The 57,671-nt window shown below is 47.6% G+C and carries 56 protein-coding genes and 8 tRNA genes (1 of these 64 running past the window's edge); 16 read left to right on the top strand and 48 right to left on the bottom strand.

The window, feature by feature from the left end:
• Positions 1-521, top strand: partial view of a response regulator gene (locus tag ODZ53_RS12835; RefSeq protein WP_012685827.1) — the 3' portion only. The gene continues 127 nt to the left of window position 1, outside the view; 521 of the gene's 648 nt are visible here — the last part of the coding sequence; its start codon lies off the left edge, out of view; it ends in the stop codon at positions 519-521.
• 81 nt (positions 522-602) lie between these two features.
• Positions 603-1,007, top strand: coding sequence for an SET domain-containing protein (locus tag ODZ53_RS12830; RefSeq protein WP_199926696.1), 405 nt, complete (start codon positions 603-605; stop codon positions 1,005-1,007).
• 86 nt (positions 1,008-1,093) lie between these two features.
• Here the strand turns inward: ODZ53_RS12830 and ODZ53_RS12825 are convergent, their stop codons facing one another.
• The 4 genes from ODZ53_RS12825 to ODZ53_RS12810 are packed head-to-tail and all read right to left on the bottom strand — an operon-like array spanning position 1,094 to position 5,049.
• Positions 1,094-2,548 carry a M1 family metallopeptidase gene (locus ODZ53_RS12825; RefSeq protein ID WP_372677520.1) on the bottom strand — a complete coding sequence of 485 codons (1,455 nt, stop codon included), beginning with the start codon at positions 2,546-2,548 and terminating at the stop codon, positions 1,094-1,096.
• 24 nt (positions 2,549-2,572) lie between these two features.
• Entirely contained in the window at positions 2,573-3,025 is a 453-nt protein-coding gene (locus tag ODZ53_RS12820) for a GNAT family N-acetyltransferase (RefSeq protein ID WP_372677518.1), read from the bottom strand.
• 16 nt (positions 3,026-3,041) lie between these two features.
• Complete coding sequence (locus ODZ53_RS12815; protein WP_372677516.1) at positions 3,042-4,034, bottom strand: TIGR03943 family putative permease subunit; 993 nt, start codon at positions 4,032-4,034, stop codon at positions 3,042-3,044.
• A gap of 10 nt (positions 4,035-4,044) precedes the next feature.
• Positions 4,045-5,049 carry a permease gene (locus ODZ53_RS12810; protein ID WP_372677514.1) on the bottom strand — a complete coding sequence of 335 codons (1,005 nt, stop codon included), beginning with the start codon at positions 5,047-5,049 and terminating at the stop codon, positions 4,045-4,047.
• A gap of 175 nt (positions 5,050-5,224) precedes the next feature.
• Between ODZ53_RS12810 and ODZ53_RS12805 the strand changes: the two genes are divergently transcribed.
• The 3 genes from ODZ53_RS12805 to ODZ53_RS12795 all read left to right on the top strand — a co-directional run bounded on the left by ODZ53_RS12805 (position 5,225) and on the right by ODZ53_RS12795 (position 7,839).
• Positions 5,225-5,614 carry an ArsR/SmtB family transcription factor gene (locus ODZ53_RS12805; protein ID WP_372677512.1) on the top strand — a complete coding sequence of 130 codons (390 nt, stop codon included), beginning with the start codon at positions 5,225-5,227 and terminating at the stop codon, positions 5,612-5,614.
• A gap of 143 nt (positions 5,615-5,757) precedes the next feature.
• Complete coding sequence (locus ODZ53_RS12800; RefSeq protein WP_372677510.1) at positions 5,758-6,798, top strand: flavin-containing monooxygenase; 1,041 nt, start codon at positions 5,758-5,760, stop codon at positions 6,796-6,798.
• A gap of 27 nt (positions 6,799-6,825) precedes the next feature.
• Positions 6,826-7,839 (top strand): cation diffusion facilitator family transporter, encoded by a 1,014-nt coding sequence (locus ODZ53_RS12795; RefSeq protein WP_372677508.1) that lies wholly within the window; start codon positions 6,826-6,828, stop codon positions 7,837-7,839.
• A gap of 48 nt (positions 7,840-7,887) precedes the next feature.
• On the opposite strand, the gene acsA is transcribed toward ODZ53_RS12795, so the two are convergent.
• Positions 7,888-9,603, bottom strand: coding sequence for an acetate--CoA ligase (gene acsA / locus ODZ53_RS12790; RefSeq protein WP_012685818.1), 1,716 nt, complete (start codon positions 9,601-9,603; stop codon positions 7,888-7,890).
• Between the two features lie 162 nt (positions 9,604-9,765).
• Between acsA and ODZ53_RS12785 the strand changes: the two genes are divergently transcribed.
• The 5 genes from ODZ53_RS12785 (at position 9,766) to ODZ53_RS12765 (ending at position 15,315) form a co-directional block, all read left to right on the top strand.
• On the top strand, positions 9,766-10,665 hold the full coding sequence (locus tag ODZ53_RS12785) for a metallophosphoesterase (protein WP_372677948.1): 900 nt from the start codon (positions 9,766-9,768) through the stop codon (positions 10,663-10,665).
• Positions 10,666-10,707: 42 nt separating this feature from the next.
• Entirely contained in the window at positions 10,708-11,715 is a 1,008-nt protein-coding gene (locus ODZ53_RS12780; protein ID WP_372677505.1) for a PucR family transcriptional regulator, read from the top strand.
• 112 nt (positions 11,716-11,827) lie between these two features.
• A complete protein-coding gene (locus ODZ53_RS12775) occupies positions 11,828-12,943 on the top strand; it encodes an ABC transporter ATP-binding protein (RefSeq protein ID WP_064203302.1) in 1,116 nt (371 codons plus the stop codon).
• A 114-nt stretch (positions 12,944-13,057) separates the two neighbouring features.
• The gene (locus tag ODZ53_RS12770) at positions 13,058-13,828 is read left to right on the top strand and encodes a Cof-type HAD-IIB family hydrolase (RefSeq protein ID WP_372677503.1); all 771 of its coding nucleotides are present in this window, start codon (positions 13,058-13,060) and stop codon (positions 13,826-13,828) included.
• An 86-nt stretch (positions 13,829-13,914) separates the two neighbouring features.
• The gene (locus tag ODZ53_RS12765) at positions 13,915-15,315 is read left to right on the top strand and encodes a S8 family peptidase (protein WP_372677501.1); all 1,401 of its coding nucleotides are present in this window, start codon (positions 13,915-13,917) and stop codon (positions 15,313-15,315) included.
• A gap of 79 nt (positions 15,316-15,394) precedes the next feature.
• On the opposite strand, the gene ODZ53_RS12760 is transcribed toward ODZ53_RS12765, so the two are convergent.
• The 7 genes from ODZ53_RS12760 to ODZ53_RS12730 all read right to left on the bottom strand — a co-directional run bounded on the left by ODZ53_RS12760 (position 15,395) and on the right by ODZ53_RS12730 (position 24,011).
• Entirely contained in the window at positions 15,395-15,907 is a 513-nt protein-coding gene (locus ODZ53_RS12760; RefSeq protein WP_372677499.1) for a YpuI family protein, read from the bottom strand.
• A 162-nt stretch (positions 15,908-16,069) separates the two neighbouring features.
• Positions 16,070-17,248 carry an ABC transporter permease gene (locus ODZ53_RS12755; protein ID WP_372677497.1) on the bottom strand — a complete coding sequence of 393 codons (1,179 nt, stop codon included), beginning with the start codon at positions 17,246-17,248 and terminating at the stop codon, positions 16,070-16,072.
• Positions 17,238-18,428, bottom strand: a complete 1,191-nt coding sequence (locus tag ODZ53_RS12750) for an HlyD family secretion protein (RefSeq protein ID WP_372677495.1) — start codon at positions 18,426-18,428, stop codon at positions 17,238-17,240. The genes ODZ53_RS12755 and ODZ53_RS12750 overlap by 11 nt, the downstream gene beginning before the upstream one ends.
• Positions 18,425-19,036, bottom strand: a complete 612-nt coding sequence (locus tag ODZ53_RS12745) for a TetR/AcrR family transcriptional regulator (RefSeq protein ID WP_372677493.1) — start codon at positions 19,034-19,036, stop codon at positions 18,425-18,427. The genes ODZ53_RS12750 and ODZ53_RS12745 overlap by 4 nt, the downstream gene beginning before the upstream one ends.
• A gap of 128 nt (positions 19,037-19,164) precedes the next feature.
• A complete protein-coding gene (locus ODZ53_RS12740) occupies positions 19,165-22,371 on the bottom strand; it encodes an AfsR/SARP family transcriptional regulator (RefSeq protein WP_372677491.1) in 3,207 nt (1,068 codons plus the stop codon).
• Positions 22,372-22,493: 122 nt separating this feature from the next.
• Positions 22,494-23,117 carry a sporulation protein gene (locus ODZ53_RS12735; protein WP_372677489.1) on the bottom strand — a complete coding sequence of 208 codons (624 nt, stop codon included), beginning with the start codon at positions 23,115-23,117 and terminating at the stop codon, positions 22,494-22,496.
• 66 nt (positions 23,118-23,183) lie between these two features.
• Positions 23,184-24,011, bottom strand: a complete 828-nt coding sequence (locus tag ODZ53_RS12730) for a copper amine oxidase N-terminal domain-containing protein (RefSeq protein ID WP_372677487.1) — start codon at positions 24,009-24,011, stop codon at positions 23,184-23,186.
• Between the two features lie 223 nt (positions 24,012-24,234).
• Between ODZ53_RS12730 and ODZ53_RS12725 the strand changes: the two genes are divergently transcribed.
• Positions 24,235-26,298, top strand: coding sequence for an exo-beta-N-acetylmuramidase NamZ domain-containing protein (locus ODZ53_RS12725; protein ID WP_372677946.1), 2,064 nt, complete (start codon positions 24,235-24,237; stop codon positions 26,296-26,298).
• 65 nt (positions 26,299-26,363) lie between these two features.
• On the opposite strand, the gene ODZ53_RS12720 is transcribed toward ODZ53_RS12725, so the two are convergent.
• Both ODZ53_RS12720 and ODZ53_RS12715 read right to left on the bottom strand, forming a co-directional pair.
• Complete coding sequence (locus ODZ53_RS12720) at positions 26,364-27,929, bottom strand: acyl-CoA synthetase (RefSeq protein WP_372677485.1); 1,566 nt, start codon at positions 27,927-27,929, stop codon at positions 26,364-26,366.
• Between the two features lie 158 nt (positions 27,930-28,087).
• Positions 28,088-28,176: transfer RNA gene (locus tag ODZ53_RS12715), tRNA-Ser, on the bottom strand.
• Positions 28,177-28,431: 255 nt separating this feature from the next.
• On the opposite strand from ODZ53_RS12715, the gene ODZ53_RS12710 reads away from it, so the two are divergent.
• On the top strand, positions 28,432-29,166 hold the full coding sequence (locus tag ODZ53_RS12710) for a hypothetical protein (protein ID WP_372677483.1): 735 nt from the start codon (positions 28,432-28,434) through the stop codon (positions 29,164-29,166).
• A 366-nt stretch (positions 29,167-29,532) separates the two neighbouring features.
• Here ODZ53_RS12710 and ODZ53_RS12705 read toward each other — a convergent pair whose 3' ends face one another.
• The 15 genes from ODZ53_RS12705 to ODZ53_RS12635 all read right to left on the bottom strand — a co-directional run bounded on the left by ODZ53_RS12705 (position 29,533) and on the right by ODZ53_RS12635 (position 39,293).
• Entirely contained in the window at positions 29,533-29,727 is a 195-nt protein-coding gene (locus ODZ53_RS12705; protein ID WP_372677481.1) for a hypothetical protein, read from the bottom strand.
• Between the two features lie 161 nt (positions 29,728-29,888).
• Positions 29,889-30,338, bottom strand: coding sequence for a hypothetical protein (locus tag ODZ53_RS12700; protein WP_372677479.1), 450 nt, complete (start codon positions 30,336-30,338; stop codon positions 29,889-29,891).
• Positions 30,339-30,481: 143 nt separating this feature from the next.
• Positions 30,482-32,254 (bottom strand): phage tail tape measure protein, encoded by a 1,773-nt coding sequence (locus ODZ53_RS12695; RefSeq protein ID WP_372677477.1) that lies wholly within the window; start codon positions 32,252-32,254, stop codon positions 30,482-30,484.
• A complete protein-coding gene (locus ODZ53_RS12690) occupies positions 32,247-32,582 on the bottom strand; it encodes a hypothetical protein (protein ID WP_372677475.1) in 336 nt (111 codons plus the stop codon). Before ODZ53_RS12690 ends, ODZ53_RS12695 begins: the two co-directional genes overlap by 8 nt.
• A gap of 2 nt (positions 32,583-32,584) precedes the next feature.
• Positions 32,585-33,025 carry a phBC6A51 family helix-turn-helix protein gene (locus ODZ53_RS12685; protein WP_372677473.1) on the bottom strand — a complete coding sequence of 147 codons (441 nt, stop codon included), beginning with the start codon at positions 33,023-33,025 and terminating at the stop codon, positions 32,585-32,587.
• Between the two features lie 13 nt (positions 33,026-33,038).
• Entirely contained in the window at positions 33,039-33,629 is a 591-nt protein-coding gene (locus ODZ53_RS12680) for a hypothetical protein (RefSeq protein ID WP_372677471.1), read from the bottom strand.
• Between the two features lie 64 nt (positions 33,630-33,693).
• Complete coding sequence (locus ODZ53_RS12675) at positions 33,694-34,782, bottom strand: SU10 major capsid protein (protein ID WP_372677469.1); 1,089 nt, start codon at positions 34,780-34,782, stop codon at positions 33,694-33,696.
• 2 nt (positions 34,783-34,784) lie between these two features.
• On the bottom strand, positions 34,785-35,264 hold the full coding sequence (locus ODZ53_RS12670) for a hypothetical protein (protein WP_372677467.1): 480 nt from the start codon (positions 35,262-35,264) through the stop codon (positions 34,785-34,787).
• 289 nt (positions 35,265-35,553) lie between these two features.
• Complete coding sequence (locus ODZ53_RS12665; protein WP_372677465.1) at positions 35,554-35,769, bottom strand: hypothetical protein; 216 nt, start codon at positions 35,767-35,769, stop codon at positions 35,554-35,556.
• An 81-nt stretch (positions 35,770-35,850) separates the two neighbouring features.
• The gene (locus tag ODZ53_RS12660) at positions 35,851-36,066 is read right to left on the bottom strand and encodes a helix-turn-helix transcriptional regulator (RefSeq protein ID WP_372677463.1); all 216 of its coding nucleotides are present in this window, start codon (positions 36,064-36,066) and stop codon (positions 35,851-35,853) included.
• A gap of 82 nt (positions 36,067-36,148) precedes the next feature.
• Entirely contained in the window at positions 36,149-37,111 is a 963-nt protein-coding gene (locus tag ODZ53_RS12655; RefSeq protein WP_372677461.1) for a hypothetical protein, read from the bottom strand.
• 232 nt (positions 37,112-37,343) lie between these two features.
• Positions 37,344-37,790: a hypothetical protein gene (locus ODZ53_RS12650; RefSeq protein WP_372677459.1), complete on the bottom strand. Its 447-nt coding sequence runs from the start codon at positions 37,788-37,790 to the stop codon at positions 37,344-37,346.
• Positions 37,791-37,876: 86 nt separating this feature from the next.
• Positions 37,877-38,131 (bottom strand): hypothetical protein, encoded by a 255-nt coding sequence (locus ODZ53_RS12645; RefSeq protein ID WP_372677457.1) that lies wholly within the window; start codon positions 38,129-38,131, stop codon positions 37,877-37,879.
• Positions 38,132-38,622: 491 nt separating this feature from the next.
• On the bottom strand, positions 38,623-38,922 hold the full coding sequence (locus tag ODZ53_RS12640; protein WP_372677455.1) for a hypothetical protein: 300 nt from the start codon (positions 38,920-38,922) through the stop codon (positions 38,623-38,625).
• Between the two features lie 2 nt (positions 38,923-38,924).
• Positions 38,925-39,293, bottom strand: a complete 369-nt coding sequence (locus ODZ53_RS12635) for a hypothetical protein (protein WP_372677453.1) — start codon at positions 39,291-39,293, stop codon at positions 38,925-38,927.
• A 330-nt stretch (positions 39,294-39,623) separates the two neighbouring features.
• Between ODZ53_RS12635 and ODZ53_RS12630 the strand changes: the two genes are divergently transcribed.
• The gene (locus ODZ53_RS12630; RefSeq protein ID WP_372677451.1) at positions 39,624-39,848 is read left to right on the top strand and encodes a helix-turn-helix domain-containing protein; all 225 of its coding nucleotides are present in this window, start codon (positions 39,624-39,626) and stop codon (positions 39,846-39,848) included.
• Between the two features lie 77 nt (positions 39,849-39,925).
• On the opposite strand, the gene ODZ53_RS29415 is transcribed toward ODZ53_RS12630, so the two are convergent.
• The 10 genes from ODZ53_RS29415 to ODZ53_RS12580 all read right to left on the bottom strand — a co-directional run bounded on the left by ODZ53_RS29415 (position 39,926) and on the right by ODZ53_RS12580 (position 50,203).
• Entirely contained in the window at positions 39,926-40,609 is a 684-nt protein-coding gene (locus tag ODZ53_RS29415) for a tyrosine-type recombinase/integrase (protein WP_483862218.1), read from the bottom strand.
• A 680-nt stretch (positions 40,610-41,289) separates the two neighbouring features.
• Positions 41,290-41,493 carry a hypothetical protein gene (locus tag ODZ53_RS12620; RefSeq protein WP_188068990.1) on the bottom strand — a complete coding sequence of 68 codons (204 nt, stop codon included), beginning with the start codon at positions 41,491-41,493 and terminating at the stop codon, positions 41,290-41,292.
• Positions 41,494-41,691: 198 nt separating this feature from the next.
• Positions 41,692-42,294, bottom strand: a complete 603-nt coding sequence (locus ODZ53_RS12615; RefSeq protein WP_372677449.1) for a membrane lipoprotein lipid attachment site-containing protein — start codon at positions 42,292-42,294, stop codon at positions 41,692-41,694.
• Between the two features lie 990 nt (positions 42,295-43,284).
• Positions 43,285-44,430, bottom strand: coding sequence for a tyrosine-type recombinase/integrase (locus ODZ53_RS12610; RefSeq protein WP_372677447.1), 1,146 nt, complete (start codon positions 44,428-44,430; stop codon positions 43,285-43,287).
• Between the two features lie 67 nt (positions 44,431-44,497).
• A tRNA-Ser gene (locus tag ODZ53_RS12605) sits at positions 44,498-44,586 on the bottom strand.
• Positions 44,587-44,653: 67 nt separating this feature from the next.
• The gene (locus tag ODZ53_RS12600; protein WP_372677445.1) at positions 44,654-46,072 is read right to left on the bottom strand and encodes an aldehyde dehydrogenase family protein; all 1,419 of its coding nucleotides are present in this window, start codon (positions 46,070-46,072) and stop codon (positions 44,654-44,656) included.
• Between the two features lie 97 nt (positions 46,073-46,169).
• On the bottom strand, positions 46,170-47,450 hold the full coding sequence (locus ODZ53_RS12595; protein ID WP_372677443.1) for a peptidase: 1,281 nt from the start codon (positions 47,448-47,450) through the stop codon (positions 46,170-46,172).
• 32 nt (positions 47,451-47,482) lie between these two features.
• Complete coding sequence (locus ODZ53_RS12590; protein WP_012685801.1) at positions 47,483-48,160, bottom strand: 3-oxoacid CoA-transferase subunit B; 678 nt, start codon at positions 48,158-48,160, stop codon at positions 47,483-47,485.
• Complete coding sequence (locus tag ODZ53_RS12585) at positions 48,142-48,834, bottom strand: 3-oxoacid CoA-transferase subunit A (protein ID WP_016739694.1); 693 nt, start codon at positions 48,832-48,834, stop codon at positions 48,142-48,144. Before ODZ53_RS12585 ends, ODZ53_RS12590 begins: the two co-directional genes overlap by 19 nt.
• A 16-nt stretch (positions 48,835-48,850) precedes the next feature.
• Entirely contained in the window at positions 48,851-50,203 is a 1,353-nt protein-coding gene (locus tag ODZ53_RS12580; protein WP_372677441.1) for an aspartate aminotransferase family protein, read from the bottom strand.
• A 157-nt stretch (positions 50,204-50,360) separates the two neighbouring features.
• On the opposite strand from ODZ53_RS12580, the gene ODZ53_RS12575 reads away from it, so the two are divergent.
• Positions 50,361-51,905 (top strand): PucR family transcriptional regulator, encoded by a 1,545-nt coding sequence (locus ODZ53_RS12575; protein ID WP_372677439.1) that lies wholly within the window; start codon positions 50,361-50,363, stop codon positions 51,903-51,905.
• Between the two features lie 4 nt (positions 51,906-51,909).
• Here ODZ53_RS12575 and ablB read toward each other — a convergent pair whose 3' ends face one another.
• Positions 51,910-52,764, bottom strand: a complete 855-nt coding sequence (gene ablB / locus ODZ53_RS12570) for a putative beta-lysine N-acetyltransferase (protein WP_372677437.1) — start codon at positions 52,762-52,764, stop codon at positions 51,910-51,912.
• On the opposite strand from ablB, the gene yjcZ reads away from it, so the two are divergent.
• On the top strand, positions 52,712-53,026 hold the full coding sequence (yjcZ, locus tag ODZ53_RS12565) for a sporulation protein YjcZ (RefSeq protein ID WP_372677435.1): 315 nt from the start codon (positions 52,712-52,714) through the stop codon (positions 53,024-53,026). The genes ablB and yjcZ overlap by 53 nt on opposite strands.
• A gap of 96 nt (positions 53,027-53,122) precedes the next feature.
• Positions 53,123-53,851: a glycerophosphodiester phosphodiesterase gene (locus ODZ53_RS12560; RefSeq protein WP_372677433.1), complete on the top strand. Its 729-nt coding sequence runs from the start codon at positions 53,123-53,125 to the stop codon at positions 53,849-53,851.
• 48 nt (positions 53,852-53,899) lie between these two features.
• On the opposite strand, the gene mnmL is transcribed toward ODZ53_RS12560, so the two are convergent.
• The 8 genes from mnmL to ODZ53_RS12520 all read right to left on the bottom strand — a co-directional run bounded on the left by mnmL (position 53,900) and on the right by ODZ53_RS12520 (position 57,577).
• Entirely contained in the window at positions 53,900-54,868 is a 969-nt protein-coding gene (gene mnmL / locus ODZ53_RS12555) for a tRNA modification radical SAM protein MnmL/YtqA (RefSeq protein ID WP_012685794.1), read from the bottom strand.
• Between the two features lie 176 nt (positions 54,869-55,044).
• Positions 55,045-56,283 carry a glycosyltransferase family 2 protein gene (locus ODZ53_RS12550; RefSeq protein ID WP_087351532.1) on the bottom strand — a complete coding sequence of 413 codons (1,239 nt, stop codon included), beginning with the start codon at positions 56,281-56,283 and terminating at the stop codon, positions 55,045-55,047.
• 298 nt (positions 56,284-56,581) lie between these two features.
• Positions 56,582-56,666, bottom strand: a tRNA-Leu gene (locus ODZ53_RS12545).
• A gap of 474 nt (positions 56,667-57,140) precedes the next feature.
• Positions 57,141-57,217 (bottom strand) — tRNA-Arg (locus tag ODZ53_RS12540).
• Positions 57,218-57,222: 5 nt separating this feature from the next.
• Positions 57,223-57,296, bottom strand: a tRNA-Cys gene (locus ODZ53_RS12535).
• A 9-nt stretch (positions 57,297-57,305) separates the two neighbouring features.
• Positions 57,306-57,381, bottom strand: a tRNA-His gene (locus ODZ53_RS12530).
• 18 nt (positions 57,382-57,399) lie between these two features.
• Positions 57,400-57,476, bottom strand: a tRNA-Met gene (locus tag ODZ53_RS12525).
• A 10-nt stretch (positions 57,477-57,486) separates the two neighbouring features.
• A tRNA-Ser gene (locus ODZ53_RS12520) sits at positions 57,487-57,577 on the bottom strand.
• Positions 57,578-57,671: the final 94 nt, after the last annotated feature.

The raw sequence follows: 57,671 nt of genomic DNA, 5'->3' as shown, positions 1-57,671 counted from the left end.
TCCTATGCGGACAAATACAACCGGACCTTGTGCTCATGGACATCAACATGCCGAAATGGAGCGGACTCGAAGCGACCCGTGAGGTCAAGAAAGCATACCCGCACATCAAGGTAGTCATTCTCAGCGTCTCCGATGACGTTGCTGACCTGATCACGGCCATTCAATTCGGTGCCCAAGGTTACTTGCTGAAAAATTTAGAGCCTGACGACTGGATTAACTACTTGCATGCCTTGCTCGGCGAGGACAGTGAGTTGACCCGCGAAATGGCAACCCGGCTCATGTACCGCTTCCGTCAAGAAGAGGCGACGGATGAAATGGTACCAGCTGTTCTGACCCCGCGAGAGCGAGAGATCGTCATGTATGTGGGAGCCGGAAAAACGAATCGGGAAATAAGCGAAGCGCTGATCATCGCAGAAAACACTGTGAAAAACCACCTGAAAAATATTCTCGAGAAGCTGCAATTGGCCAATCGCGTCCAGCTCGCTGCTTATGCAGTTCGCCATCATTTGGTTATCAAATAAAAAACATTGCTTTCTGCTCGATCAACTGTCATCCTTAGAAAGATACGTTTTCCACAGACATAAGAAATGCAGGTGATCCGCATGATCGAAGTCAAGACCTCCAAACTTAGCAATGGAGAATTAAATAGAGGTGTATTTGCAACGCAAGATATCAGAAAAGGCGACCTGATTCATGAAGCGCCCGTGCTGCCCTATTTGAACGAAGAACATGAGCATATCGAGAAAACCTTGCTCGCGGATTATGCATTTGAGTACGGTGCTAATCACACAGCCTTCTTGTTAGGGTATGGCATGCTATTTAATCATTCCTACACGCCAAATGCCACGTATGAGATTAACTTCGACAACCACACGTTTGACTTTTATGCGTATACGGACATTCAAGCGGGTGAAGAAATTTTAATCAATTACAATGGCGATGAGGATTGCGATGATCCTCTCTGGTTTTATGAAGACCAACCGAAAGAAACAGATGATACCAAATAAGCGTACGCCTTAAAAAGAAGGAAAACCCGGAAACTGACACTTGAAAAAAGTGCCGTTATCCGGGTTGTTCTGTGTAAAGGGACGTACTATAAACGCAACCATTTCGCGAAGTACTGTTCATTCACTGGATAATACGCTGTGGCAAAACGAACAAACTCAGGCGTATCCACCTGTTTGTAGGCGTACGTCTGATAATACGCTTGCAAAAACTCCCAGCCATCCGTCGCATCGCCATATGTTGTAATCAGCTTCCATAGCTCTTTTACAGGTTGACCGTACACCGGACCCACGATCGGTCCCTTGCCAAACTCATCCAGCGGCAGATTGGAAACCGATTGGGTCGCGTCAGCTTGTTCAGCAAAATAAAAGCTGGCATCCCCTTTTTTCTCAACATCGTAAAAATAGAGCGTCGTGGCAAGCTCTGTTATTCCTTCGTCCAACCAGGCGTGATGGAACGGATCATTCGAGACCACTCCATAGAACCATTGATGGGCAATCTCGTGCACCACGGTGTGACTTAAATCGGGGTCCACACTCCCCATGTGTCCGACCGTCACCACGCCAGGATATTCCATACTTGCGGTTTCATCCAGCAGGATATCGAGTTGTTTCTGGGGATACGGCCCCAATTTTTCCGTGAATTGTTCAAACGATTTTTCCGCAGCTTGCAGGGCGACTGTCATCGCTTCCTTGTCTGCTTCCTTTCCCCATACCCGAAGCTCGACACCCTTGACCGTTTTGCTTATACTACGCATTCCTTTTACAACTGCGATGAATACTTCCTTCGTATTTTTCACATTTATATTACCGCTCTGACTGCTCGATGCCTTATCCTGATCAGACGAGCTGATGACCGTATACCCTTTCGGCAAGCGGTACGAAATAGAAAAATCCGCATGGCTCGTATGATACGATTCGCCTCGAAGCGAGTACGGCTTCTTATTCCATCCGTCTTTCCCCTGGTAGGTAGCTAGCATCGGATATGCTTGCGCCAAATGAAAGCCATTTTCCGTACGGTCAAAGCGCAGTCCTTTTCGCGGAACGGTAAACGCATATTTTACGGTTACCTCTCGATTCTCATTTAGCGCAAGCTTGTCGGCAAGTGGGATGACAAGCGTATCACCCGTTAGTTGATACTTCGCTTTCACACCATCCAGTTTGACGTCACGAATTTTCACTTCCGCTGCGTCCTCGAAGAATGGAGGTTTGTTCTCTTTCGTAAATGCATTGGGGAGGAAATAAAAGATCAGCTGATCCCATTCGTCCTTGGAACGATTTTCAACGATGATCTTGGCCTCAGCGGTAAACTTTCCTTCTGGTGACATCTCAAACTTCAGGTCGTACGAGCCTTTACTGCCATCTGCTATAGGCTTGGCTATGAAGTCGTCTCTCTTCCCCACCGCAGGAGACTGCGCCCCTACCCGTTCTGGCATCCACCAGCCACTCCCTGATCCACCGAGGACCAAAGCCAACAAGGAAGCCATTGTCGTGGCCTTGAGCAAACGCTGCTGCCACTTGATTTCCTTCCTAATCGATATCAACGTAAACCCTCCCAACCTCTCTCCTTATCGTCGAATCGTTTTCTCGAAAAAAGATAGCCATAGACCGGGCTTCACTTCTTTTTCATCCGTCAAGGTAAACCCACGTCTTTCATACAATCGAACAGCCGGTTCATTCAAGGAACCAGTTGCTACGACGATCCTGCTGCAACCATGCTCGTGGACAGAGGCTAGCAATTGACTCGCGATTCCCTTACGAAAATGAATAGGGTCGACAATCATTCGGTGAATATCCAACGTTTCCCCCTCGATCATAAAAGAAACAGCCCCTGCCAGCTCGTCTCCCTCTATGTAGCCATAAAACGTTTCCCCACATGACCTCAGTTGTTCTACTGATTCTCGCAGAGGTGGAATATCTTCTGTTCCAATTAACTCCGCCTCTACACGATACGCTCTTTTCTGCATGTTCCAAAGTTTTTGTACCGTTTGTTCATCCTGTAAATCTAGTCGCACGATCATTTTGTTTCCCCCGCTTTTAACTTTCTGGAGCTGATTCAAAGCTGTAATACACATAAGGATCTTTGGGAGCAGAGACAGCTTCAACCTGAGAGGCTTTGAGAACAAGCATGTCATATCCGTCTACCTGACGCAGCTCTAGCTTTCCGCGTACTTTTACCCAGCTATCTTTTTTCCATTTGTCCGCATCCTTCTTTTCCACCAGAACGCCATAGACACTGGAATCTGCTGTACAGCAGGTGACGGAGAACCGCGCCACGACAAACTGCTGCTTGGTAAAATCAGGCTGTCGATATACAAATCCCATCGTCTCAAGCTCTTTTCCAGCAAATTCTTTTGCATATAGCTCCATCGTAGTGAGTCCGTCCAAGAACATTTTGTCATTCAGTTCAATCACTGGTTGTTTATGTAAAAAGACGGCTATATCCGTGTAAAAGTCACCAAATCCCACGTTCGAGAATCGTTGCCGCAATTGCTCATCGTCTGTTGCTTGCACCGGGGGTATAGCTACTTGATTGGTAGCCTCTGGCTGTGGTTCTACGTTTGGCTCAGCATCTTCTTTGACTCCTGCTGTCTGCTTCACATTCTCTGTTGCATTCACATTCGCATTCGCCGTTACATCCGCCAGCTTTCGTACATCATTGCTGAGTAGCGTGATCCCCCGCTTTTCCGCTACATCACTGCCAAGAATTTTATCCGGCATGAAAAATCCCATTACGATGGGTAGCACAAACAATCCATAAACCAAAAAGGAGCCCATGGGTGTACGTGGTACTTTGTGCTGCTCCTCACAATCGCAATCGTAAACGCTACTGCCAACAAAAATTTGCCGTATGCTGACCATTGTCAACAGAGCCAGTATGACGAGCGTGACATAGCTGAACATGTGCAATCGGGGTGCGAGATAGTGACTGAGTGCTTCCGACAGAATCAAATAGGCCAACAAAGCTGTAATGCCCGCCAAAATCAAACTGCGCATGATGTGATGACGCTTCAATTTATTTGGATCCATATTCTCCTCCTTACATCGGCATAAGCATCGTGATGCCAATCACCAAAAGCGTAATAGCTACGACCAGCTTGACAACAAAACCAAAGCGAAACGTTCCAAATAGCATCAACGTCGTTTTTAAATCGAGCATGGGACCGAAAACCAGAAATGCAAGCAACGAGCTGCTTGAAAACGTATTGGCAAAGGAAGCAGCAATAAACGCATCCGCCTCTGAACAAAGCGAAAACAAATACGCCATCCCCATCATGACAAAATGGGAGGTGAGCGGCGTTTGACCGATGTCCATGAGCGTATCCCGGCTGATGTACACCTGTAAAAGCGCACTGATAAACGCACCAAACAACAAATATTTCCCCATGTCAAAAAATTCGTCCACTGCGTGGGCAAATGTCGAGGACAGCTTTCCACTCGTCGCTTTTACATGATCGGCTTCATGACTGATTTGCGCTTCCATGCCGAGCCGTATCGGATTTTTTTTGACAAACAAGAAGACAAGCATGCCCACTATGAGCGCAACAACGAATCCCGCAACGCCCCGGTAGAGAGCCATTTCCGGCTGACGGGCGAAAGCGACATAGGTCGATGACAAAACAACGGGATTCACAATCGGTCCCGCCAATAAGAAAACAATCCCGACTGACAGCGGCATCCCTTTTTGGATCAAGCGACGAACCACAGGGATAATGGCACATTCACAGACAGGGAACAAAAATCCAAGCAACCCGGCAAACGGCAGGGCCACGAGTGGATGTTTCGGTGTCCAACGCCTCACCTGCTCTTCTGTCACAAATGTCTGGATAAATGCCGAAAAGAATACACCCAAGAGGACAAACGGAATTGCTTCCAGCCAAATACTAAGGAAAAAGGTTTTCACATCAAGCCATAAAGGGGACCACTTTATGCTCCAACCGGAAAACAAGCTGCTGTCACTTCCCATCGTTAACCAAACGACACCTAGACCAAGCAGAAGCGCCCCGATTATTTCAACTAAAAATTGGCGAATCTTCAGAATCAAGCGGGAGTTCTCTCCTCTCTTTTTGTAAATAGGTATCATTCCTATTTATATACAGACACCTATTTTTCCTTCTTGTCCTTTACCTTTTTTACAAAATGAACAGGTTGTCCAGCCTTCCCTTCCCCTTATATCCGTCTTATAATGGTGAAAAATCGTACGGTTCGGGGTGAATGAAGTGAGCGAAGACATTCAGCGCGTTCCCACTGATCTAGAGGTTTGTGAAGTCCAGACGATCGATGAAGAAAAAGTAAACAGGCTTCGGCCTAGAATGACGGAAACGGATGGTGTCGCCCCTCTCTTCAAGGCTCTCGCAGACGATACGCGAGCAAAAATTATTTACGCGCTGGCACTTGAAGGAGAACTATGCGTTTGTGATGTCGCAGCAACCATCAATAGTTCGATCCCGAATACCTCTCACCATCTGCGCTTGTTAAAAAACATGGGTCTTGCCCGGTACCGCAAAAGTGGCAAGCTCGTCTATTACTCACTCGATGACGATCATGTCCGCCATTTAATCATGTGTGGTATTGAGCATGCTGCCGAATTGAGGCAATCAAAACCGTAAATCCACTGGCTTTTAAACAGGTCCGTCACTAATAGTGGCGGCCTTTTTTACTGATTTTCAAAAAACATTCAAATGATTACTTGAATATAATAATGAGTATGGTATGATTTAGGTAATCAATTACCAGAAAGAAGGCCCGAATCATGAACGACTATGACGTCATCGTAATTGGCGGGGGGCAGGCAGGACTTGCTCTCGGATCTGCACTCAAGCGTAAAAATCGCCGTTTTGTCATCGTGGAGCAAAACCAACGGATCGGGGACAGTTGGCGGCAACGCTACGATTCGCTGGTGCTTTTTACACCACGTAAACATAATCAACTACCTGGTCTTACGTTTCCCGGAGAGCAGAATACGCTCCCAAACAAGGATGAAGCGGCAGACTACCTAGAATTGTACGCCAAACATTTCGAATTGCCTGTCATGCTTGGTACGACCGTTATGGAGCTCAGCAAAATTGGTTTCCGCTTCCAAGTACGGACACAAGACCGTCTGCTCTACGCGAAGCAAGTCGTCATCGCAACAGGGCCATTTCATACGCCGTTTATCCCAGATATTGCGAACAGCTTGGACCACACCGTTCATCAACTGCACACTTCGCAGTACAAGAATGAGAGCCAGCTTATCGACGGCCCAGTCCTTGTCGTTGGCAGTGGCAACTCTGGGGCACAGATTGCGGTAGAGCTCGCCGCTCATCGACCCGTTATTTTTTCACAGGGAGAATCACGCTCCTATTTGCCAAACTTCATATTTGGAAAACCTATATTTGATTACATGAAGACATTTGGATTACTCGATGCTCCCCACTCCACTTGGATCGGCAAGAAAATGCGCAGCTCACCCGATCCGATATTCGGCTACAAAAAGCAGGTGCGCGAGCTCTCTCGCTCAGGAGCATTGCGGTTGGTTTCTCGAACCGTACAGGTTAATGGGCAGACCGTTTATTTTGCAGATGGAACAGAAGCAACAGTCAATAACGTAGTGTGGGCCACTGGCTTTCGACCAAACTACGATTGGCTGAGTATTCCAGATGTGCTTGATTCGAAAGGCAGACCCATTCATCTTCGGGGTATCACAAAAGTGCCTGGCCTATCCTTTCTTGGACTTCCATGGCAGCATACGAGGGCGTCAGCGCTTATGGGCGGCGTAGGAAAAGACGCCCTTTATCTAGTGGAACATTTATAAATTATTTTCTATAAGGAGGATTCTATCATGGGCTTTCACCATCACGATCATGGAGATGGACACGATCACGATCACCATCATCATGGAAAAGGAGCCAGTAAACGAGCTCTTCTCATTTCTTTCCTCATCATTGCTGTATTTCTGGTTGTAGAAACCATCGGGGGCTTCCTCACCAATAGTTTGGCGTTGCTCTCTGATGCTGGGCATATGTTGAGCGATGCATTAGCACTTCTATTGAGCTTGATCGCTGTTCATTTCGCTGCACGACCACCTTCTGCAAAGAGAACATTCGGGTTGAAACGTTTTGAAATCTTGGCTGCACTGACCAATGGTGTGACACTTGTACTGATTTCCTTGTTCATTTTCTGGGAAGGGTTCCAACGCATGTGGAATCCGCCTGAGGTTGCCAGTGGCTCCATGATCATCATCGCCACAGTCGGACTCTTGGCGAATATTACTGCAGCCATGGTACTCATGCGTGGCGATACCAAAAACAACGTCAATGTACGCAGTGCCTATCTCCACGTTCTCGGCGATCTTCTCGGTTCTGTCGGGGCAATCGTTGGTGGTATCCTGATGTGGGCTTTTGGCTGGTACATTGCCGACCCGATCATCAGTATCGTCGTGGCAGTCCTGATCATGCTGAGCGCATGGCGTGTAACGAAAGAATCCGTCAATATTTTGCTGGAAGGCGCCCCTTCACGCCTGGATACAACAAAAGTGGAAGAGTCACTCAGTCAGCTGCCTGGAGTTATCAAAGTGCATGACCTGCACATTTGGACGGTTACTTCCGGATTTGATTCCCTGACCTGCCATCTGGTTGTCGAGGACGATTTGCCCAGCTACCCTGTGTTAAATGACGCTCTAAGTCTTTTGGAAAAAGAATTCGGCATTACACACGCTACCATCCAGATTGAGAACTCCTCTACTCGACATGGTGACTTACATTGCCAGGCAACTTCCGATTCGCACGATCACGATCATAACCATGAGCACGACCACGACCATCCACATGATCATAAACAACATAGCCATTCCTAAAAAAAGAAAACCATCTCCCGGCATTCGAGAGATGGTTTTTCCTGTGGATTAATCTTCCATCGTAGACAGGTCACCAGTTGGTAGACCTAATTCCCACGCTTTCAAGACGCGGCGCATGATTTTTCCGGAACGCGTTTTTGGCAACTTGTCGCGGAATTCGATTTCACGAGGAGCAGCATGTGCAGCCAGTCCTTCTTTCACAAACTTGCGAATTTCTTCCATCAACGCTTCACTTGGCTCATACCCAGCTCGCAGCGCGATGAATGCTTTGATAATTTCACCACGAACCGGATCTGGTTTACCAATGACGCCTGCTTCTGCTACTGCTGGATGCTCCACGAGCTTGCTCTCTACTTCAAACGGACCGACTCGCTCACCGGAAGTATTGATCACATCATCAATACGGCCTTGGAACCAGAAGTAGCCTTCTTCATCCTTGTATGCAGAATCCCCGGATACATACCAGCCTGGGATGCTGAAGTATTCTTCGTACTTCGCTGGGTTGTTCCAGATTTGTCTCATCATAGCTGGCCAACCTGTACGGATTGCCAGATTCCCCATTCGATTCGGTGGCAGCTCATTTCCACGGTCGTCAATAATCGCTGCGTATATACCTGGGAACGGCTTACCCATCGATCCAGGCTTGATCGCCATACAGCGATAGTTAGAAATCAGCTGAGCACCTGTTTCCGTCATCCACCAGTTGTCATGAATGCGTTGATTAAACACGCGCATGCCCCAGTGTACGACTTCCGGATTGAGCGGTTCTCCAACGCTCAGGACGTGACGAAGACTGGATAAGTCAAATTGCTTGACGAGTTCATCCCCTGCCCCCATGAACATACGGAACGTAGTCGGAGCACTGAACCAGATCGATACTTTGTTCTTCTCAATGACTTTATACCAGTCTTCCGGAGTGAAACGTCCGCCACGTACAACAATTGTTGCTCCATTCAACCAAGGTGAAAAAATGCCATAAGAAGTACCCGTTACCCAGCCAGGATCGGCTGTGCACCAATAAATATCATCCTCTTGCAAGTCGAGAATCCATTTCCCAGTTTGGTAGTGCTGGATCATGGCATTGTGAACATGCAGAACACCCTTTGGCTTGCCCGTTGAGCCTGAGGTGTAATGAAGGATCATTCCATCCTCACGATCAACCCATTCGATTTCCAGCTCGGTAGAGGCTTCTTCCATCGCTTTTTCAAAGCGGATGTGGCCTTCTTTTAGCTCCTCTTCTGCACCTACAACAATCACGTGTTTTAAGGCAGGCAGGTCGTTAACGGGTATGCGTGGCAATAGTGCAGGTGTCGTAACGATCGCAACGGCTTCGCTATTTTCCAAACGATCACGCACAGCCGCTTCCATGAACGCCTCGAACAGCGGTCCTACAATTGCGCCAACCTTGATTGTGCCTAAAACGCTTACATAAAGCTCCGGCGAACGCGGCATAAAGACGAAAACGCGGTCTCCTTTTACAATGCCCAAATTCCGCAAAACATTCCCGAATTTATTGGATAATTCGCTTAATTGCGCGAAAGTATAGGTCTCGTCTCTCGTCGCATTGCTGTACATCAAAGCAATTTTGTCTTTCCGATCAGTAGCGAGATGTCGATCAATGGCTTCATACACCATGTTCACTTTCCCGGTTTCATACCAAGAGAATTGCTTCTCCACATCTGCCCAATCAAAATTCGCATATGTTTCGTCATAATTTTTCAGATTATAAGGGCCTTCCGTTGCTGGAATTTTCTCAACGTTCATGTCTTCACTCTCCCACTCTACATCGTTTTTCTCACTACGCAACATTCATAATATTTCTACATTTTTTGCGTAATTCCTCCTGCCAGAACCTACTTATTCGATTGCGAACTTTTTCTTGTATAATGGACAGTATTCTTACCACAAAGGAGATGGCTGACCTTGATGATCTGGTTTCTTTTACTTGGCGCTATCGCTTTGTTGCTTTTTCGGGCCTATCGCAATACATTCGATGTTCAAATAAAGGAAGTAGCAATACCCTTGCAAAAATCCCGGCACCTTCAACAACCGCATGATTTTGAGCCGATTTCGATCTTGCATTTGTCTGATTTGCACATGGAAAACTTATCTGTATTGCCCCAGCGCATTGTCGATGACTTTTCGCAGCGTCAGGTAGACCTGATTGCGATTACCGGAGACTTGCTCGACCGCGACAAAAACATTCCGAAGGCAGTTGCTTTTGTGCAATGTCTTCAGCAATTACAGCCGACACTCGGAACTTATGTAGTTTTTGGCAATCACGACTACGTGCTTACCCCTTTTAAGCTTGCACAGTTAAAATCAGAGTTGGAACGAATTGGCTGTCGTGTTCTTGTCAACGAAAATGAAACAATCTATCACAACGGGCAGCCCCTGAACCTTATCGGTGTGGATGATTTCAGCACGCGCCATAGCAACCTCGCCAAGTCTTTCTTCGGTGTTCCCGAGACAGGAGCAAGGCTCGTCTTGACTCATGATCCTAATATAGTTTTGCACATGAAGGAGTATGCTTACGATTATTTGTTGTCAGGGCATTTTCACGGAGGACAGATCCATTGGCCTTGCCCCTTTCATCTTGTAAAGATGGGGAAACTTCCGAAGCAAAATATCGTGAAAGGTCTTCACGAGATGGATGGTCGACCCTTTTACATCAGTGAGGGCTTGGGGCAAACAGGGGTAAACATCCGTCTGCGTTCCCGCCCCGAGATCACCTTGCATGTACTGGGCAGTGATGCTCCACTTCATGAGATAGCCTCTCCAGCACCGGCTCTTCAAGATACCGCTGCCGTGCTCGCCCTCGACTAAGGTATAATAGTCTTACTATCGTGTCGAGATGGAGGTCACCTTGTGGAAAATTGGAAGAGAGATGTCGAGCACATCCGACAAGCGACGAATTTACCTATCAAATATGTACAAGTCTCACAAACAGAAGCAGCACGAGCCCAGCAGGATTGGGGACAAAAAGGCTGGGAGCAAGTTGCCGTCCATTCGAGCAAAGATTTGATGACAATGATCCTTATCGAAACGGCATCCTGGCATGCTTCAGCCCGAGCGTTGTTGGATCTGATTTTTCCTCATCTGGATGATCCAGCGACGCTTCCCCTCCCAAAACAGATAGCCAATTGGCTTTCAAGCATAGTCTCCGGCTCCCCTGTTGCCATCCCTGCTCAGCTGGAAGCAAAATGGCCGTGGAAAGAAGCGCGCGTCTCCTTTTTATTAGAGCGATGCAGACCGGATCGAAAGGGCGAATGGGATTTTTTGCAGCCCTTGCTGCATGATTTTTTTGAAGGCGTACCCGATTTCATTCCGTTAACACAAACACATGCCCTTCTCGTCGTCCCTGTCTCCATACTCGATCATCAAAAAACGGCCCCAGAGCTTTTAGAGTGGGCATCTGGCCTACATGATCTGATTTCGATGGAATGGATGGAACCTGTTCGCCTTGTTGTCGGATCGCCAATCACGAATCCACTTGCATTGGGCGACACTCTTTTACAGCAATTATCACTAGCTCGTGCCCTTCAAGCCTATCGGCCACAAATGATGGTCGCTGGAGATTGGTCTTATCCGCTAGAACGATGGGCAGCTTCTCTCCCCAAAGAAATAGCAGCCGCTCTCGCAAATGAGCTGTCCGCTGTCATAACTGTTCCGCACATGACAGATGAACAACTGGAAACATTAGATACGTTGTTCGCCAGACAATTGAATGTAAGCGATACCGCACGACAACTTTTCCTTCACCGGAATACACTGTTGTATCGATTGGACAAGCTGACGGAACAAACCGGATTAGACCCGCGATTGTTTCCTGATGCCGTCTTGCTACAGCTCTACCTCCTCTTTCGTCAAAATTAACAAAACATTTTGTATATACTGTCCATATCCAACCTGCATGTGAATTGGTACCCTACCCTTATAGTCATCCAAGAATTTTCTCTCTTCACAATCCCGAGGAGGTGCCTTTTTCATGGCTAAGGTAAGTCTTTCCCACATTTATAAACGATATGGAAACAACGTTACGGCAGTTGACGATTTTCACTTGGAAATTCAAGATCGCGAATTCCTCGTTCTCGTCGGACCATCTGGTTGTGGAAAATCTACCACGCTGCGCATGATTGCAGGTCTGGAAGAGATTTCGGAAGGTGATTTATACATAGGCGATCGCCGCGTCAACGATGTAGCTCCCAAAGATCGCGACATCGCCATGGTGTTTCAAAGCTATGCACTCTATCCGCATATGAATGTATACGAAAATATGGCTTTCGGCCTGAAATTGCGCAAATTCTCCAAATCCGATATTGATAAGCGCATTCAAGATGCAGCGCGAATCCTCGATATTTCGCATTTGCTAGACCGGAAACCAAAAGCGCTATCCGGGGGGCAAAGACAGCGTGTCGCACTAGGCCGTGCGATCGTGCGTGAGCCGCAAGTATTTTTGATGGATGAACCGTTGTCCAACCTCGATGCAAAGCTCCGTGTACAAATGCGCACGGAAATTTTGAAACTGCATCAACGCTTGAATACCACGATCATTTATGTGACGCACGATCAAACGGAAGCCATGACCATGGGAGACCGAATCGTCGTCATGAAGGACGGTCTTATCCAACAGGTGGCAACCCCGACTGAAATCTACAATCATCCAGTCAATCTGTTTGTCGCGAGCTTCATCGGCTCCCCTGCGATGAACTTCGTGAAAGGGAATCTCTCCGAGAAAGACGGAGCACTCTATTTTGATGCGCAAAATATTCATGTACGCTTCCCAGAAGATAAAGCCAAGACTTTACGGGAAAAAGGTTATGTAAATAAGCAGGTTATTTTTGGAATTCGCCCGGAGGATATTTACAGCGACGCTTCTTTTATGGAAGCAAATCCATTTGAGAGCACACTGGAAGCAGAAGTTGAAGTCGTAGAAAACATGGGCTCCGAATTGTACGTCTATTTCCACAATATCGGGAATACCCAGATGGTGGCGCGCGTGGATTCTCGTGAAGCGCTAAAACCAAAGATGAAGGTAAAACTAGCGATGGATCTTGCCAAATGTCATGTATTTGACAGCGAGACAGAAGTAGCAGTATTCTAATAGCGAAATGAAAAGGAGTGTCCCAGTCGGCATTCCTTTTCCTATTTTTTTGTGCAAAACCTTTTATAGAGAGAAAACAACGAGAGAGAGAACGTGGAGAGGAGCGGATAAGAAGTGGCTTATCAAATCGTCTTTTTTGACATTGACGGAACCTTACTGAACACCGATCACATTATTCCACAAACAACGGTGGACGCCGTACAAACATTAAAACAAAACGGTGTCCATGTCGCGATCGCAACCGGCCGAGCTCCTTATCATTTGATGCCAATCGCTAAGCAACTGGGCATTGAGACATTCGTGGGCTTTAACGGGTCGTATGTGCAGAGTGAAGGGAAGATCATCCAGCACACGCCAATTGCGACAGATACATTAGCAAAGCTCGAACAAATGGCAGAGGGTCATTCCCATCCGATGGTATTTTTGAGTGCAGATCACTTCTATGCCAATGCAATGGACCACCCACATATCATCGAGTCTTTTGATTGGTTGGGACTGGAATACCCAGCGTATCGCCATCGCTACTGGGAGGAAACGCCGATTTATCAAGCATTTCTCTACTGTGGCGCAGATGAATCGAGATACACGGGTGAATTCCATGACGTCTCTTATATTCGTTGGCATGAACACTGCATGGATATTTTGCCCCCGAACGGCTCCAAAGCAAAAGGAATTGAAGCTGTCTTAAAACATTTTGGACTCACTCAAGCGGATGCTGTTGCCTTTGGAGACGGATTGAATGATAAAGAGATGCTCTCCTTTGTTGGCATGGGAGTAGCGATGGGGAATGCTCATGAAGAATTGAAGCCGTTCGCCAATATGATCACGCGCCACGTAAACGATAATGGCATCCAACATGGTTTAGCAAAGCTTGGTTTAATCTAGTCACGTTAAACTGTAAGCTATTTCCTTCATAAACACTCCCTTCATGTGCACGATATAGATAACAGCACTGGAGGGAGTGAGTTTTTTTGCGCGTCTGGCCTTTTGTTGCCGCTATTGCCTTGGTCGGTCTCGTAGTTGTCCCGTTTCGGATGAATCAGCATGCAGAACAGGAAATGCGCGAACCTCATCCCCGCGTGACATCCGTTCAGGCGAGAATTCCACGGATTAACTACATTGAACAGGTAAAAGACGTTCGTCGTGACCTGGAGAAAAAAAGTCATATCCAAACGCTTCATCATAACCAACGTGACCGCAGTCATTATGTAGAGAATGAAGTCGTCGTGCGCTTTTCCCCTCGTCCCAAGCAAGAAAAAATTGATCAGCTTGTTTCCTCTTTGGATGCCAAGATCAAGCGCGACTTTGACAAATTTCTCATCATCAAATCAAAGAGCATGACTACCAAGCAGCTCATGAAAAAACTGGCTGAACATCCTGACTCCGTATATGCCGAGCCAAATTACCTCTTACTCCCGAACGTGAAGCCAAACGATCCGTATTACAAGGAATACCAATGGAATCTTCCTCTAATCGGCATGGAGAAAAGCTGGGATGTCAGTGAAGGTAGCAGTGATGTTATCGTAGCAGTCGTCGATACAGGTGTGGATATGAAGCATCCAGAATTTGCTGGAAAGCTGGTCAAAGGCTATAACGTTTTGGATGGCAGTAACAAACCTGAGGATGATAATGGGCATGGAACCCACGTATCTGGGGTCATCGCAGCGAAAACGAATAACAGTGATGGCATTGCCGGGATGTCCTGGAAGAGCAAGATCATGCCGGTCAAAGCCATTGGCGCAGACGGCTCGGGATCAGCTGTAGACATTGCACACGGGATTTATTGGGCAACGGATAACGGAGCCGATGTTATCAACTTGAGCGTAGGCAACTACACCTCCTCTGCTGCTCTACGGGAAGCTTGTCGCTATGCCTTTGATAATAATGTCGTGTTAGTCGCTGCTTCCGGAAACGATGCGAGCGATCAGCCTAGTTATCCTGCGGCCTATGATGAAGTCCTCGCCGTTGCCGCTGTCGACCACCGTAAAGAACGCGCGGATTTTTCCAACTTTGGTGATTATGTAGATGTATCTGCTCCTGGGGTCGATATTCCGAGCACGTACATTTACAGCGACTATGCCTCGCTATCAGGTACTTCGATGGCTTGTCCTCACGTCGCTGCACTCGCTTCGCTTATCCGTTCCGTTCATCCCGATATGAACACCAAAGACGTGATGAATCTCATTAGACATTCTGCAACTGACCTTGGAGCCCCGGGCCACGATCAGTTATACGGGTACGGGATGATCAATGTGAATCAGGCCCTTCGTCAAGCCCAGCCGGTCGAAGAAGTCAAAACGGAACAGCCTCCAAAAACAATCGGCGGCTTGCTCACTAAGTTTTTTCAACGTCTGCGTTTTGGTGCGCAATAAGATTAGTGAGCAAAAAAGCTCAAAAATAAAAAAGGTGGTCCATTCCACCTTTTTCCATTTGTATAGAGGCACGGCTTTTTTAAGCTCGTGCTTTTTCTTGTTGCATTTGTTTTTTCGCTATGTAGTCTGTCTCGTAATACTGCAAATCATTCCGCAACTGTTCGAACACTCTGGACAAGGATAAGGTCAACTGCTGCAACTCAGGGACGACCTGCTTGCGAAAAATGATACAGTCCTGACCCGTATAGGCCAACCGACCATCTTCTTCGTAAACCTCACCTTTGGGGTAATAGAAGTTATTTATACAGGTATGGTATACCTGATATAATACTTCCTCGGCAAACTCCTCATGAAATCGTGCGCGTCGGAGTGATACTCCCAGCCTTTCGTATGCATTTTCGCAGTAGACTAATAGGTGGCGCAAGTCGGAAAGATAGTTACGGTAATACGTTTCAAATTCTTCAGGATCACCCGATGCGGATACAAGACCAGATAAGGTAACCTGATTCAAAAAACGCTCTACTTCCATGCTGACCTTTTTCAACTTGGTGTACGTCTCCTCGCACAATTGCTTTAGATGAGTCGCTGACATAAAGTCCCCCTAGTGTTGAAGAATCTGCTTTTTTATAATAAGTATAAAGGAGAGATTATTTATTACACAAGGTTTATTTTTATACAACTTGACTGCCAAACAAGATCCTTGTAAACAAAAATAAGGCTACGCCATCACTCTGGCGCAGCCAAATCCTTCCACTTATGCCGCCGTTTGTTCTCTAACTTTCCCCTTACTTTTCCTTATCTGCAACAAATAAATGACATAGGCTGCGAACAACCCGATGAGTGTCATGAAACCGAGAACCATGAAGTCGTTCATGACAGCTGACAGCCCGTGTCCCTTCGACAAAATTTCCCTTACACCACCCAAGAAATAGGTCAGCGGCAAAGATTTTGCAATCGCAGCAATCCCTGTTGGCATCGACATGATTGGCCAAGTATAACCCGATAGCATGAAAGAAGGGACTGCAATCATCATTCCGATCTGAGTAGCTTGGAGCTGGCTGCTGGACACAAAGGAGATGGCATACCCGATAGCCAACACCGCCAAGTTAAACATGGTAGCCAGTAGCATTAGATCAAACGTGCTTCCGTAATAAGGGATATCAAAACCTTTTAACAACAGTGTAAACGCGAGGAACATGTTGAGGGTTCCTGCCAGAAAGTACGGCAACAATTTGCTCGCCGTGATCGCGAAGAAGCTATGGCGAGAGAGTGTATCCTTCCAGGTCCCCTCTTCTTTTTGCTGGGCAACGGACAATACGATTCCAAGGAACAGTACTTGCTGAAGCACTGTACCTGCAAGACCGAATACCATGAAGGACAGATAGCTGAAGGTCGGGTTGTACAACACTCTGTATCGATAGTCGATACCCGTAAACATGTTTTTCCCTTTTTCTCCCCATCCGCCAATTGCTTCCATCTTCTTCAGCGTGGTTCCTGCTGAAACAGACTTAATTGCTGTATTCGCTGCTCGAACTGCCGTATTCGAAATCATCATGTTACTGCCGTCGATAACAGTCAGTACCTCTGCCTCTCTCCCAGCCTTTACATCCTTTTCTAATCCAGCAGGTATGATCAGGGCGATATTTGCTTCGCCCTTGTCAACCAACTTCATTGCATCTTCTTCTGTTCCTACGATTGACGTGATCCGAAATGTATGATCGACCTCAAAAGCGCGGTAGAGCTCACGACTCAATTCGGTTTGATCGGCATCCACCATCACAGTAGGGATCTCCATCACTTTTTTCTCACTGTACAGAAAGCCGAACATCGTCAAATAAATCAGTGGAACGAGGAAGAGAATATTCCGAATGGTTTTGTTTGCAAAAAGATTTTTCCATTCGCTCCAGAACAGGTGAGAGAAACTATTCACCATTACCAGCTCCTTCAAGATGCCACTCAACCGTCAGACCTGGACGCAATTCCGAATCGGACACCAATAGCTTCACCTGGAAGGAACGAATGTCACGATCACCGAGTTCTTGTGTCGCTTTTTTTACGGCAAAGTCAGCAGCAGGAGCTACAGTAACCACTTTGGCGTCTACTTCTCTGTTCAGGGCTGGGACAAACAATTTCACTTGATCGCCTGTTTTCACATTCGAAAGCATGTATTCATTTACATAAAATTTGACATAGTTGTCTGATTTTGTTTGGATCGTCAATACAGTGAAGCCTTGCGAAACCAGCTCTCCCTTTTGAACGGCAACTGCTTTTACAATACCGTCTACTGGAGCTGTCAGCTTGGTGTTGTTCACATAGGCTTCCATTTCAGCCAGTGCACCTTTTGCCTGCATGACGTTCGCTTCTGCTGATTTAACATCCAGCTCCTTCAAGCCTACTTGACCTCTCCCTGCTACCGCTTGGTTGTATGCAGCTTTTGCTTGATCCAGTTGTGCTTGTGCGGCATCGACCTGCTCTTTGCGCGATCCAGTTTGAGCCATTTTCAACTGCTCTTCTGCTGCTTTAAACTCCGCTTGGGCTTTATCTGCTTGCATCTGCGCCTCTTCCACTTTCACTTGTGGAACGGCACCTTCCGCCATTAATTTCCTCATTCGTTCCAAATTCGTCGCGGCAATTTGATTCGAAGTTTGTGCTGCTTGTAATTTCGCTTTGAGCTGCGTAATTTCTTCTGAACGCGCTCCATTTCTGTTTGCGTCAAGCTGCGCTTGCGCCGAGTTGACTACTGCTTTTGCTTGGTCGACTTGGGCATTGCTGGAGCTATCTGTCACTGATACTCCTTTTTTCGCCTGATCAAGCTTGACGAGTGAAAGCTTGTAAGCAGCTTCAGCCTGTTCCTTCTTCGCAAGGATTTCCGCGCTGCTCAGCGTGGCAACTACTTGCCCTGCCTTTACTTCGTCTCCTTCTTTCAGGGAGAGCTGTTCGATGGAACCACCCATTTTAAAAGAGAGGTCGACCTCTGTTCCTTCGATTACACCTGCTAATTTCGTTGTATTCTGACCAGCCATGCTACTCACATTCGAACCAAACAATACGGTTCCAAGTACTGCAATACTCACTACAAAGCCACCTACACCGATCCATGCACGTTTGTTCATCTGTCTTCTCCTCTTGTTTTACATTTCTCTAGACTATTTTGGAACATTCCTGACAGCAAATAACGAAGTGTCTGTTTATCTGCGGCACTGTTCACTGGCTCTTTGCGAAACTGCTTGCGAAGTACGGTAAAACCAACCATGCCAAACAACGAGGAAGCAAGTGTGCGAATATCGATATCCGCCCGGATATACCCCTGCTGCTGCAGTTCTAGCATGTGTGACTCCATCGTGCTGAAATAGCCACCTAGCAGATTGCCAACCATCCTGTCGCGTTGTCCATCTCCTGAGAACGCACTCCGCAACAGGAAACACAAATCTTGATTCTCGGAAAAGAAGCGAAGATGCTCATCCAGCACATTCAGAATACGATCCTCCAAGGAAAGCTCTTCATTCTGCATTACATGATCTACATGGTAAATCAGCATCTTCACGCCTTTTTCTATCACGTACAAAAACAGCTCTTCCTTTGTGGAAAAGTGATAATAGAGGGTTCCTTTTGCCACCTGTGCCATTTCCGCGATTGCATCCATGGTCGTTTCGCTATACCCCAATTGGGCAAATGCGGTTAAAGCTCCGTTTGCAATTTGATCTTTTTTGGATGGTGCCATCACTCCTGTCCCCTTTCGATCTTTTGAACTGACTGGTCAGTACAAAATTTATATTACGAATACTTCCTAGTTTTGTCAAGCAGCCATTGCTCTATGTACAAAAAAAAGATCGCTTTGTGGGCGATCTTTTACTTCTCTATAATTTGAAGGTAAGTCTCCATCGTTGCAGGCATCGGCGCGACACCAAGGTTCTCCCTCAGTTTTGCTACACATTTTTCATACCAGCGGATTGCCTGTGTGCGATTATTTTGCTGATAATACGCAGTCATAAGTAAGCGGTACGACTCCTCCCAGCAATCATCCACCCGCAGAATCGCTTCACACCAGCGGATCGTTTTTTCCAACTGCCCGTCCTCTAGCAAGATTTTGGCTAACCTTTCTGCTCCGCGTAAAAACAGCGTCTGCACTCTCTCACGCTCTTCTACACACCAATCCTCATAACGGCATTCTGGCATGTAATCGCCCAAGTAATAGGCAAGCCCTTTTTCCAACAGGATAGCCCCCTGACGCCGATCTGATTCTGCCAAGCCCAGTGTAACGAGCTTCTCGAACTCTTCGACGTCCATATGGTAGCCTGATGCCAGGTTGAAACCGTAAGAGCTGCCATGGCGTTGAATGAAGAATGTGTCTGTTCTGGCAGCACGATCTGGCTCGAGGGCTTTGTTCAATGCATTTAACGATACTTTAAAATCGCGAATGGCTGCTTCTTCGATACTGTCTGGCCAAAGTCGGTTCATGATTTCTTCCCGGGCTAACAAATGGTGTCTCTTCGTCAATAAAAGCTGAAACAACAGCTTGGCCGTCCCACGCTGCCATGCCTTTTCGCTCAATTCCCGCTCTCCCAGCCATACACGGAAGGCGCCCAGTGTCTGAATACGAAGGGTATACCCGGGGTGGAATGTCACGTTTTGCAAGCCCAAATCATTTAACAGCTGAGAGACGTAATCCGGCGATACCTTTCGGCGCTCTGCCTCAATCAGAATCGGCATCAGCTGCTGTACATCATGCGGTGTAAGCAGCGTTGGTCTCTGCAAAAGGAATTGATATTCACCGGACTTCATCAAGGACAAAGCTTGCGTCACCGCAGGTACAAACAAATCCCATTGTTTTTTGCGATAAGCCAAGAAGCTCAGCCACAATTGACAAATGACGACATTATAGCTATCCCCGCAGTGACTGAGTCGGTCGGCACAATCGATAAAGGTGGCCCACGCTTCCTCTTCTTTCCCGTATTTGGCATAGGCAATCCCAATAGCCATACGTACCAGACTGCCTAACCAGTCGTCGCGCATTGCCTCTGTCTCTTGTATTCCCCTGTTGCCATACAGAAGCGCTTGGTCGAGTGCCTTTTCTCTTGCATAAAGCAAGGTTAGTCCCAGAAGCGTTTCTGACTTTCCGCGTGTGGATTGGAGCTCCTCCATGATTTGCAAACCTTTTTCATAAAGCTCGCGAATCTCGTCCGTAGGCAATGTTTGACTGATGAGGGCCGCATGCGCTTTTCGAACATAGCCATTCGCCTCTACAAAAGGGGAATGCGCCGCACGTCCGAGTTGTATGGCAGTTTCTGCTGCTTCCCACCCTCGCTCCCATTCGCCATTCAATGCATACACAAAAGATAGCAGTAAAGAGGTTTCCCGATACGATCTGGTCAGTGGGGGATGCTTCCCTTGTTCTACCTGCCACTTACTTTCCAAGAGCTGGATGGAGGACTGCAGTCGGCCAGTACGAAACAACAGGCGTGATTCTAGCTCAACCTCCGTCTGCTGCTCTAATTCCTGGCTCCGTTCATACCAAGCTGCCGCCTGTTTGGCATCTCCGCGATTCGTATAAATTTCTGCCAGCAAGCGGTATAGCCTCGGTGCCATCTCATTCTCTTGTTCAGATGGGGGCAAAAGTTGAATTGCCCTCTTGAGCAGCTCTTCGGCCCGGACGCCTTGGACGCTGTCGAGATGGACGCGTGCTTGCCCTTCCAACCCGCGGCACAATCCGATTTGATCTTGCTTTTGTTCACATTGTTTCAAAAATTGCTCATAAGAAGCAAAGGATTTCGCATATAGACAGCGATAGCGTTCTACCTCGCCCTGATAAAACAACAGCCAATGCTCTTCGCACTTGATATGCTCTGGTAACAGCGTTATCCACTCGTATAAAAAGTCCAGCTTCCCTGCTTGCAGCAACCTTTCTGATGCTTGGCACAGCCACTCACCCAGCATCTCCCACTGTTCAACAAGACGCAACCGCCCAAAAGCTTTTGCCTCGTCCCCTTTACGTCTATACCATCCTGCGGCCCTTTGATTTACATGCACGTACGTCGCTTGATTCGCAGCCAGCTTGCTCGACAGGAGACGCTGAAATAGCGGATGAAAGGAATAATGAGAATCTGCTTGGACATGCAGAAAAAGATGACAACGCTGTGCTTCCAACAGGTGCTCGATACATCCCTCCCCGAGTATTTGCTTGCAATCCTCCAAATCGAATTGTTCGAGAACCGCTGCCTCCATCAAGAAGCGCTGCATACCTGCATCCAGCTGTGTCCATACTTCTACTTCCAGCAAATGCAACAATCGGGATAGCTCACGCAGACTATCGGACACCGTCTGCCCCCTCGTTACCATTTCACCAAAAGTTCGCAGCGCCATCACCCAGCCTTGCGCCACCTCTTCGACTCGACTCCAATCTTCTTCGGACAACGTGATGTCGTATTGATCAGAATAAAAGGCCTCGCTCTCCTCCAACGTAAAAGAAAGGTCATTGGTTGTAAGCTCCAGACACTCTCCTCTTGCGGACAACAAGTCGAGATTGGACCATTTCGGTCGGGAACGCGTTAAGATAACCAGCTTGACCTTTTGTGGAAGCGCCTCAGCTAATCGTTGAACAAATTGATCAACTTCACTCCCATTCTCAATTCGTTGGAAATGGTCCAAAACAAGTATGTGGTCAGCCTGGAGCTTTACGCATTCACCGACAAACCAGTCGACCAGTACTTTACTGTCTAGCGACGGCACCGGACTTTGCTCAGTGATGTCTTTGAATTGTTCTTTCAATACCTGCCCAAAACCAGAATGAACCTGCCGAACACTTTCGACGAGACAAATGACAAACGCAAGAAGGGCATCGTCTCCATCCTGAATGGTAAACCAGGACGCAGCCAGTGCTTCATCATGTAGAAATGTAGCCAAAGAAGTCGTTTTGCCATAGCCTGCCCCTGCATGAATGAGACAAATCTGCGTATATTTCAACAGGCGTAATTTTTTTGCCAATGCAGGCCGCCGTAAAACATATGGCTTCTGTCCTGGAGGAGTTATTTTGGATATAGGGATGTGGATTGGAATCATATAATGTGCACTCCTTGCCGTTCTCCTGCTCTTCTTTGACTATTTCCCCATTTCTAACTATTCTCCTGCCATTTGACCCTTAATCGACAAAAAGCCCACCCGGGAGTCCAGGTGGTGCTCTTTCAATCCACTAAATTATATCCAATAACCGTATATCCAATATCATTTAACAGGACTTGAAATTCCTCGTCACTGATGTGCTCTCCGTTCGTAATTCGTGAATGCAAATCTGCGATTCGGTCATAAACAGCGCGATTGGTAGACACGTACAAAATGTTAAAGCGTGTTTCTGCCTGTAAGCTTGACCTCATCCGGTTCACAACACGTCTGTGCAGCGAATCTGGATGTCCATTATCGACTCGCACAATTTTTCCCGGCGTATACGGGATCGACGTCTGTGGATTGACTTCGTCAGGCTTTGGTGTATCAACTGGCAGCACACCTACAATCAAGTTATCCTTGTACGCTAATACCTTGATATCGGCTACACCGGGCAGCTTTTCCGCACGCCCTTCCAAGTACGTCACCAGCTGCGGTTCTCGCTGATGAACCCTCTTTTGGCTAATCATGGCTGCCGGTCCTTTGTCCCTACCGACGTTATCGTTCTGGAAGTTAATTCCGAGAGATTCAAATTTGGCCTGATTTCCGTTCTGATCTTCGGTGCCCTGTTCTTTGTTAGGCGAACACCCTGTCAGCAAGCCGGCAAACAGGAGTACAGCAACGATACTCCTACTTATTCGTCTCACAACAAAAACACCTCCTTGCACTTAGTGTGATGTGCAGGAGGTGTTCTTACTCAGGAAGTAGCTGCCTTATTGAGCGATAAACTCACCATCTACTGTATCTTGTTTTCCATCTTTTTCTGCTTTTAAAGTAAAGCTACGAATGCCATCATGCTCACCTTCCAGTTGGAACTTGAAGGTGCCATCCTTATTTACTGTAACCTCATATGTGTCATCTCCGACGATGACGACAACTTCTGAACCTGCTTCAACCTTCCCGGTAACCTGGTAATAAGCAAAGACGTTCACTTTTTTACCCTCAATACTCGCTTTATCGAACAATGTTACCTGTGTATCGGGTTTTTTCTCGTCTGTTCCAGGCTTTGCTGGATCTTTCGGCTTTTCCTGTTGGCCGACTTGATTAGGGTTCACATTATCCGCAATCAATACCGTTTGTGTCTTCGGATCCCATTCAACCTTGTAGCTCAGAGCTTCCGCGATGAAACGAACAGGCACTACAGTACGCTTGTTCACAATCTGTGCAGGTACGTCGAGGTTGATGGTTTGTCCATTTTTGTTGGCAATTTTTTGAGTAACGACCAATCTGATGTTATCTTTCCCTTTGTTGATGGTAACGGTACGAGTTTGTTCATTCCATTTCACTTCAAATCCAAGACTCTCTGCAATCGGACGAATCGGAACCAATGTCCGCCCTTGGGAGATAATAGGTGCTTGGTCAGGAAACGCAATTTGTTTTTTATTGTACTCCACCTTAACAGCATTCTGTACGGTTTTAGGCACTACAGGTGCAGTCGCTGCCGCTGCAGAAAACGCTGCCATCGGTACCAAGGCAATTGCGAGCAGTAATGAGGTTACTTTTTTCAGCAATACATTCACTCCATTTCCAAAAAGGTTCACACGATTCTTAATCTACTATAGGATGAAGGCTGTTTCAAGATTTTCCTGTAGAAACCCTTTCAAAAGAACATTTTTTCCTAATCCCCCTCCTCTTTTTCGTTACTTTTTTCTGCTCCTTTTGACCTAATTTCAAATTGTTACAAAAATGCAACCATCTTGCTTTCCAAAAACGTTACAATAGACAAGAAGCGACAGTATTTTATCTTGAAAGAGGCAATGAATGATGAATAAATTTCTCCCTTTCCTCATCCTGGCACTTATCTTAACTTTAATTCCTCCAGTAGGAAGCTCCGCCAATACGACTGCCATCCAATTGGGAAGTGATGTACTGTTCAATCAGTTCCACTATCTCATCGAAGGCAAAAAAGTCGGATTAATTACGAATCAAACAGGTCAGAACAGTCAAATGGTTAGCACGATCGACATGTTACGACGAGATCGCTCCGTCCATTTAGCCGCTCTCTATGCACCTGAACACGGCCTCGACGGAAAAACGGTAGCAGGAAAACAGGTAACGAGCTTTGTTCATCCCGTCTACGCTATTCCGGTCTACGGCTTGTCTGGATCAACTCGCAAGCCGACACCGGAAATGCTCAAAGACATTGATATTCTTCTCGTCGATTTGCAGGATATTGGATCGAGAACCTACACATACATATCTACCTTGCAATACGCCATGACTGCAGCAAAAGAACAAGGAAAAGAAGTAATGGTACTGGATCGACCGAATCCCCTCGGTGGAACGATTGTCGAGGGGCCAGTAGTTGAACTACCTTACCGTTCCTTTATCGGAGTGGATACCCTCCCGCTTGCACATGGCATGACCATCGGAGAGCTGGCCTTGTATTTCAATCGTACCATCGGTGTAGATCTAACCGTTATTCCGATGCAAGGGTATACACGTAGCTTGATTTATCAACAGACAGGATTGGCCTGGATTCCGAGTTCTCCGCATCTCCCTAACTTGACCTCGGTTTTCGGGTATATGGCAACTGGTTTGGGTGAGGGTACCCCCCTTCGACAAGGCGACCATTTCACTTGGATCGGGGCAGAGGGTCTAGATTCGCACAAGTACGCCGATCTGTTAAATGGAAGTCTTCTGCCTGGCGTCATCTTTATTCCTGAGACGAAAGGAACTGCTGGGGGCGTCCGCCTTCAGATCAACGATCCACATCAGTTTAACCCGGCAAAAACAGGTATTTACGCGCTAGCTTATGCCAAGCAATTACAATCATTCCCTATACCAAAAAGTACGAGTATGCAAATCTCCATGTTCGACAAGGTGATGGGTACCAACAAAATCGGTCTGCTTCTCGAACAAGGCAAATCCCCTCAGGAGATTGTTTCCTCCTATGAAGCGGATCTTAAGAAATTTGTTGAGCTGCGGCAAAAATATTTGATCTATGGCGATGAACCGTTTATCCCGATGCAGCCGCTTCAACAGAAGCAACCAAAGCAGCCTGAACAACCAAAGAAACCGGAGCAACCGAAACCAGAACAACCGAAACCATCTAAGCCAGCAAAACCAGAGACACCGACTTCACCGCAGCCTGACAAACAAAAAGGAACGACCAATCAAACGAAGAAGCCTGAACCAGCTACAAAACCGATCCCTCAGACACCGAAGTCTTCTGAGAAGATCGCCTATTTAACCTTTGACGATGGACCTTCACCTGTCACTCCACGCATTTTGGATACGCTGAAAGCGAATCAAGTCAAAGCCACTTTCTTTATTGTGGGCCGTGAGGTAGCTGGTCATGAGGCCATTCTCAAACGGATCGTAGCTGAAGGACATGCGGTGGGAGGACATTCGTATTCCCATAATTATCAGCTTCTTTACAAAAATATGGATGGCTTTTTTGCAGACATGGAAAAAGGTAGTCAAATGATTGAAAAGGCAATCGGCGTAAAACCAACCGTGTTCCGCTATCCAGGTGGCAGTACAAATACCGTTAGTTTGAAATATCAAGATCCCACACGTTATAACAAGCAGCAGACCGTGATGCATGCGATCAAAGCAGAGGCGAACCAACGTGGCTATACGTTTATCGACTGGAATGTAACAAACGGCGATGCTAGGAGCAACAAGTACACAGCCGCACAGGCACTGGCAAATGTAAAGCAGCAAGTAAAGTCACAAAAAGAAATCGTTGTCTTGATGCATGATTCCAGCACCAAGTCGCCAACGGCTGAAGCTCTCCCCCAAATCATTTCGTACTTGAAAGCAAAAGGTTATCGTTTTGAAGTCATTCAAGCAGATCGCCCGACTGTTTCCAACGTCAAATAATCACAGCAGCAAAAGCCCGCTCCATAACAGAGCGGGTTTTTCTGTGCTTTAGACCTTGTGACTGGCTAAGTCGTCAGTGTTTCGTATCGGAGGCGCAACTCTCTTTTCAAGATTTTTCCACTGGGGTTTCGAGGAAGATTGTCAGCAATCACTACATATTTGGGTGCTTTGAAGGAGGAAAGGCGGTCTTTGCAAAAAGCAAGCATCTCGTCAGCAGTCAGTAACTCACCCGCTTTTGGGACAACAACAGCCGTCACTGCTTCGATCCAGAACGGATGGGGAACTCCGATCACAGCGACCTCTGACACTTTCGGATGTTGATAAATAAGCTCTTCAACCTCCCTGCTTGCTACGTTCTCTCCCCCCGATTTAATCATATCTTTTTTCCGGTCAACGACCGTGATATAGCCTTCGTCATCCATGATGCCTAAATCCCCGCTGTGAAACCACCCTCCTTGGAAGGCAGCCTGTGTCTTTTCCTCATCTCGGAAATACCCCAGCATCGCATGGCTGGTCCTGTGTACAATTTCACCAACACTTCCACGAGGGACTTCATTCCCGTCATCATCGACGATTTTCGTTTCCACATTTAATGCTGGCTTACCTGCAGAGCCTGGTTTTCTCATCTGATCCTTTGGTTGTAACACAGTTGCTAATGGCGCCACTTCCGTCTGGCCGTAAAAATTGTAAAACTGAGCGTTTGGGAGGCGTTTCCCGAGCTCTTTTAACACTTCTACTGGCATGATTGCTGCCCCATAGTAGCACTTTTGCAAAGAACTCAAATTACGCGCGACAAAATCGGGAGACCGCAGTAAAGCAATCCACACGGTTGGCGGGCAAAACAACTGAGTCGCCTTATACGCCTCTACTGTCTGTAGCATCAACGCAGGGGTTGCCTGTTCCAAAATAATTCCACTTCCACCTAAGTACACGTACGGTCCCAAAAAGCAGTGAAGCTGCGCACTATGGAACAAGGGAAGTGCATGAACAGCCACATCATCCTGCGTCATCCCGCCTTCGATAATCGAGCTGACATATTCGGAGATAATGCTTTTATGAGTGAGCATAACGCCCTTTGGCTTTGATTCCGTTCCGCTGGTATACAAAATCTGCACAACATCTTCGTCCACTATGTCTACTTCAGGCTCGTGGTCGTCTGCCGCTTCAATCAGCGTGCGAAAAGGCAACCATTCCCCTGCTCGTTCTGCTGGTTTGGACATGAGGGAAAGCAGCTTGGGGGAAATTCCAGCTAATTGGAGTCCGTCTTGGGCGAGCTGCAAGAATTCGGGAGCTGCGAAGCACGCGCTCACTTCCGCATGACCGAAAATATAGGCGACATCTTCTTTATTCAACATGAAGTTGATCGGCACCATGATGGCCCCTGCTTTTGCTATCCCAAAGTTTAGAATCGCAAAATCCATCGAGTTACGTGACAATACTGCTACCCGTTCCCCTTTTTGCAAGCCTTTTGAAAGAAGCGAATGAGCTGTCTTGTTTGCAAGCTGATCAAGCTGCGTGTAGGTCAATACTTCTTCCTCAAAGTATAGGGCAGGCTTATCAGGATTTCGTCCACGACTTCTTCGCAAAATATCGCCAAGTGCATTTCTACGAACCCTTTGCGCTTCGAACATGCAAATTCCCCCATCACTTATAGTCTCCTCTCCATTATATAGTAGTTTTCTTTATTTTCTGATATTTTTACAAAAAAGAACCGACAACCAACTCTCAAAGCGCTCGACCATAAAAAAGACCCCAGCTTCTCAACTGGAGTCGGTTCATTTAATATTTATGGCGGAGGGAGCAGGATTCGAACCCGCGTGAGCTTGCACTCTAACGGTTTTCAAGACCGCCCCGTTATGACCACTTCGGTATCCCTCCGTATAATGTAGCGTAGTTTGACGGCATCCTAACCGTTCACCAAACGTAAACTTACGTAGCGAACTCGTCAACCTATAGCGTACTCGGACGCTAACATTATTATATCACTACGGTGTAACTTCGTCACTTCCACGGCGGTTTAAGCGTATCAATCGACGTTATGGACATCCGTAATCTAATTAGAAGTTGCTTATATTCCGGTAAATGATTATTTTTATGTAAAGAGCAATTTTGACTAGATTCGGAGGTTATTGGATGACAAAAGTAAATCATAAGCGGTTTGATTTGAATACCAAGATAGATTTCATTTACTACTTACGCTTTCTGATCGTTGCTGTAGATAAACGACTACGTGGATTAAAGCAACATTTAAACGAACTAAAGAGAGATATGGAACGACTAGGCGTTGCCGAATATTCGCAACGTAAAATACCAGCGTATGTTTATGAGAGGCATAATGACGCATTACAGTATGCACCTGGCTATCTCCTAAATCTAATTGGGGATCACTCAGAATCCGCGGCATCTTATAAAAAGTTCAGAGAAATCGCTGAAAGAAGGATATCAAGAGGTGCAGATTGGTCGCTACCTAAATTGAGTGACGAAATAAAAGATGCTATAAAGCGTTTAAACAACGCTAGAAATTGGGGATTACACGTGCCTGAGTCTCTAATTAACGCGCAAATTGAAAGTGCTAGGGAGGTATATGGAATCGATGCAAGAGCCGAAGCCCTTACTAATCCTGAACTGATTAAGGTAAACTTTTTCACCTATTTTAATAGCGAATGGTTGCTTAGTCTTTACCATAGCGAGATGAGCAATTACGAAGAATTTCGCAACGTGTATCAACAAATGAAGCGTGATTATTCATCTTTAGTTGGGAGTTCTGTAAGAATTGAGCCTGTTCATCACGATTTAAGACCATTTGAAGATGAAATTCTTATTCCACAAACTTCTTTCCTTATGCAAAACAGAAAGTTCAAAAATTAACATAAGATTGAACAATTGCACCCCACTCATCGAATTTATCAATAGGGATTCCGTTCCCTCCGAAAATTTTCCGCACACGAGCGTAGACAGGTACGGGCAAATCCGGAAATATAAACGCGATCCTGCCGTCCGGCAACGAACGAATCTCGTACGGAATGAACCGCTCGTCGAGCTCGCGGCGGATTGCGGAGGCATCGCGCCAGGATACGGTATAGTAGAAGGACGGGTCGAGCGGTAGGTCACGAGTGGGTACGCTCCTTTAACGGTAGTGATCGGCACAAGCCGCTAGGCTCGATGTACTCCGCTGGTTTAGGACAAAAAAAGAAACGCCCACTTCAGGCAACGTAGTGGGCTATAACTCTAGTCTTACTTTTTGATCATGATCATCCTTTTGTTTTCTTCATTTTGAACCTTTGCAATCGAAAACCAAGGAACGTCAATTTCAACATAATAGTTGTCGTCTTTGATGAGAGATGCCCAGAAGTCACCACCACCCACGAGTTGCTCGAGTTGGAACATTGATATGTACGCACGAATAGAGACGGGTTTAGCGTTGATCACGAAAATTACCTCCAAAATTTTTTATTCATATTACTTTACAACAAATCGAATATTGGTACAATCATCCAAAAACTAAGACAATACTAATAAAAAACGCCCTAGTAATGGAAATTAAATCCGTCACCAGGGCGTAAGCGTTCCAAATAGAACGTGCGAAGCGACTACATATCTCTGATCCCGTGTTCTCGTGAACAATGGTAGTCAAGAAAACCAAAAGTATACGCTGCGAGAGTCATTAATTTATTGATATCTCCTTCTACTACTCTAACATCGTATGAGTTATTATCATCTCTCTGAAAGTTCAAATCTTGCTTACTTAAGTCGATGTTTAAATTATGAGCAATTCCATTCCTTAACTTATTAAGTTTCTTTATGTTAGTGAAAATATACTCAGGTATGAGGCCCATGTTATACACTAAATTTAACTTGATAGAGAATGTATACTGGCTATTAGTTAATATTTCCTTTGCTGTAGGTGATTTTTCCCTAATCAACCGGTCTATCAAATACTCTACGTGCAAATGTATAGCAAGTGTTACTGCCGAAACATCATTTAACTCCCTTAAATAATCAAAAAAATGCTCTTGAATTTGAGTAAATCCCTCATCCATGTAAAATACATCTCCTCAGCAGTTTACTTAACTATCGTTACTTTCGACAGTCCTCTGGAAATACCTCCCAAAGCCATGACTGGCTTGTCTAACGGAAACAAAAAACGCCCACTAGCGATCTCTCGCCGTGGGCTTTCGTCATTCTACGCAAGTGCGTGCATTTCCCGTGCCAATCTGTACGCGAGCCTGTCTATGTCCGCCTCTTCGCGTATAGTAACGCCATTCATCGAGATGTTCACGACTGGCGCGCCGCCAGAACCACCGGAATACTCGCGATTTTCCTTCGCTGTTAGTACTCTTTCGCCTTTATGCATCTGGACGGTCATTCCGTCACGAGGCACATACGAAATCCCATGATAGGCCTTTTCATCCGGTTTCTTCGGCTGCGGTGAGAGCCATTCCCATATCTGATTCCCGGCTTTATCACCGAGATTGAGCGCAGGATTGGCGTTGAGGATCGCTTTGCCCAATGCGCTATTTTCCATCTCACTTCGGAGGCCTTGCGAAACGCTCGTAGCAATTCGGGCCCCGATTGTAAGTCCGGCTTTTGCGATATCTAGCGCGTTTTCTTCAAGGAATGTGCCGAAGTCTTTCGCGACCCTCGCCGCTCCGTCCTTCATCATCTGCTTTCCGCTATCCTCATACCACTCGTCGAATCGCCCCACTAGAGCGTCGAAGAATGGCGTAGGTTTCATCATCTGGCGGTCCATTATTTCTGCCTGCTTGAATTTAAATTCTGCCTGACCCGTTACCTCCCACTTTTTCGGGTCGTTAACGTACGGGTCCATAAAGTCACGGATGCTCTTTCCCATATCCTCGAAAGTAGCCGTAATCGCCGGACCATACTGAGTCGCGATATCGGCAAACATTAGCGAGAGGTCCTTGATTACCGGAAGTAATGGTTGCATCGCAGAGATTTGTATTGTCTCAATTGCGCCGCCCAACTGCTCCATTGCGCCTTTTGCGTTGTCCATTTTCTGCTTGGCTACGTCAAGGGCCGTTACTTTCGACATTTCCATGTGGAATTTACGCACGCCGTCCGCACCGTCCGTCGCAAGAATGGTCGCTACTTTCTGAGCATCTTCCCCGAACATTTGTAGGAGCACGGCGCTTTTCTTCATGTCCGACATTCCATTTAGCGATTTTTTCAGGACATCAGACACTTCCGACAGGTCTTTAAGCTGTTCTTTCGCGTTATAAAACTGGTTCGTTCCGCTTTTCGTAATAATCCCAAGCTTCTTAAATAACGCAATGTTTTCCTTTGTTGTTGGCTGTAAACGTCCCAGCATCGTTTTTAGACCAGTACCAGCGGAGCTTCCCTTGATGCCGTTATTCGCAAGTATCCCGAGCGCCGTGTTCATGTCCTTAAACGACATACCGACAGCAGCCGCAACCGCCGACGTTTCCGCGAGAGCATACCGGAGATCGTGAACGTCCGTAGCCGAAGCATTTGCGGTTCCGGCAAGGATATTCGACGCTTCTTCCGCCGCGAGAGTCTCGCGTTTAAATGCGTTCAGCGAGGTCGACATAATTTCGGATGCTTCCGCGAGCTCAAGTCCACCCGCCGTGGCGAGGTTTAACGCTGCTTCCAGTCCACCCGCTTCGACCGCTGCCGGAGTCAGACCGGACTTGAGGAGCTCTTCGATTCCCTCCGCTGCCTGTAAACTCGAATATTTGGTAGAGGCCCCCATCTCCATTGCAAGGTTCGACATCCGCGTCATTTCTGCACTGGATGCCCCTGTTAGCGCTTTAATCGAGGACATTTGACTTTCATAATCCATTGCCTTGTTAAGGGATGAGAAAGCAAGTGCGGTAGTTCCGGCGAGTGCCGCGGTAGCCGAGAGCCCGCCCATTACCTGCTTTAAAACGGATGAAGCCCCGTCTTTTAACGTGAGTCGTCCAACAAGATTAAACACCGTCTACCGCCACCTCCCTTGAGATGCGCTTGAGAGCCCGATTGCAGGTCGAAATTAATCGCAGGACATCTACCGCACCCTTGCGGATCGGCCGCGCCCCTTCCGGCATCGTTTTGCGTAGAGTATCGATTCGCTTGATAAGCGCGTGTATCTCGTTTAATTTGCGCCCGAGAAGCGCTACATCTGCGTTTTCATCGTGCTTTAACTCCGCGATAGCCTGACAGAATTGTACGTAGTCTGCCGCGTTGAACGGTCGAGTTCGCGCCAGGACTTCGGTGAGACGGTTCAGTCCGTCCTCTGCGATTTCACCGATTTTGTATAGGTCCATCGTTATTCCTCCCCGTTCACCATCTCGGCCAGTTTGTGGATATCCGCCGCGATCTCTGCGTCAGACTTACGTGGCAATTTCGATTCGTTTTCATGCTCGATTACATGGACATCCGCGAGTTCCCTCTGCAACTTGTACCATAGTTCGATCGCTTTTATACGTGGCTCCGGCATACGAATTAGTTTTATAAGAGCGGCATCCACCTCGCTTCCGTGAGCGTGTAGCTTATCGCGTGAGATCATACGGTGGTACTCATTGAACTCCGGAATCTTCATCCATTCGTAAAGCGTAGACCTGGAAATACCGATCCTCTCCGCAAGCTCATCCTTGGTTAGTTTCTTTCCACTTGATAACTCACAGAATTCATTCGCGACAAGGTCTTGGGCCGCTCGTCTTTGTTGGTCAGTCAAACTCCGACCAATATCTGCTCTTCTTTTTGCCATGCTCATCAGCCCCTTATATTAAGTGCTCAATCTCGCGGTAATGACGCCAGGCGGCATCCAGTTCCGCTTGATACACTTCTGGATCGTTCTTTAGCCGTTCAACTTCCGCTTTTATCTTGGCTTCTCGAATATGGTGAGGCTCGGCGCTTTTATAATCGTAGGTATCAGCCCATGGTGACTTGTTTAAGTGTTCCAAGAAGAAACTAAACCTGCGCATCTTGGAGGTTTTGTCAATCTCACCTTCTTTACCTTCGTTAATGGATGCGTTAATCTCGTCCATCTCTCGCAGACACCACTCTACGCTGCTCGCGATAAGACCGGAGTGAAACCCGATGCACATACACGCCAACTTAGCCGTCTCGCGGTACTTCTCCAATTTCGAAGTGTCAACGTGAACCAACGAACCGGCCGCGATAATTGCCGCATACTGGACCGCGATCTTGTAAAACGGTGCCAACTGTTCCGCCAAGATGATTCCGAGCGGAATCGGTACGAATTTCTCCGGTGGCTCGGGCGGCTGACCTTTCGCGATTCGGCTGGATGCGACTCGTTGTCGGTGCTCCTCCGTCTTTGCTTTTATCTCGTCCACTGTTTCTAGTGCCATCTACATACCTCCGTCCTTGAATACAAAGAAAAGGGCCACCCATAAGGGCAGCCCCATTGTCCTCTTATTGCAGACCCTTGATGCGGGCGTGCGCCTTTTCTTGGCGGAACTCAAGCGTATACTCTCCAACGATCATTCCTCGTTGATAGTCACCCGTACGCGCAAGTAACTCATGCGTGAACGAACGCCCACCCAGCGGACGAATAGCAATTCGGTTTGTGTCGATGAAAAACAACTCGTCTGACTTGAGGTTATCGTTCATGATAATCGGGAATCTTCCGAAGTCATTAACGAGGTGGTCAACGACCTGACCGCGGCTTGTTTCCGCTTGAGTAATACGAATCTTATCGCTAGTCAGCGCACTGATAGCGAGCTTTTGCTTTGCCGGAACGATAACCGCATATTTACCGCCACTCGCGAATCCTCCCGTGGAGTAAATCTTTTGTGCCGCACCGTTCAGAATATCCACGCTAATCGGTGTGGTGGCTGCCGTCACATTCGTCTGGATGAAACTGCGCATACCTCGCATTTGGCGTACTCGTCCTTGGTCGAACTTCAACCCGTTAATGATAGCTTTCTCAAGCTGCAACGCGAGCGCAAGCTCTACCTTCGACTTCTCATATCCGTACATATCGCTCACACCATACTGAGCAACTTCTTGGGTGGTGCCTGTGACTTCTACGCTGTCGTCAAAAATCTGCGTCACGTTATCAACCTTTTGACGAGGCTTATAGCGCGACTCGCGCGCATCAGCTCCTTCTTGGCCCTCAACAAATAGAGCTTCGATTTCCGCGTCTTTAACGATAGCCGCCGCAGTTGATCCACCATAGCCACTAATAACCGTCAAGGTCTTCGTTGCCGAGTCTAGGGATTGTACAAGTACCATCTCCTCGTTAATCTGCGCAACAATTCCTGGACGAAACGCCTCTACCTCCGAGACAACAAGGGCGGTTGCTGCGGCAGTCGTGGCGGTCGTAACTTTGGCCTTTGTCGCGAACACTTCGTCCTCATACCATGTGTGTGTAGTGGATGTCACTGGATTACCGAACCCAAGTAGATTAAGCATGGGAGTCTGATCCGGATTTAAGAGGAGAATTTCATCTACTACGGATTGTTTCTTGCCAATCAAGTCATAAGAGTAAACTGTTGTCATAATTATTTACCTCCAAATAGTGTTTGTTTTAGGGATGAAAAAACAGCGCGATCCTCATGTCGTCCAGTCCGTCGAGCCCTTTCCGCTGCCTCGTCGAGCATTGCTTGTGCAGACCTGTCTTGAGGCGGAAAATTCGATGGCCCGCCGATAGTCTTCGGCTCCGCCTTTGGCTTGGCGACCGCACTCGTCAGCGCACCGATAATCTCGTCGATCCCCTGCGGCTGACCGTTCTCGTCGAACGTTACCCCTGACAGGTTAACGATTTGAAGCAGTTTGTCCGCATCTGCAACGCCTTGTTCCGTAGCCTTGCGGTAAAATACGTGCTGAACCGTCTGCTGTTGGAGTGCCGTTTGTACCCCTTTTAGCTGGCTGTCCCATTCCGCTCTCATTGCATCAATGTCAGCCTGGGTGAATGTTTTCGCGGGTTCAGCTTGTGTCTCAGTGTCCGCAACTTGCTCTTCGGTTTGTTCTACTTGTTCCATTCGTCATCTTCTCCCCTTCTGTCGCAATTTTAGTTTTTTGATATGCTCGTGCCCTCCGATTTTCAGGAGCCATTTGACAATCGGCGGCAACGAGTTACATCTAAAAGCGGGTGGCATTGGACTCACCTCCTCGCAACTTCCCCCTCTTTTTATGTGCGTATTTGGTACGAAAGACGGCGATTTCTCCCTATTTCCGCCTGCTTTTTGGGAGCGTCCGGTAGACGGCAAGGGAAATATATCCTCGCGTTTGATAGGCACCAAAACTGCCTATTTGCGTACACGTTTCCGGCTATTCGCGTGCAACATCGACACCGAGTATCCTCCGCATTGAACGCTTCCTCCCGTTGGGAACACGATACTGCACAGCGATCCGTTTTCCGTTACGGTAGTATTGTGCGGTAGGTTCAACGTCAGGATAGTAACGGCGGATTCTCGCCATGATTCCGGTATCCTCCGTGTAGGCTGCGAGATAGTCGGCGTCCAAGCGCCAAAGGCTATTGGTCATCTCTTGACTTTTTCACCTCGTTTGTCATAAAATTAAATTGGATATTTATGCCCAAAAACCTGACGTATGATCAAAAAATAATTAGGCGGGCAATTCACGAAGTCTCTGCGCGCTTTCGGGAGTCAGTCCGAATTCCGCCACGATCCGGATAGCTAACTTCCTGCTAACTTGTTTCATTCCACGCTCAATCTCACTGATCATTCCGCCTGTTACCTTGATCCGTTTGCCGAACTCGTCTTGGGTTAGCCCTTCTACTGCACGTAACCGAATCACCAGCTCACTATCAACTTTGACCACTTCACTCACTCCCTTTTCGTCAACTTCCTACTGCATACTCAACTACAAGGGCAAAATAAATAACCCTTTGTAGCCCTTCCCACTAAATAGCACGGTTGTCCAGACTGTGACGATGATTCCGATAGTTCTGCCATTCGCACGCACGCATCCATTCTGCCGATACCTCCCGCGTATTATAGATCACGACTTCGCCCGGTTCCTCCGCGTCTCTCCATCTCGCATTGCCTTTCGGATTATAGCGTTTACCCTCGTATTCCGATTCCGGAACCCAATTCGGAGCTCGACGTCCGTTCCGAAACCGCTTGTCCATATCATCCGCGTTTTCTTTTGCGTAATCACCACTGTCTCGCGTCTCATTTCGTCCCATCCGCGAGTCCTTTGTCGGAGTCTCTGAATAGAACGGTATCTCGCGCAGCTCTACCGGACTATAGAACGGATACTCTAACGTATGGCGCGCCTGGTCTTTCTTCAAACGCGAATCACCCGTTCGACCCACCCGCTGCCGAATCTTGTCCTTATACGCCAGACACTCGTCGCCGCATATCTTCGCGCGATTATTCCGACTCCGGTCGAGAAAAAACCATTCGCATACCTCGCAGCGCTTGATCCGGTGGCGATTGCGCGATCCAATACGGAGCCGCCCGTAATAACGGAGCAACACGAATTCCGCCGCACCTGACCCGATGTATGGCCGCTCCTCCACCGCGTACCCGTCCGGCACCCTTGTCTTTTTGAGTCCGCGCGAATGATCCTCCGCGAGTATGTAGTCCGCCAGATGATCGAGTAGCGCCGGAACAGACTGGCGACTGTTGATTAACGTATGGGCAGACGTGCCGACCGCGAGTAGCGGCTTGTCTTCCACTTTCGTGTGGTCCAATTGCGCCCAATCTTCGGAAATGAGCTCGTGGGTGATTGCGCGAGTTATTTCGTTACGTGAGGTGAGCGGCGTTTCCGCGTGCTTCCGATAGTGTGCGCGCTTGTGATTCGGGAAGCCCCGGCGAGAGATTGCGGTTAGACCTGCGTGTTGAATCGACTGCTTCTGCAAACAACGACCTCCTTATCGAGCGATTCCCGTTTGCGGGACGGCGGCTCTTTCGTTTTTAATTGGTCTTGGCTTTGCGCGATAAGATATGTGTTAGTTCATATATGACTGACCTCGCGATTGAAGGAACGTAGTGACTGATTGATGCGATATCTTTTTATCGTTCTTGTTCTTTAGTTCTTGTTAATTCGTTATTATTACTTTCCTATGAGTGGGATTCCGTTGGTTCCCAGACTCAGGAATCCGTGCCATCCCGTAAATAGGAATCGTATCTTTTCGGATAGAAAAGCGGTAGATACAGTTTCTTGACGTTCCCCATCCACGCCACTTTTTCGGTCATGACGAGCCCCTCCGATTCCAGGATAGAAACGAGTGGTCTGATCCGGTCGCCGTGAATCCCGGTATCTCTCCGAATCTGCTCAACGGTCGGGTACGCCCACATATAGAAGTCATTCGTCTCTTTACCGTGAGCATGCGCCTGGAGGTACATGTAGATCGTCAACGCGTCCCGAGCGGTCGCACCGTCATACTTCGCGGTAAGCTCCGGCATTATTTCACGGTAGATGGCGTGGGGAATCGGCGTAAATCCGCCGCCCCCCTCCGATAGCGATCGATGTTTCTGCGCCAATGCCATCCGCGCTGGCTCGATAAGCTTCTGGTAACGTGGATCGCGTGCTTGCATTCGTTCACCCTCCGTCCATAGCGTAGTACAGTCGTTAATTTACCGCAGGAACACGCCGCGAGCCCGCCAGCTTACCGCGTGGCTTTTTATTCATACTCCCTACTCTCCTCCATAAGTCTAATAGTTAAATCAATGTGACTTTCTGTTAATGCCTCAATTATCTCCATCGGGTCTGTTAGTTCTCGAAATACTCGAAAGTCTTCAACTCCTATTTCTTCTTGGATTTCAATTAGTGACCTATTGTCATCCTCAAAGATGATCATGACATCAAGCTCCTCAACTTCACCGCAGCCACAATAGCAAACAAATCCAACTTCAAGGTAACGTGTTTTGTTTTCCATTCTACATCTCTCCCATATCGTTTATTTTCCGTTTGCTTGTCCGACATCCGACCGTCCGCATCCGTTCACATGGCGGTTCACCTTCCTTCTACTCTGTTATTCGTACGTAAACTGATCTCGCACATTATCCAGACAAATTTTATCCTCCATCACCAACGGTCGAGGGCACCAAATTTACGCATCAACTTAGATAGACGGGCGCGTTTAAATCTCGCACACTTTTCGTAGAAATTTTTCGGCGTCTTAGGGATTACCGTACGCGATCGCCTATTTCGCGCACCCTCTACTTTACTAAACGCCCGAGTTTCGTTTTTGCACACCCTCTATCTATTAATTCGATTCCCGAACTGTTTTGCACACTTTCCGAACAAAAAAATAAACGCCGTTGGCGCGGCGCTTTCGTTCATTATCGATCCCATTCCGTTGGCGCGAAACGAGACCCCTTCGTTATCGGCCCGCCTATCGCCGACAACTTCATCGGCAAGCGGTATTTATGCGTTCATGTCTTTCACGATCACGTTATGTTCCGCAATACACATTAAAAACTCCGTAAGGCCGAAGTGGTAAAGAGAAGATATATCAAAATCATCTCCGACCTCTATCTCGAATAGCTCCGCGTCCGTAGAGTAAACCCCCTTGTGCCCATGAACCGGTGTTACCGTTGCGCAGGCAAGTGACATTTTATCGTAGGTAATTGCGTATCGATCGGAGATTAGTATCCCATCGAAGATATCCGCGACAATTGATTCATTTATATCATCGTAGGACACTAAAATCTTCACATTCTTCATGATTAAACCCCTCCTTGGATTTGGCTGCGGAACTGTTCCGGCAGCATCTCATGGTATTTGAAGTAATGACCATATATCGAATAGTTGAGGTACTCGCGCATCATATCGAGCCCGCTCATGCTGGCGAGTTTATCGACGAGGGCTTGTACCATCTGTTCGGTAATCTCCGGTCCCTCAAACATCGGTCGCTCGCGCAGGTATGACTCGTAAAAATCTCCCGCCTTCTTAACGCGGCACCAGTACAGCGTCTGATTAAGCAGATAATCCTCGCTGGCTACGTAAAGACAATGCCGATCATCGATAAGCCACCCTCGCGCAGTAAAGTAATCCTCCACCTCGTCGTCGTAAAAACGAAGTGTGATCGGTGTCATAATCCCGCCCTCCATCCAATCGTAGTGTTGACTATCCCGGAGTCGTTCCGGATCAATTCGATCAAAGCACGTTCAGCGGCCTTCATGGTCAGCACATCCCCCTTCGTTCCTGCTCCGCGATTACTGCAAGCATCCAGCGCAGTCTTGTCCGAAGTGAGAGGCGTTGGTACGTTCCGGCTTTCATCCTCATTTCACATCACCCTTTTGAATAACGATATCTTGTATTTAGGTATATGGTATAACGTTATTTTGAATTCGTCAATACTGTTATTGCGTTATTTTTTCGGATAATTTACAATACAGATATAAATAGTTTGCGGAGGGGTACCGGTGGGCTTTGTACTTATCGTTAAGGTAGATGAACAATTACGCGTTAGAGGATGGACACAGGCTGATCTAGCGGAGAAAACAGGGCTCCGTCCCAGTACAATAAGTGAGATCGTTCGCGGCTCACGGACGGTTATAAATAAAGAGCATATCGCAAAGATCGCAGAAATAATGGGGATAACGGACATTACTGAGTTAATCGAACTTAAATCAACCGATAAAGAATAGAAAAACGCCCATCGACCGGAATTTCTCCGATTAGTGGGCGTTTGTTACTTATATCATTTCCTCGTTACAACCCTCTCTTATTTATAGTTTTCCCGATTTTCTAATTTCACCACCTGATTAAGCGGCGAATGTTTCTCATGCTCGCTTTTTATATAGGTACTTGATAGATGGGTGTACCTGAGAACTTGGCGCGGATCGACGTGACCAAGTAGTAATTGGAGTAACCGCGTATTATTGTTCGATTCCAGAAACAACGTGGCACCGGAGTGTCGAAAAAGGTACGGATATATGCGTAGATCAAGTCCTGCTGCTGAAGCGTATTTCTTTAGTCGATGCCGAAAATGATTTGCACGGATTTTATCTCCATATATAGATAGAAAAACGTACTCCGATTTTGATCTTCTGCTTGTGAAATCTAACAACTTCCTCAACATTCTCAATGTATAGTCAGTTACTGGCACTATCCTTGATCGCCTAGATTTAGTTATGCTTGATCTCAAGTGTATTACGCCCTGTTCGAAGTCAATGTCTTTCTTCTTTAGAGAAACAATCTCAGAGGTGCGACAAAAAGTATCGATTGCCAAGACTATCATCGTCGCGTCCCTATAGCCTGTATAGCTAGTACGGTCTGGAGTACGAATAAGTTTCCTAAGTTGGAGTATTGATAGAATTCTAATGTCACCCTCAGACTCTCTAACATTTTTTATGTTAGCAAACGGATTTGTGTCAATGAGATTCTCCGCGTGTAAAAACCGGAACATGGTCCTGAGTCCCTTTAAACGTACATTAACGGTTACCGGTGAGAGCCCCTCTGTCTGATACCTTTCCGGCTTGTGAGAATGTCCATCCCATTTAAGTTTAGACTTGAGCATCCAGGTTATATAGTTCCTGATGATAGTGGGGCTGACGTATTTCACGTTCAACTCAAGTTCATTGCTTGTTAAGTATCCGCAGAAAAATCGGTAGTTTTCACGATAGGTTTCTAATGTTCTCTCCGCTACCCCCTCCGCAATCTTAGCGTGGTAAAAAATGTCAAACAATTCATCTAGCGACTCTATTCGGTTAATACTGTCTCTTACATATTCACTTTCCGCTCTCCTGAGTAACTCAAAAACGTCATTCAGAGTATACCTTTGCTGCACATCTTCTTGATCAATCAATCTATTTCATCCTCTACGATTTTTAATATGTCTAAAACTTACATTAGAACTCATTGAAAAAACAGTCTGCTTCCATATTTGTTTTTAGCCGATATAAAAATAGGTATAATTTTAGTTAACGCATAGATACCGAGATTAGCGATACTCGACGCATCATAACGCATTTGCACGAAGACCACACGCAAGATAGCGTTACATAATCGAAAACAATGATTTCGCGCCTTAACGTAAACAAAAAGAAAAACACCGGTGCACGTCCGATGTCCTTCGTTTTGATTGCGTTACTCAGCGGTAATGTACTCGTTTGTAGAACCACAGTGCGGGCATTTCATTTGTAATTTGACGACACTCCCTCTGCGCTCTACTACGGTAGCTCTCACATCGTATGAGCCAAATTCCTCCGGTTTTTCAAGGTAATGTGCCCAACTAAATGTTCCATTACATTCGTGGCAATACCACTCAGACGAAGTAAACACGGTTCCCATATCTCGCCACCTCCCGTCCTAGTTCTTTCGACAGGGATTCAACGAGTCCTCCCTTTTTCCCCTTTAACATAACCAAAAGATAAAGCGTAACATACTCGCGGTTCTCGCGTTAAGCTTCGTTCGTGTCGTCAGTTTCGTTCTTTAAAAGTGGCAAAATAATTAAAAGCTGTCCCCAAAATTCAGGAACAGCTTTACGTGTTATTTGAACCTACTCTCCGTTACGACCTCTACGTACCCGACATTCTCAGGATTCCCTTCGACGTCCTTTACTACACGAACGTTATAGAACCCGCCCACTTGTCCGTAATCAAGGTATAGCGGCTTCTCCCTCTCAGTTGTCGCGCCGTCCTCTACCGCAAGCCCCACCGCACGCATCGCCTTTATCGCGTCAACCGGGTACTTGAACGCCTCAGACGGACGTACCTCGATCCTGGCCGCGACTCCTTCGATGAACATGACGCTTATCTCGCCTGTGTCCTCTTTGTACGTATGTCGCACGAATGGCGTCTTCTCTTCCGTTGAGAGTGACGTCCACTCTCCGGTTTCTGTTGCGGTCGGATTGCCGAGTAGCGCCGTTACGTCGGCTTCCGGTTTGCCTGCGATAAATTTGACGGTGGATTGCGGTTCGGACGTTGTCTTAGGCGAAGCTTCCGCAGGCTTTGCGTGCTCGTTCGTCCTTCCCGATTCTATGCTCTGCTTGAGACTCTCCGGTAAAGATTCCAAGTTTCCGTTCGTGTCCTTAAACTCGCTACATCCCGTTAGTATCGTGAGTGCTAAGAATATGTACAATGGCCGCTTCATGCGCACACCTTCCGTTTTTAACCAATATTACCATAAATAACATAACTTTAATGTAAACCACAATCTCACTCGTACGAAAAGCCATATTAGTTTAACATAACTAAATATTTATTAGCCGAAATCTGTCAACAATCATTTTGCTGAGTTCAGTAGGAACTTAAATCATACAAAATGGAGAAAATCGACTTTTATAACTCCTAATCGTCGGGACGAATTCGATTACACGGCGTTAGTATTTACTAAAGTCGTTTAACAGGATTAAAGAAAAAATGTCGTGATATGATTATGGCATCAAACGGAGAGGGAGATGCCTTTGGAGATAAAAGATTGGCTCTCAATTGTAATGTTCGTTTACACCATCGGTAAGGACGCATTTCAAAATCTAAAAAAGAAAAAGCGACGCCGCCCGGCCAGGAGCAATCGTCGCAGGTAGTGAACACAAGGGGAGTCGTTTCTCCCCTCTTTAGAGTTTATCATAAAGAACCCCGAGGTAAAATTTGATTCGCGCGAGGTGTAAGTACCAGAGAGCGGGGTTTCGGCATACCACCTTGGGGGTCAAACCGTAATCGTTCCGTTATGCAATTGATATCCATTCCCAGTTAACATAAGCGTAGATGTCGGACTCAGCTCGTTTTCTCAAACGTGATAATGGCGCGGGTTCTACGCGTTGTGGATAATTATCGTTTATACATCGTTTATACAAACCGCATAACGGCGCGGGTTTGCGCGATCCGGCCGCTTTTATTTCCCATCCGTTTATGCAGCCGTTATGCAGCGTGACCCCTGAGTTTTCGGAGGGCGTCCGTGCCGGGAGCGTCCAGCGGATGTAATCGCGTATTCTGTACGGAATTGTTCGGTCGTACCCGTTCGCTTTATTACGTTAAATGACGATAGTAACGCTGATTATCGCAGTCGGAGAGGCAGGCGTACGCTTACGCGCTGTACCGGACTAAAGCGTTGGTACAAAAAGAAAACGCCAGCCCCTGAGGACTAGCGTAACCGTTTCGATCTTGATTGCGTGAACTTATCATGCGCATCACGTATATCTTCCGAGGTATGTTGGACGTATTTTCGTACCATGTCCATCGAAGAGTGCCCTAGGATACGCTGTAACGCGACCATATCTCCGTTTTCTTTTAAGAAGTTGAGGGCGAATGTGTGCCGGAAGGTGTGCGGCGAGCAGCGTACCTTATCGACAATTCCTGCTTGCTTGCCGTACTCCTTAATGCGTGATGAGATGCCGGACTCCGTCAAAGGCTGACCGTAGTTTGCAAGGAAGACGTGTTTCACATCGGGAAAGTACGTATGGTTTTCCGCGATAAGTTCCATTAAAAGGCGTACAGTCTTCGTACTTATTGGAATGACGCGTGCTTTCCTTGTTTTACTTACAGATGCCGCAATTGTAATCAAGCGAGTCTTCAAATCGATAGCGTCAGTTGTTAATGAGGTAATTTCTCCAATCCTCATGCCACTTTCCAAAAGTAGCTTCATTAGTACAAAATCACGGAACCCCGCATACCTTCGTTGATTAGGCATGTCCAACAAGAGCGCTGCTTGTTCGTCAGTGAACGCGCCGATCATATCCTCTTCCACGCGTTGCTTTTTGATGTTCGCAGCCGGATTCCTTGTTATAATCCCCTCGTTAAACAACCACTTGTAGTACGCTTTCATTGTTGTAATCCGGATATTAATACTCCCCGGACTTAATCCCTGGCGCTCCTTCGTCTTCTTAGACTTGATCGGATGATCCCCGTAATACTGCTTGTTGTACGTCAGATAGTAAATGTACTCGCGTAGAATTTGCGATGAAATCTCCTGTGCCATCTGCACTTTCGGACGTGTTTCGATGAGCCAGTCCGCAAACCATCGTTGGTGGTCGCGATAATCTCTTAACGTACGCTCGCGTAAACCTTCCGCAGCCTTGGCGTGAATAAACAATTCGAACGCCTGCGAGATCGTGTAGTTTGCGGAAAGGATGTGCGGAACAGTCGCTCCCCTTCCGCGGGCAATCGTTTGACCTTTGCGCATAAATAAAAACAACCTCCGTATTTTAACGTGAGGTTGACGAGTTCGTTCGCTTATTTTCGTTTCGCGTGTTCGGTCAATTTCCGCCGAATACGCTACATATGTTTCCATGATTCCGCTATCCTATCGTGACACCAACCGTTAAACAAACGTTGGTATGACGGGCTTGAGCGAGATATGGCGGAGGGAGCAGGATTCGAACCCGCGTGAGCTTGCACTCTAACGGTTTTCAAGACCGCCCCGTTATGACCACTTCGGTATCCCTCCGTATTTCAACAAGATTAACTATATCACAACTCTACTATGATTTGCAAGAGCTCTTTCCTCATTTCTTTTATCGCTTGATGGCAATGAGTTTCAATTCCGTCATTTCTTCTATCGCGTATTTGACCCCTTCCCGACCAAGTCCGCTCTCCTTTACGCCACCGTAGGGCATATGGTCCACGCGAAATGTCGGAATATCATTTACCATCACCCCGCCCACGCGAAGTTCTTCTGCCGCTTCCAAAGCCAACGACAAATTGTTGGTATAGACACCAGCCTGTAATCCAAAGCGGGAATCGTTGACCAACGTAATGCCATGCCGGACCGACTCCACTGGATTGATGAGAACGACAGGGCCGAGTACTTCCTGACAAGATACTTTTGCATTTGCCGGTACACCCGTCAACACCGTAGGCTGGAGCATCCGATCCACGATCTGTCCCCCACACTCCAAACGCGCCCCTTGTAGGAGTGCCTCATGAATCCACTCCATCGCACGTTCTGTTTCCCGGGGATTGATCATAGCGGAATAGTCCGCGTCCTCAGAAAGCGAATCACCACCGCGTAGTGCTCGTGTTTGTTCAACAAAACGTTGAACGAAATCCTGATAGATTTCTTTGACCACATAAATTCTTTGCACAGAGATGCATACCTGCCCAGAGTAGGCGAAGGCGCCAAAAACGCATCGAGGTATCACTTCATTCAGTTGCACATCGCGATCAACGATCACTGCCGAATTCGATCCCAGCTCGAGCGTGACTCTTTTCATACCCGCTCGATTGCGTATATCCAGCCCAACACTTGGACTCCCTGTAAAGGTCACCGCCCTGACTCTCGGATCAGACACGAGTTGATCGCCAACGCTCGCCCCACTACCCGTGATCACATTGAGGGCGCCAGCAGGCACACCAGCTTGCTCTGCGAGCTCTGCCAGAAACAATGCGCTAAGCGGTGTCTGCGATGCTGGCTTGAGAACTACGGTATTGCCAGCAGCGAGAGCAGGTCCGACCTTATGGGCGACGAGATTCATCGGAAAAGGAAAGGGTGTAATTGCACCGATGACTCCCAGTGGTTCACGCATGGTATAAGCCAAGCGTCCCTCTCCCCCGATCGCTGCATCGAGTGGTACGGTTTCGCCGTGGAGGCGTTTGGCTTCCTCTGCTGCAAACTTATACGTCTGAATGGTTCGAATCACTTCACCACGGGCTGTTTTGATTGGTTTCCCCGCTTCTATTGCGATGATCCGCGCCGCTTCCTCCAAACGTTCATTCATCAAAATCGAGATTTTTTCAAGCAGGAAGGCGCGTTGATAGGCAGAAAGGCGCCGCATGACGGCAGTCGCTTCGTGGGCCGCAGCAATTGCGTTTTCAACCAATGATGAGTCTGCTTGCGAAATTTGTGCAATCTCTTGACCCGTACATGGAGAGAGTAGCGGTGCATGAACAGTAGCTGGCACCCATTCTCCCCCGATAAAGCACGTTTTTTTCATCGGCATATCCCCACTCTCATTGATTAGCGTTCACCTTGCAATCATTCTCCTTCATACACGTGCCTTCCTGTCTTTAATTTGAAATATTTGGATATCTCTACTCTTTCACACTTTCAGCTACACCGCACCATTCTAGTAACGTCAGCGCAAAGATCTCCGCACAACGGAACACCTCATCCAACACGATGTGTTCATTCGGGTAGTGTGCAACCTGTGTGACGCCAGGTCCAACAACAATCGCTGGCGTATTGGCCAAAGCAGTCAACAAACCACCGTCTGTTCCCCAAGGCGATGCTTCCACAATGGCACGATCTCCTGTCACAGCTTCAAACTGCGCTTGCAAAATATCCATTAACGGATGATCGAGCTCCACTGCTCCCGGAACCCAACGAGCTCCGAACCACTCCAGCTCAACAGGCTGCTCCGCAAACCACGGGTCGACCTCTGCCAGCTTTTTGAGTGCTGCCGCCATTTCCGCTTTGGCATCGTCCATCTGTTCTCCTGGGGCAACTCCCATCCTTCCTTCCAGCTTGACGAGATCAGCTACAGACGAAGGCCACTTGCCTCCCTCAATCACCCCTAGATTAATCGGGATTGGAATGGGCAGCTTGGCGTAAAGCGGATCGTCGAGTCGATCGTTACGCTCTTTTTCCAATTGGCCAATTGCTTGAACGACGAGCATGCTCTTTTCGATGGCACTGACTCCCTCGTAGCGGGTCCCTCCGTGAGCAGAACGGCCTTTGACGGTCAATCTGAACCACATGGAACCTTGCTGCTTCGGGAAAATTTTCATATTGGTCGGCTCTGGAATCAGGGCGGCATCCGCCTTGTAACCACGAATGATCGTCGCCAATGTGCCTGCACCACCACTTTCTTCTTCTACGACGCTTTGAAAAATGACGTCGCCTTTCAGTTGCACACCCAACTTCTGTAGAACCTGGATCGCTAGCAGGGAAGATAAGTTTCCACCCTTCATGTCGGTTGCTCCGCGCCCGTAAAGCTTGCCGTCCTCAACCTTCCCGCTAAACGGATCATCACTCCACTGTGCCAGATCACCCGCGGGCACTACATCCACGTGTCCGTTTAGAATGATGGACCGGCCCTCTCCTTGTCCCTTCCACACACCGACGACATTCGGGCTGCTTTCAAACGTCGTACGCGGGGAGACAAAATACGGATGTGACACCAGCTCTTCGCCTTCCATGACCCATAAGTCAACGTCCAGCCCCATCTGCTCCAAAAGCTCTGCAATGCTTTGTTGAATGGATTGCTCTTCTCCTTGTATACTCGGGCTTTTTACCCATTGCTGCAGCAGTTGAACAGCGGCCTCGCGATCTTTTTCCAACTGCTCCCGTATAAGCACCTGCCAGTTTGCCATGTTTTTCCCCCGTTCCATGGATTTGTCTTTGCTTAGCGGAAAACGCCAACCTCTCCGTCCATCTTGAGTTCGGCTTCCGTTGCTCCAATCACGTCAGCGACACTGTATGGATACATGACTTCTCGCAGGTACAAGCCATCTGGCATGACCTCCATTACAGCCATGTCCGTGATGATCAAATCCGCAGCTTTTGTCGCGGTTAACGGCAGTGAGCATTCCCTAACGATTTTCGAACGTCCGTTTTTATCCAGATGCGTGGTCACAACCATGACCTTCTTGGCCTTTTGTGCCAGCTCCATAGCTCCACCCATGCCAGGGACACGCTTGCCTGGAACGATCCAGTTGGCAATGTCACCATTTTGGCTTACTTCCAGGACTCCTAAAATCGTCATATCCAATAGTCCACGTCGGATGATGGCAAAAGCAGTCGCACTGTCAAAAAAGGATGCCCCTGTGGCAAGCGTGACAGGAAAACCGCCCGCATTGCATAGCATGGCGTTCTCCTCGCCTTTCGCAGGGCTTGGTCCTGTACCAAGGATGCCGTTCTCCGCGTGAAACATGACTCGTTTCTCAGCTGGGATAAAATCCGCAACTAGCGTTGGAATGCCGATTCCCAAGTTAATAATCATGCCGTCTTCCACTTCCAATGCTGCGCGGCGGGCAATACGTTCACGATAGCTCTCGGTTTCTTTTACTTCTCCCATGCCCATTGCCAATTCACCCCTTCACTTTGGACGATAAAGTTCACGAAAACGCCCGGGGTGACGATTTCTTCCGGGTCGATCATGCCTACCTCTACTATCTCATCCGCTTCCACGATGGTAATGTCGCCCGCCATCGCCACTAACGGATTGAAATTACGTGCACTAGTATCAAACACCAAATTGCCAAAGCGATCCGCTTTTTTCGCATGTACGATAGCCACTTCGGCAGTGAGCGGTGTCTCCAGCAAGTATTCCTTTCCATCCAGAACGACCTTCTGCTTCCCTTTTTCCGCGATCGTCCCGATACCGACATCCGAGAGAATGCCTCCCAGACCGACTCCACCTGCCCGTACACGCTCTGCAAGTATCCCCTGCGGGCAGAACTCTACCTCCAGCTCTCCAGCCGTCATTTGGGCCCCTGCGTTCGGATTTGAGCCAATGTGAGAAGCTATCACTTTTTTGACGCGCTTTTCGGTCACCAGCTTACCTATTCCGATATGCGGGAAAGCAGTATCGTTACTGATCAGCGTCAGATCACGCACGCCCTTATCTAAAATTCCCTGAATCAATGTAGGCGGGTTGCCCACCCCACCGAATCCCCCTGCCAACAGCGTCATCCCATCGCGAAAATGGGTGAGCGCTTCGGACAGGGAGACGACTTTTTCAAATCGGTTTGTCATTCTCGTTCCTCCTTCTCTATCCGATCAGTGCTTTGTCCTGGAGCTCCTGCTGAACAGCTATCACCGCTTCTTTCAGCAGAGATATAAGTTCATCGATTTGCTCCGTAGTAATGGTCAGTGGAGGTGAGATGATGACAGCGTCTCCTGCCACTCCTTCGATCCCCCCCATTGCCGGATAAATAAGCAGGCCTTTTTCAAATGCTTTTTGAATGACCTTCCCGCCTACTCCCCCCGAAAGCGCAAACGGCTCTTTTGTCTGCTTGTTTTTCACAAATTCCAGCCCGCACAGCATGCCAAGACCACGTGCATCTCCGATCAACGGGAGCTCGTCTGCCAGTTCTTTAAGGCGGGCAAGCAAATAGGCACCTTGTTCTGCCGCTTTTTCGACGAGCTGATGCTTCTCTACATAGTCGAGGACAGCCAAAGAAACCGCAGCGGATTGTGGGTTAGCACTATACGTATGTCCTGCCATAATCGAGCCGCTGCCTTTTGTAATCGTCTCAATGATTTCGTCCGAGACAATCGTAGCAGCCATAGGCGTGTAACCGGCACTCATGCCTTTGCCCAATGTCATCAAGTCAGGTACGACGCCCCAATGGTCGACCCCAAACGCTTTCCCCGTACGCCCTACTCCTGTCATTACTTCGTCTGCGATAAACAAAACCTCATACTTATCACAAATCTCGCGAATACGTTGGAAGTAACCGTCTGGCGGCACGACCGCTCCCCCAGAAGCCCCGATGACAGGCTCTGCGATGAATGCCGCTACCTGCTCAGGTCCTACGCGCAAAATTGCGGTCTCCAGCTCGTTTGCACACGCAAGCGCATATGATTCGAGGGACATGTCTTCTGGTTTGCGATACGGATATGGTCCTGTGATCGCCGGATAGTCAGCCAATAATGGGGTGAAACGCTTTCTACGTAAGACGTGTCCAGACATCGAAAGTGCGCCCATTGTAATCCCGTGATAGCTCATCCAGCGGGAGATAATCCGATTTTTCGTTGGTCTTCCTTTTTCCTGCCAGTATTGAATCGCAATTTTTTGTGCTGTCTCCGTTGCTTCCGAACCGCTACTGACAAAAAACGTCCAGTTCAGGGAGCCTGGTGCCCACTCCGCCAGCTTTGTAGCCAGCTTCTCCACAGCATCGCTACTGAAATGCGAGCGGTATACAAAGGAAACTTCCTTGGCTTGCGCATACATCGCTTCAGCCACTTCTTCTACACCGTGACCAATGCTTGCCGTCACCGCTCCGCTGGAACCGTCGATGTAACGATTCCCCTCTTTATCGTAAAGATAGATGCCTTTTCCGTGAGAAATAACCGGATACTCTTTGCCCAATTCAGGCTTGATTACATAGCTTTTCGTCATTTTCGTCGCCACCTCGCTTATTCTCTACCTCTATCCTAGCTGACCAGCACGCAAGAGCCATCCGACGTGCTGGCAAAAAAACATGGAAAAGAGACAAAATCTTTTGTACATTTTGTATAAGAGAACCTTTACCGAGAGCTTTTGGAGGAGATGCCTGATGACCATCACGATAAGAGAAGCACTACAACTGCCGGATATGGTTCACACCAGGCTGATCGCAGGAGCAGGCGGACTCGACAATCCGATTCGTTGGGTAACAATTGTCGAGGTACTGGAGGATACGAGTCGCCTGCAAGAAGGCGAATTTTTGATAACAACCGGCTTTGGACTGGCTGAGCATACAGAAAAGCTCGCTTCTTTTATTCCTTCGTTGGCGAAGCAAAAGCTGAGTGGCGTTGCGATTCATACAGGCTTTTATTTACGGGAAATTCCCGAGACGTTTTTGACCTTGGCGGATCACTATCAGCTTCCATTGATTGAAATTCCTACGGAGATCAACTTTTCAACCATAACCAAAGCCATTTTGCAGCCGATCATGAATCGGCAATTTGAAACGCTAGCCTATTCCTCAGCGATTCATAACCGAATGATTGATGCTGCCCTGTCCAAGGGAGGCCTTCCTGCCATTGCTGGCGAGCTCGCTGCGCTTACGGGAGGCGTCGTGTCGCTCGTCGATGCATTAGGCTTTGAAGTCACACAGCATGGCAGTTCGGAAGCACTGCCTCTTGATCAGTCTCAGGAAATCGCGCATCGTGTACCAATTCGCGCCAATCGCGAGCATTTTGGCACGTTGACCTTAACGAAGCCCGAACACGCCTGGAAAGAGCTCGATGACGTCGCTCTACAGCATGCCTCTACCTTATGTGCACTCGAATATGTAAAGGAAAGGGCGGTAGCCGCAACGGAATGGCGGTTAAAAGGGGATTTTGTGGAGGAGTTGCTGAATGGGCAGCAGATGACACATCCGGAGCTGGAGAGCCGTTGTCGCATGCTTGGGTACCCGCTTACTGGTCATCATCTCTGTGTCGCTGTTCGTGTAGAGGTAGCCGATCAGACGATGCTCGGAGACATGCATCAAAGTGTCATTACGTTGATGCGGAGGCTTGGTGACCGTCATCAGCGCTCTTATTTGCTGCGCGAACGACCGCATTGCCTCTTGTTTATTTTGCCGGATGATCAGACGAGCCTACGCCTGTTGGAACAGCTTACTTCCCGCTGGAGAGGGCTGCACCCTGAACTTGCCCTACAGATCGCCTTGAGCAATCCCTGCGAGCAATTACCAAACGTCGTCAGTGCCTCCGAAGAAGCGATGTTTGCTCTACAAGCGTACCCGCTATTGGCCCAATCCCCGCAAATTTTGCGATACCGGGATATGCAGGGCTATCAGTTCTTGTTTCCGTACCATCGTGAAAAAGAAAGCTTGCTCCGTCTGTGGAACCCATTGCTGGAACCATTAATTCGCTATGATACGAAATACAATCAACAGCTTCTCGAAACCCTTGAGGTGTATTTGGCTCAGAATGGAAACGGGCTACAGACCTCGCAAGCCTTGTATATCCATCGACATACGCTCAAGTACCGGTTAACCCAAATTGAAGAAAAAACAGGCTACCGCCTGGAGGATGCTCATCAACGCTGGCAGCTTCAATTGGCCTTAATGGCCCGTCGTTTGCAACAGCAGTTGTATCCTACAAACAGGTAGCCTGTTAATCCCTCGTCGGGCGAAGTGGCTTTACCCATATATTCATGTCTTCATAGCCTGAAAAGATCGTACAATTGTTAATCAGCCGTCCTCGGTATGCATAGCCCATCTTGGCAGCCGTCACATTCATTCCTGCTGATTGTGCCCGGGTCAAGGTGTACAAAAAGTAAATCCCCGTCTCCTCCATCCTTTGTTCCAGCGCGATAAACAGTGGTTGGAGGAGGCCTTTCCCTGCATGGTCTGGATGGGTCGCACAATCCGTCATTTCCGCAGAACCAAATCGTTCGGATACTTCAGCTGATGCAGCACATGCAATCTTGCCTTCAAATTCAACGACATAGTAGATGGTACCTTCCTGCATGGTTTTGCGAATGTAGGACGGATCGTTCATCGGTGTAGGATACGTCGCGAATACCAGTCCATACAAACACGCCAATTCCTTCGTGTCTGCCTCCGTTGCTTCACGCAGGTTGTATCCCTCTGATAATGATTTCTCTATCGTACTCCCCGCTTTTGACAGGCTCAACGTAAGAATTTCCTCGGCAAGTTTTTCTGCACCAGAGGTAGCCCGCTCTTTTGTCAGATAGCAGGTGAGCATCTGTGCGTTTTCCCCTTGAAAAAAACCATCAATGGTTCCCTCTAGCTCGTACCCCAGGGATTGCCATTGTGGAATATCTTGTTTCTTCCCGTACACAATCACTTTTGTTGCCTCTGACTCTTCAGCCAGCTCCTTCATGACCCGATCCCACTGCTCGATTTGTGATGGTTCATACACGTGCAGCTTTACGCGGCCATTTTGTCGATCAATGATCAGGTCGCCAGCATCCTGTGCGCCTACAACATTTATCACGGTCTTCATCCTCCCCTGCAATACTCCTCCTCTCATTGTAGCAAAACGAGTAAGACCGTCATCTGCCAATCTGTATAAAAAAGCGTTCCTCATGCACAAAAAAACAGAAGGTGGGCATTCTGTTGGGTCATATTTACCGGTTCTTCATACCATGAGAGTAGGTGCTTCATGTGCGGGAAGGAGGGTGTTTTTTGTGAGCTGCAATAACAATTTTGCCCTGATCCTTGTCCTCTTTGTCCTTTTGGTCATCGTACTCGTCGTAATCGGATAGACTTCTGGAGATGCCTCTCATGTCAGGTCGTATCGAGGGGCCCTTTACATATCATAGTAGAAGGTAATGACACGCTCGAGAAGGGAGGAAGCCCTCGTGCCCCCACTTATCTATGCCCATCGTGGCGCTTCCGGCCTGTTTCCGGAAAATACGATGGAATCGTTTCAAGGAGCCGTCCGACGAAAAGCCAATGGGATCGAATTAGACGTTCAGCTCAGCAGTGACAATAAGCTGGTTGTCATTCATGACCATAACCTGGAGCGCACGACCAATGGTTCCGGTTTGGTTCGCCATCACACATTGCGTGAACTGCGTCAGCTTCGAGCAGATAAAGGCTCGTCTATGCGACTACCAAAAGCACACATTCCAACCCTGCAGGAGGTATTTCAGTCGTTTGTCGACTCACCACTGCGCTTCATCATCGAGATGAAAAATTTCTTCCTCGATCAACCTCACTTAGAGGAGCTCGTCATCGAACAAATCAGACGTTATCAGCTAACAGAGCGAACTATCATTTCAACATTCAACTTCGACAGCCTTTTACGAATCAAGCAATTGGATGCCAGGCAAACAACAGGACTTTTATACGTGGGACCACTCGTCAAGCCTTGGGAAGTAGCCAGCAGATATCGTGCTGATCAACTGCACGTCCCCTATGATCAATTGACGGAAGACTTGGTCAAACAAGCAAAGCAGCATCATATTGAAGTTTTGAGCTGGACGATAAATACTGGTCGGCAAATCCAGCGAGCCCTTGACTGTGAGGTAGATGGTCTGATCACCAATTACCCGAAGCGTGCGAGAAATCTGATTCGCAATCTTTAAAAAAGAAAGGGAGCCCTTAAAAAGGCTCCCTGTTTGTTGCTATGACTTTTACGTGCGTGGTACGAATAACTTTCCTTGCCAGCTATTCCGCGCTTTCAGTTCTGCGTCAATGCCATTCAGAACTTCCCACTTTTTGCGACTCCACATCGGTCCAATCAAGAGATCAGGTGGTCCGTCCCCTGTGATTCGATGGACTATCATTTCTGGAGGTAAAATTTCCAATGTATCTACAACGAGCTTCGTGTACTCTTCCTGCGATAGGAATTCCAATAGACCTGCTTCATATTGCTTCACCATTGGCGTTTTACGCAGCAGATGCAACAGGTGTATTTTGATTCCCTGCACATCCAGATGTGCCACAGCATCTGCCGTCTGCATCATCTCTTCGTGGCTCTCTCCTGGCAATCCGTAGATGATATGAGAGCATACACGGATGTTGTGCTTGCGCAGCCTCTCTACAGCGTCCACGTAGCATTGATAATCGTGCGCTCGATTAATTAACTGGGCTGTGTGCTCATGGACTGTTTGGAGACCGAGCTCCACCCACAAATAGGTGCGCTCATTCAATTCAGCCAAATACTCCACGACGTCATCTGGCAGGCAGTCAGGACGTGTGGCAATGGAGAGTCCGACTACGCCTTCTTGTTGGAGGATGACTTCGTACATCTCCCGCAGCTCCTCCACAGGTGCATACGTATTTGTGTATGCTTGGAAGAAGCCCAAATACTTGGCTTGTGGCCACTTCTCGTGCATGCGATTTTTCACATCATGGAACTGTTTTTCCAGATCCATTCTGCGGTCACCGGCAAAGTCTCCAGATCCTCTCGCGCTGCAAAACGTGCAGCCGCCTGTCGCTACTTTCCCATCCCGATTCGGGCAACTAAAACCGCCATCCAGTGGAACCTTGAAAATCTTTTCGTGAAAAGTCCCTCTTAAATGATAATTCCATGTATGGTATCGTTTATCGCCCCACAACAATGGGACGTCGTTGTTGTGAATATCTGTCGCGAGCTTCATTGCTGTTTTCCTCCTATGGGCACCGCTACGTCTGGCGCTGGTGCCTTAATCCCGTTGGCGAACGCTACTTGCTTGATCACGTCATTATACCAAATTCGGCAACGGTCTCGCTACTTTAAGATAATAGGAAAACCACAGGTGAATATTCCCCCTGTGGTTTTTGCTTGTTTACGTCACTATTGCTGGATCTCCTCGATACGAATCGCGCGTGTGTGAGAGGTATGACTCCACTCCTGGTTTTTCTTCGTAAAGAACGCGTAAAACATAATCGGAAGCCAGGTCAGGAAAAAGAATGGCAGCAAGAGGAGCCCGAAATACCCCTTCCACGGTACTTTATCCAAGTAGAGAGCCAAGAGCGGCAACAGGTAGAACACGGCAGTAGAACCGTATACCAGCCATGTAGGCAAGATCGTGGATACTGTTGTCAGCGTACCGATATCAAAAAATCTTGCCAAGAACAATACCGACATCATCGTCACCATCAGCACATACATCGGTTGGAAGAGGTAGAAGGCTGCGTCAAGCATTCCCAGCTTTCTTGACTTCAATCCATTAAACAATACAGCTCGAATGTAGCGTCCTGCCACATCGTAGTGCCCTTGCATCCAACGCAAACGCTGGCGCATAGACGATTTTAAGTCAATCGGTTTTTCATCCCAGACCTTGGTGTCATGCGCCCAAGTCGGGTAAATACCGCGTTCAATACAACGTGTTGCAAACTCCAGGTCTTCCGTGAGACTGGTTGCTCCCCAGCCCATTTCTTTGAGCAGGTTGCTCTCAATGCACAAGCCAGTTCCGCCCAAAGTGTTCGGCAGTCCCAAATTGTGACGAGCCAGCTGCCACATACGGTTTGTAAACCAGTAGGTAACCGCATAGGACAGCGTAATCCAGGAATCAAACGGGTTCTTGGAGTCGAGGTAACCTTGAATCACACGCGCTCCTTTGCAAAGACGGTCATTCATTACTTTCAGGAAGTTTTTCTCAACCAAGTTGTCAGCATCAAACATGACGACAGCGTCGTACTGCTTAGGTCTTGCCCAGAGGTTCTCCAGCATCCATTCGATGCCGTAGCCTTTCCCACGCTTGGATGTGTCAAAACGCTCACATGCAATTGCACCATGCGCCCGACTAATTTCTGCCGTGTTATCTGTACAGTTGTCGCAAATGACGAAGATGTCGTACATTTCACGTGGATAGTCGAGTTTCTTCAGGTTTTCAATAAGCGGAGCAACTACGGCGCTCTCATTGTGAGCAGCCACGAGCACAGCAAACGTCTTTTGCGGCTCAGATGTTACTTGCTCTTTTTTGCGGAACAGGCCTGCACAAGAAACCAGTGTTTGGTACGTGCCGATTACGCCCACCGCAGAAGTAAATCCGATGAATAATCCCTCAATGATCTCTCTAATTATACTCATGGGTTCTTCTCCTCGACCTAAACCAGATTGGGTCTGATCTGAATTTAGGTAGTGTTGTTTTTCCAACATTTCTCTATTGTTTTTCTCTCAATTGGCAGTTTACATCAAATACGATTCATAAGCAATGACCCAAAAGTGGGAAAAAATAAGGCACTGCTATCACCTTTCCCACCTTTTTCTCTTTCTATTCGACAGTGCTTCGCAGTTGGCAGAAAAAAAAGCCCTTGTCGAAAAAGGCTCCGTTTATTTAGAAAAACACAAACGCTCGTTTCCATTTCTTCCTGATTGTTTCCGGGATTGGTGCGGTCGGCGAGACTCGAACTCGCACGGGTCGCCCCGCCACCCCCTCAAGATGGTGTGTCTGCCAATTCCACCACGACCGCCTATAAACGCTGATTTTGCACGTGTTTTTCTGTTGACACGAAGTACGTGTTTGAGTATACACAATCAAATTTCGCAAGTCAATATCGTTTTCGACTTGGATGGAGCCCATATTTTTCCTATCAAGCTATCATTTTCTGGCTCTGTCTTCTAGTAGATACGTTTGTCGAAAAAGAAAGTTACATGTCGCAAAAATTTTAAAAGAATGCAAGCACTTCTCTACAAAAATATCATTGTTTCGTCACATTTTCCGAGTAGAAAGGGAACCATATTCTGTGATTTTCTTACATAATTTATGACAAATTAGACAAAATATTTCCAATCTTGGATGGAAGTTTTTTTATTATTTTTTTGAACTAGGTCCTTTTGACTGACTACTTGCTTCTGATTTCCTCTTGAAGAGCGCACTATCTTCTACGAAAAAAACCTCCTGCGGACGCCACAATGTCCTAAGGAGGCTATCTTTTATAAACGCGTGGCGTCCCAGGAGAGATTCGAACTCCCGACCGACGGCTTAGAAGGCCGTTGCTCTATCCTGCTGAGCTACTGGGACTAAAATGGAGGGAGTACCCGGATTTGAACCGGGGATAAGGGTTTTGCAGACCCGTGCCTTACCACTTGGCTATACTCCCGTGTTATTATGGGGCGATCGATGGGACTTGAACCCACGAATGCCGGAGCCACAATCCGGTGCGTTAACCCCTTCGCCACGACCGCCATAATTTTTATGAAGTTTGGTAGCGGTGGAGGGAATCGAACCCCCGACCTTTCGGGTATGAACCGAACGCTCTAACCAGCTGAGCTACGCCGCCAAAATAAAAATGGCGGAGAGTGAGGGATTCGAACCCTCGCTACGCTTGCGCATACTAACGGTTTAGCAAACCGTCCCCTTCGGCCTCTTGGGTAACTCTCCGTGATTATATGCACCTTCAAAACTAGATATGCATGATTGCTAAGAGTGTGTGGATAAGTCCTCGACCGATTAGTATTCGTCAGCTCCACGCGTT

The sequence above is a fragment of the Brevibacillus sp. BD137 genome, assembly GCF_041644655.1.
Lineage (GTDB): Bacteria > Bacillota > Bacilli > Brevibacillales > Brevibacillaceae > Brevibacillus > Brevibacillus brevis_D.
The sequence above is the reverse complement of the archived record's forward strand: the minus strand, read 5'-3'. Positions and strand labels throughout refer to the sequence as shown.

What these genes read in the sequence shown, in the direction of transcription:
- ODZ53_RS12830 (WP_199926696.1), top strand. Translation starts at nt 603, where the DNA reads ATGATCGAAGTCAAGACCTCCAAACTTAGCAATGGAGAATTAAATAGA.
- ODZ53_RS12820 (WP_372677518.1), bottom strand. Translation starts at nt 3,025, where the DNA reads ATGATCGTGCGACTAGATTTACAGGATGAACAAACGGTACAAAAACTT.
- ODZ53_RS12815 (WP_372677516.1), bottom strand. Translation starts at nt 4,034, where the DNA reads ATGGATCCAAATAAATTGAAGCGTCATCACATCATGCGCAGTTTGATT.
- ODZ53_RS12800 (WP_372677510.1), top strand. Translation starts at nt 5,758, where the DNA reads ATGAACGACTATGACGTCATCGTAATTGGCGGGGGGCAGGCAGGACTT.
- ODZ53_RS12795 (WP_372677508.1), top strand. Translation starts at nt 6,826, where the DNA reads ATGGGCTTTCACCATCACGATCATGGAGATGGACACGATCACGATCAC.
- acsA (WP_012685818.1), bottom strand. Translation starts at nt 9,603, where the DNA reads ATGAACGTTGAGAAAATTCCAGCAACGGAAGGCCCTTATAATCTGAAA.
- ODZ53_RS12785 (WP_372677948.1), top strand. Translation starts at nt 9,766, where the DNA reads ATGATCTGGTTTCTTTTACTTGGCGCTATCGCTTTGTTGCTTTTTCGG.
- ODZ53_RS12775 (WP_064203302.1), top strand. Translation starts at nt 11,828, where the DNA reads ATGGCTAAGGTAAGTCTTTCCCACATTTATAAACGATATGGAAACAAC.
- ODZ53_RS12760 (WP_372677499.1), bottom strand. Translation starts at nt 15,907, where the DNA reads ATGTCAGCGACTCATCTAAAGCAATTGTGCGAGGAGACGTACACCAAG.
- ODZ53_RS12755 (WP_372677497.1), bottom strand. Translation starts at nt 17,248, where the DNA reads ATGGTGAATAGTTTCTCTCACCTGTTCTGGAGCGAATGGAAAAATCTT.
- ODZ53_RS12750 (WP_372677495.1), bottom strand. Translation starts at nt 18,428, where the DNA reads ATGAACAAACGTGCATGGATCGGTGTAGGTGGCTTTGTAGTGAGTATT.
- ODZ53_RS12745 (WP_372677493.1), bottom strand. Translation starts at nt 19,036, where the DNA reads ATGGCACCATCCAAAAAAGATCAAATTGCAAACGGAGCTTTAACCGCA.
- ODZ53_RS12740 (WP_372677491.1), bottom strand. Translation starts at nt 22,371, where the DNA reads ATGATTCCAATCCACATCCCTATATCCAAAATAACTCCTCCAGGACAG.
- ODZ53_RS12725 (WP_372677946.1), top strand. Translation starts at nt 24,235, where the DNA reads ATGAATAAATTTCTCCCTTTCCTCATCCTGGCACTTATCTTAACTTTA.
- ODZ53_RS12720 (WP_372677485.1), bottom strand. Translation starts at nt 27,929, where the DNA reads ATGTTCGAAGCGCAAAGGGTTCGTAGAAATGCACTTGGCGATATTTTG.
- ODZ53_RS12710 (WP_372677483.1), top strand. Translation starts at nt 28,432, where the DNA reads ATGACAAAAGTAAATCATAAGCGGTTTGATTTGAATACCAAGATAGAT.
- ODZ53_RS12700 (WP_372677479.1), bottom strand. Translation starts at nt 30,338, where the DNA reads ATGGATGAGGGATTTACTCAAATTCAAGAGCATTTTTTTGATTATTTA.
- ODZ53_RS12690 (WP_372677475.1), bottom strand. Translation starts at nt 32,582, where the DNA reads ATGGACCTATACAAAATCGGTGAAATCGCAGAGGACGGACTGAACCGT.
- ODZ53_RS12685 (WP_372677473.1), bottom strand. Translation starts at nt 33,025, where the DNA reads ATGGCAAAAAGAAGAGCAGATATTGGTCGGAGTTTGACTGACCAACAA.
- ODZ53_RS12680 (WP_372677471.1), bottom strand. Translation starts at nt 33,629, where the DNA reads ATGGCACTAGAAACAGTGGACGAGATAAAAGCAAAGACGGAGGAGCAC.
- ODZ53_RS12675 (WP_372677469.1), bottom strand. Translation starts at nt 34,782, where the DNA reads ATGACAACAGTTTACTCTTATGACTTGATTGGCAAGAAACAATCCGTA.
- ODZ53_RS12670 (WP_372677467.1), bottom strand. Translation starts at nt 35,264, where the DNA reads ATGGAACAAGTAGAACAAACCGAAGAGCAAGTTGCGGACACTGAGACA.
- ODZ53_RS12665 (WP_372677465.1), bottom strand. Translation starts at nt 35,769, where the DNA reads ATGACCAATAGCCTTTGGCGCTTGGACGCCGACTATCTCGCAGCCTAC.
- ODZ53_RS12650 (WP_372677459.1), bottom strand. Translation starts at nt 37,790, where the DNA reads ATGCAAGCACGCGATCCACGTTACCAGAAGCTTATCGAGCCAGCGCGG.
- ODZ53_RS12645 (WP_372677457.1), bottom strand. Translation starts at nt 38,131, where the DNA reads ATGGAAAACAAAACACGTTACCTTGAAGTTGGATTTGTTTGCTATTGT.
- ODZ53_RS12640 (WP_372677455.1), bottom strand. Translation starts at nt 38,922, where the DNA reads ATGAAGAATGTGAAGATTTTAGTGTCCTACGATGATATAAATGAATCA.
- ODZ53_RS12635 (WP_372677453.1), bottom strand. Translation starts at nt 39,293, where the DNA reads ATGACACCGATCACACTTCGTTTTTACGACGACGAGGTGGAGGATTAC.
- ODZ53_RS29415 (WP_483862218.1), bottom strand. Translation starts at nt 40,609, where the DNA reads ATGTTCCGGTTTTTACACGCGGAGAATCTCATTGACACAAATCCGTTT.
- ODZ53_RS12620 (WP_188068990.1), bottom strand. Translation starts at nt 41,493, where the DNA reads ATGGGAACCGTGTTTACTTCGTCTGAGTGGTATTGCCACGAATGTAAT.
- ODZ53_RS12615 (WP_372677449.1), bottom strand. Translation starts at nt 42,294, where the DNA reads ATGAAGCGGCCATTGTACATATTCTTAGCACTCACGATACTAACGGGA.
- ODZ53_RS12610 (WP_372677447.1), bottom strand. Translation starts at nt 44,430, where the DNA reads ATGGAAACATATGTAGCGTATTCGGCGGAAATTGACCGAACACGCGAA.
- ODZ53_RS12600 (WP_372677445.1), bottom strand. Translation starts at nt 46,072, where the DNA reads ATGAAAAAAACGTGCTTTATCGGGGGAGAATGGGTGCCAGCTACTGTT.
- ODZ53_RS12595 (WP_372677443.1), bottom strand. Translation starts at nt 47,450, where the DNA reads ATGGCAAACTGGCAGGTGCTTATACGGGAGCAGTTGGAAAAAGATCGC.
- ODZ53_RS12590 (WP_012685801.1), bottom strand. Translation starts at nt 48,160, where the DNA reads ATGGGCATGGGAGAAGTAAAAGAAACCGAGAGCTATCGTGAACGTATT.
- ODZ53_RS12585 (WP_016739694.1), bottom strand. Translation starts at nt 48,834, where the DNA reads ATGACAAACCGATTTGAAAAAGTCGTCTCCCTGTCCGAAGCGCTCACC.
- ODZ53_RS12580 (WP_372677441.1), bottom strand. Translation starts at nt 50,203, where the DNA reads ATGACGAAAAGCTATGTAATCAAGCCTGAATTGGGCAAAGAGTATCCG.
- ODZ53_RS12575 (WP_372677439.1), top strand. Translation starts at nt 50,361, where the DNA reads ATGACCATCACGATAAGAGAAGCACTACAACTGCCGGATATGGTTCAC.
- yjcZ (WP_372677435.1), top strand. Translation starts at nt 52,712, where the DNA reads ATGATCAGGTCGCCAGCATCCTGTGCGCCTACAACATTTATCACGGTC.
- ablB (WP_372677437.1), bottom strand. Translation starts at nt 52,764, where the DNA reads ATGAAGACCGTGATAAATGTTGTAGGCGCACAGGATGCTGGCGACCTG.
- mnmL (WP_012685794.1), bottom strand. Translation starts at nt 54,868, where the DNA reads ATGAAGCTCGCGACAGATATTCACAACAACGACGTCCCATTGTTGTGG.
- ODZ53_RS12550 (WP_087351532.1), bottom strand. Translation starts at nt 56,283, where the DNA reads ATGAGTATAATTAGAGAGATCATTGAGGGATTATTCATCGGATTTACT.